The sequence below is a fragment of the Amycolatopsis mediterranei genome, assembly GCF_026017845.1.
GTDB classification, from domain to species: Bacteria; Actinomycetota; Actinomycetes; order Mycobacteriales; family Pseudonocardiaceae; genus Amycolatopsis; species Amycolatopsis mediterranei.
In genome coordinates this window covers 4881877-4929075 of the sequence record NZ_CP100416.1, presented here as the reverse complement: position 1 = coordinate 4929075, position 47199 = coordinate 4881877, and the positions used below count along the sequence as shown (strand labels likewise).

Below are 47199 nucleotides of genomic sequence, written 5' to 3'. Positions count from 1 at the left end.
GGGGGCGGGGCTTCCCCCCCCCCCGGGGGGGGGGGGGGCCGGCGGGGGGGGGGGGGGTGCGGGGCCCCGGGGGGGGGGGCGCCCCCCCCCCCCCCCCCCGGGACCGCCGGTTTGTCGTCGGCGGCTGCCCCGCCTGGCGGCCACGTCGACCCGCACTTCACGGCCCGCCGCGCCGGGGCAGCAGAGCGTCCTCAGGCCTCGCCGTGGCCCGGGCGGCACAGCCCGCGCTCGTAGGCCAGCAGCCCCGCGGCCGTCCGATGCGCGCAGCCCAGCTTCCGCACCACCCTCGCCACGTGCTCCCGGACCACCGATTCCGGCAGCTCCAGCCGCTCGGCGATCTCCGCGTTGGTCAGGGCCGCGCCGACCGCCGCGAGGACCTCGGTCTCGCGGGCCGACAACCGGTCCACCGCCGCCAGGCGTTCGTCGCGGGGGCCGGACAGCCGGGTCGCCGCCGCCACCCAGCGGCGGGAGGCGTCCGGGGACAGCACCACGTGGCCGTCCGCGGCCAAGCGGACCACCTTGATCAGGTCGCGTCGCCGGGCCGTCCGCAGCAGGAACCCCGCCGCGCCGTCGCGGAGGGCGCGCAGGATGCCCGCGTCCGAGTCGAACGTCGCCAGCGCCACCACCGCCGGACGGCGGGTCAGCGCGTCCGGCCAGCTCAGGCGCAGGTCCAGCAGCAGCACGTCCGGCAGGCGCCGGCGCAGGGTGACCCGGGCCGTCGTCGCGTCGGGGGCCGCGCCGACCAGCTCGATGCCGTCCGCCTCGTCGAGCATCGTGCTCAGGCGGGCCAGCACCGCCGGGTCGCGCTCGGCCACCAGGACCCGCACCGGCGGCGGCGCGAGCACCGCGTCAGTCCCGGGGCCGGAGGCGGATCAACGGCAGGTCGGTCTTCGACGCCCCGACCAGGTCCCGGCCGCCCGGGCCGCGCAGCCGCACCTCGCGGAACCGCACCGACGAAAGCTGCGCGGCTTCGATCGGGTAGACGTCACCGTAGCGCTTGATCTTCTCCACCAGCTCCTTCCCGAGCAGCTCGACCAGACCGGCGTGCCGGGTCGCGCCGCCGCCCAGCGGCACGTCCAGCTGCTTGCGCACCTCGGGAAACCGCTGGTCCAGCTCGACGGCCAGCTGGTGGATCGTGACGTAGGCCCGGCCGAACTCCGAGGCGTCGGGACCCGGCGGGATGTCCTTGAGCACCTTGATGAGCTTGTCGTCCATCCCGAGCTTGTCCCACAACGTCACGTCTTTTCCTCCGCTCACGACCGCCGTTGGTCTACCAGAGGACCGGCACGCGGTCCACTCCCCCCCGTGACACGGTTGGTCCGGACCTCGAGTTCATCGACGTCGACGGCCAGGCGCAGCCCCGGAAACCGCCGGAACAACGACTCGAACACGACGCGCAGCTCGGTGCGCGCGAGGCTGGCGCCGATGCAGAACCAGCCGCCGTAGGCGAACGAAAGGTGCGAGTTCGGCTTGCGGTCGGGGTCGAACTCCGCCGCGGCGGGAAACACCGACGAGTCCCGGTTGGCCGCGGCGATCGACAGCACGACCGCGTCCCCGCGGGCGATCTCCACCCCGCCGAGCTCGACGTCGTCGTGGGCGTACCGCAGGACGCCGAGCCCGCTCGGGGCGGACAGCCGCAGGATCTCCTCGACGACGCCGTGCACCCGGCCTTCGGGGTCGGCGGCCAGCGCGTCCCGGCGGGCGAGGTCGGTGAGCAGGTAGAGCGCGCCGAGGTCGATGCGGTTGGACGTCGTCTCGTGGCCGGCGAACAGCAGGCCGGCGGCGAGCCGGGCGAGGTCGTCGTCGCCGAACGACGGGTCGTCGGCCTGCGCGCGGACCATGTCCGAGACGACGTCCTGGCCGGGAGCGCGCCGCTTGGTGGCGGCGAGCCGGCTCATGTAGGCGGCGAACTCGTCGAGCGCCGCGCCGGCACCGTCGCCGATGTCCATCCGGCCCATCCGGTCCGACAGCACCCGGAAGGTGTCGCGGTCTTCGTACGGAACGCCCAGCAGCTCGCAGATCACCAGCACGGGCAGCGGGAACGACAGGTGTTCGTGCAGGTCGACCAGGCCGTCGGCGGCGCGGGCCCGTTCCATGGCGTCGAAGCAGCCGTCGGCGAGTTCCCGGACGTGGCCGGCGAGCCGCCGGATCCGGTTGGCGGAGAAGGCGGGCACGAGCATCCGCCGCATCCGGGCGTGCTCGGCGTGCTCGGTCTCGTGGTCGCCTTGCGGGCGGCTGAGGATCGCGGCGTCCGAAAGCGCCGACGCTTCCTCCGGCGCCGGGTGCGAGCGCCCGAACCGCGGATCGGTGAAGACGCTCCGGACCGCTTCGAACCCGGTGACCAGCCAGGCCGGATCGCCGGCCGGAGTGGTCACGGCGACCACCGGGCCCTGCCGGCGCAGCACCTCGAAGAGCGGCGCGATGTCCAGGACGTTCGGCCGGGTGAACGGCAGACGCGGGCGATCCGCGGTGGCGGTCATGGGTTCTCCTCCCGAGGCGCGCGGCCGATCGGCGCGGACACGGGCGGGCCGGTCTCCGGCCGCTCCCCCGGTCCCCCCGCGATCCACGGTACTCAGAAAGGCGGCCGCCGGGCCCGGAACCCGGGTTCCCCGCCCGATCGGGCCAGCGGCCGCGCCCGGAGGAGCGAAACTGTCGGTGCGCCCCGGTATCGTGGAACCCGGGGGACGGAGGCCAAGCGCTGCCGCGGGAAACCGCCCCTACAGCAGCTTCCAGGCCCGCGTCAGCGCATCCCGCAGGATCTCCGCCATCTCGTCGAACTCCGCCTGGTCACAGATCAACGGCGGCGACAGCTGCACCACCGGCTCGGCCCGGTCGTCGGCCCGGCAGTACAACCCGCCTTCGAACAGCGCCTCGGACAGGAACCCCCGCAGCACCCGCTCCGACTCGCCTGCCGAGAACGTCTCCTTGGTCGCCTTGTCTTTCACCAGCTCGATCCCGTAGAAGAACCCGGCGCCCCGGACGTCCCCGACGATCGGCAGGTCCAGCAACCGGTCCAAAGTGGACCGGAAGGCCGCTTCCCGCGAGAGCACGTGGCCGTACAGGTCCTCCCGTTCCATCAGGTCGAGGTTGGCCAGGGCCACCGCGCACGAAACCGGGTGGCCGCCGTAGGTGGACCCGTGCATGAACGTCGTGGCACCACGGGTGAACGGCTCCATCAACCGCTCCGAAGCCAGCACCGCGCCCAGCGGCGCATACCCCGACGTCAGCCCCTTCGCGGTGGTGATGATGTCCGGCCGGTAGCCGTACCGCTTGGCCGCGAAGTCGTACCCCAGCCGGCCGAACGCGCAGATCACCTCGTCGGACACGAGCAGTACGTCGTGCCGGTCGCAGATCTCCCGCACCCGGGCGAAATACCCGGGCGGCGGCACGAAACACCCACCGGTGTTCTGCACCGGCTCCAAGAACACCGCGGCGACCGTGTCCGCCCCCTCGAACTCGATCGCCTGCTCGATCCGGTCGGCGGCCCACCGGCCGTACGCCTCGTAGTCGTCCGCGTGCTCGGGCGCGCGGTAGAAGTTCGTGTTCGGCACGCGCAGGCTGCTCGGCACCAGCGGCTCGAAGTCGGCCTTCGCGCCCGGGATGCCGGTGATCGACAACGCACCCTGCGACGTCCCGTGGTAGGCCAGCGCGCGGCTGATCACCTTGTGCTTGCCCGGTTTCCCGACGAGCTTGAAGTACTGCTTGGCCAGCTTCCACGCCGTTTCGACGGACTCGCCGCCGCTCACGGTGAAGAACACGCGGTCGAGGTCGCCCGGAGCCACGTCGGCCAGCCGCGCCGCCAGTTCGATCGCCGTCGGGTGCGCGTGCCCCCACAGCGGGAAGTACGCGAGCTGTTTCGTCTGCCGAGCGGCGGCCTCGGCGAGTTCCTCGCGGCCGTGGCCGACCTGCACCGCGAACAGGCCGGCGAGCCCGTCCAGGTAGCGCTTGCCGCGGTCGTCCCAGATGTACGGGCCCTCGCCGCGCACGATCACCGGGACGTCGGCTTCGTCGTAGGCGGAGTGGCGGGTGAAGTGCATCCAGAGGTGGCGGCGGGCGGCGTCAGCGAGGCCGGCGGTGGGGGTCATGCCCCGGTTATCGCACGCGTCGACGCCTGGATGCAAGCGATTCAGTCGTCCAGCCGAATCTGCTCGACTAATTCATGATCCCAAATCCGGATCAACTTCGGATTTAGTCGTCACGGTCAGCGAGTACCCCATTGGTAGGTCTGTTTCCGCAGCTTGAGGTAGACCATCACCTCCGCGTGCCGGACGCCGGGCAGCGCGCGGATCCGCGTCGAGATCAGCTGGAGCAGCGCCTCGTCATCGGCGCAGACGGCCTCGCACAGCAGGTCGTAGCGCCCGGCGCAGAGGATCACGTAGGCGATTTCGTCCAGTTCGGCCAGCGCGTCGCCGACCGGTTCGAGCGGGCCGTCGACGGTGATCGCGATCATCGCCTGCCGGAACAGCCCCACCTGCAAGGGATCCGAGACGGCGACGATCTGGATGACGCCGGAGTCGGACAGCCGCTGCACCCGCTGCCGGACCGCCGCCTCGGACAGGCCGACGGCCTTGCCGATGGTCGCGTACGCGCGCCGGCCGTCTTCCTGCAGCTGCGCGATGATCTGCCGCGAGATGTCGTCGAGCACCGGCGGGGCGGGCCGGCCGGTCGGGTCCTGGCTGCTCACGCCCCGGATCATCCCCGACGCGGCCGACGGCAGGCAAACCCGCCACGCCGTGACGTTGAGTGACTAAATCCGAATGACCTACCGCCGTCCGGCAACGAATTCGGTCGTCCAAGTGCCGTTGACAACACCGAATCGGTGCTGTTCCATCCGTCGCACTCTGCTCCCCGGCCGGAGGGAACGCCCATGCCCCGCACTCCAGCGCCGCCCGACATGACCGACACCGCCCAGACGAAGAACCGCACGCTCACCCGGTCCATCGGCGTCGGCGGCGGCACGCTGCTCACGCTCAGCTGCGTGACGCCGGCGTCGTCGCTGTTCGTCCTCGTGCCCCCGCTGTTCGCCGACCTGGGCACCGGCACCGCGCTCGCCATCGCGCTCGCGGTGCTGCTGTGCGTCGGCATCGCCTGCTGCTACGCCGAACTCGGCACGCTGGTGCCGAGCGCCGGCGGCGAATACGCGATGGTGACGACGGTGGCGAACCGCTTCGCCGGCTGGCTGACGTTCGTGCTGTCGTTCGTCGTCATCCTCGTCGTGCCGCCGATCATCGCGATCGGCGTCGCCGATTACGTCGCGGCCGTGGCCGACATCGACCCGTCGGTCGCCGGCGCGCTCGTCATGCTCGCGGGCACCGTGATGGGGCTGCTGAACCTGCGCTCCAACGCGTGGATCACCGGCATCTTCCTGGTCATCGAGCTCGTCGCGATCTTCGCCGTGTCCCTGCTCGGCTTCACGCACACCACGCACAGCCCGGCCGTGCTGGTCACGCCGAGCCTGGGCACGAGCGGGATCGGGCTGATCGCGGTCGTCGCCGGGCTCGCCGTCGCGTTGTTCGTCGTGCAGGGCTTCAGCACCGCCGTCTACCTGGCCGAGGAGATGCGGGAGCCGCGGCGGACCGTCGCGCGGACGGTGTTCTGGACGCTCGGCATCAGCGCCGTCGTCATCCTGGTGCCGGTCGTGGCGATCACCCTGGCCGTGCCGGACACCGCCGCGCTGGCCGGGGTCGACCTGACCGCGCTGGTCACCGGCTGGAGCGGCAGCGCCGCCGGGGTGGCGATCAGCCTGTGCATCGCGGCGGCGATCGTCAACGCGGTGATCGTCATGGTCATCCAGAACTCGCGGGTGCTCTACGCCTCCGCCCGAGACCAGGCGTGGCCGGCGCCGGTCAGCCGCGCGATGAGCGTGGTGAGCGAGCGGTTCGGGTCGCCGTGGGTCGCGACGCTGGTGACCGGGCTGTCCGAAGCCGTCCTCTGTTTCGTGCCGGTGGAGACGCCGAGCGGCGTCACCGGGGTCGCCGTCGTCGCGCTCTACCTGAGCGTCGCGGCCGCCGCGCTCGGTGCGCGCCGGGCGGCGCACCGGAAGCCGCACGTGTGGCGGATGCCGGCGTGGCCGCTGGTGCCGGCGCTCGCCGTCGCGGCGCTGGCCTACGTCCTGGTCGAGCAGAGCGCGCTCGACCTCGGCATCACCGCCGCGGTCCTGGTGGTGTCGGCGCTGTACTGGTGGGGGTACCTGCGCCGGCGTCCCGGGCGCTGGGTCGTGACGGTGCCGGAGAGCTGACGCCGGCGGTTCGGCGTCGCCCGCCCGGGGTAACCCCTTCGCGCTCAACCTTCGGGGCCGTTCACCCGTAGTGATCCCCGGCAGGACGTTCGTCGAGGGAGATAACGGATGCGCAGGACCGGGGTGGTGACCCTGCTGGGGGCGGTGCTGGTCACGGCGGCTTGCTCGGCGCCGCGCACCACGACGCCGAGCCCGATCGCGGAGCCGGTGCCGCTGACCACCACTTCGGCTCCGCCGACCACGACCACCGCGCCCCCGCCAGCGCCGCCGTGCGCCGTCGCGACCGGGGCGTGCGTGAGCCTGGCGCAGCGGCTGGCCTGGCTGCTGCGGGACGGCCAGGTGGTCCGCGGCCCGGTCCCGGCCGGGTTCGGGCCACCCGACCAGGCGACGCCCGCCGGGTCGTTCCGCGTCGTGTGGAAGGACCGCGAGCACCGCAGCGGCCAGTACGGCACCGACATGCCGAACTCGGTGTTCTTCGCCGCCGGCGGCATCGCCTTCCACGCCGGGCCGCTCGACGCGCCGTCGCACGGCTGCGTCCACTTGACCGACGCCGATTCGGCGGCGTTCTTCGACGGGCTGAACGTCGGGGACGCGGTGCAGGTCTTGTAGGCTGCCTCCTCGTTGGACACTTCCACTGTCGTCTCCCGGCTGCGCGCCGCGGGCTGCGTGTTCGCCGAGGACGAGGCCGATCTGCTCGTCGCCGCGGCCACGTCCCCCGCGGAACTCGGCGCGCTCGTCGAACGCCGCGTCGCCGGGCTGCCGCTGGAACACCTGCTGGGCTGGGCGGAGTTCCACGGCCTGCGCGTCACCGTGCGGCCCGGGGTGTTCGTGCCGCGGCACCGCACCGGGTTCCTGGTCGACGTCGCCGTCTCGCTCGCGCCCCCGGACCCGGTGGTGCTCGACCTGTGCTGCGGCTCCGGGGCACTGGGCGCCGCGTTCGCCGCCGCGCGCCCGCCGCGTGAGCTGCACGCCGCCGACGTCGAGACCGCCGCGGTCGAGTGCGCCCGGCTGAACCTCCCGGACGCCCATATTTACCAGGGCGATCTCTACGACGCGCTGCCGTCGTCACTGCGTGGAGGGGTCGACATCCTCCTGGCGAACGTGCCGTACGTGCCTTCGGACGCCGTCTCGACGATGCCGCCGGAAGCCCGCCTGCACGAGCCGCTGGTGGCGCTCGACGGCGGCGCGGACGGTCTGGATCTCGCCCGCCGCGTCGCCGCGGACGCGCCGGGCTGGCTCGCGCCGGGCGGGACCCTGCTGATCGAATCGAGTGAGCGGCAGGCACCGGTGCTCGCGGAAATCCTTGCGGCGGCGGGGTTGTCGCCGCAGGTGCACTCCTGCGACGAGCTGGGCGCGACCGTCGTGACCGGTACCGCGGAATCTTGACCTCACGTTCCGGCGCCCCCGGACGTCTACCTGGTGTGATCGTGAAACCGTTCGAGCAAGTCGTGGCCGAGCACGGGCCGATGGTCCTGCGGGTCTGCCGGGCCGTGCTCGGCTCCGCCGACGCCGAAGACGCCTGGTCGGAAACCTTCCTGGCCGCGTTGAAGGCGTACCCGGAGCTGCCCGCCGACGCGAACGTCCAAGCGTGGCTCGTCACGATCGCGCACCGCAAAGCCGTCGACGTCACCCGCGCGCAGGCCCGCCGGCCGGTCCCGGTCGGGGACGTCCCGGACCGGCCGGGCCGCACGGACGCGTGGAACGGCGAGCTGTGGGACGCGCTGGCGAGACTGCCGGACAAGCAACGCCTCGCCGTGGCCTACCACTACCTGGCCGGCCTGCCGTACCGCGAAATCGCGGAGATCACCGGAGGCACCGCCGAGGCCGCCCGCCGGGCGGCCGCCGACGGCGTCAAAGCCCTGCGAGCCTGCTACCCCCTGGAAGGAGCGCACTCATGACGGACATGTTCCAGTTCTTCACCAACGAGGTCCTGCTCGACCCGAACGTGATGCACGAGCGGCTCGTCGCGGACGCGGCCAGCCAGGGGCTGCTGGACGTCGCCTACCACGTCGTCGACTCCCCGGTGGGGCCGCTGCTGCTGGCGGCGACCGAGCAGGGCCTGGTGAAGGTGGCCTTCGACCGCCAGGACCACGACGCCGTGCTGGCCGAGCTGGCGGCGGCCATCAGCCCGCGGATCCTCCGGGCCCCGTCCCGGTTCGAGGAGGTCACCCGCCAGCTCGAGGAGTACTTCACCGGCGAGCGGCACACCTTCGAGGTCCCGCTGGACCTGCGGCTGGCTCGGGGATTCCGCCGGGCGGTGCTGGATCACCTGGCCGAGATCGCCTACGGCAACACGGAAAGCTACGCGCAGGTCGCGGCGGCGGCAGGGAGCCCGAAGGCGGTCCGCGCGGTCGGCACCGCGTGCGCGCTCAACCCGTTGCCGGTGGTGGTGCCGTGCCACCGGGTCGTCCGGTCCGACGGGTCGTACGGCCAGTACGCCGGCGGGGAAGAGGCCAAGCGGGTCCTGCTGACGATGGAGGCGGCGTGACGACGTTCGAAGAGCGCGTCGCCGCGGCCGACTGGGCCGCGGTGGCCGCCGAGGTCGACGACTACGGCAGCGCCCTCCTGCCGCAGCTGCTCACCCCGGCCGAGTGCGCGCGGCTGGTCGCACTGTGGGACGAGCCGACGCACTTCCGGGCGACGGTGAACCTGCGTCGTCACCGCTTCGGGGACAACGGCGACTACCACTACTTCGCTTCGCCGTTCCCCGAACCGGTGCAGCGATTGCGGCAGGCGCTCTACCCCCGGCTGCTGCCCATCGCGCAGGACTGGGCCGCGCGCCTCGGGCGCCCAGCGGAGTGGCCGTCCACTTTGGACGAGTGGCTGGCGGTGTGCCACGACGCCGGTCAGCAGCGGCCGACGCCGATCCTGCTGCGCTACGAGACGGGCGGGTGGAACGCGCTGCACCGCGACCTCTACGGCGACAAGGTGTTCCCGCTGCAGGTGGTGATCAACCTCAACGACCCGGGCACCGACCACACCGGCGGCGAGTTCCTCCTGGTGGAGCAGCGCCCACGCGCGCAGTCCCGCGGCACCGCGACGCTCATCCCGCAGGGCCACGGCCTGGTGTTCACCACCCGGGACAGGCCGGTCCGCTCGGCCCGCGGCTGGTCGGCGGCCCCGGTGCGCCACGGCGTCTCGGTGGTCCGGTCCGGCCGCCGCCACACGCTCGGCCTCGTCTTCCACGACGCGGCATGACATCGCTCGAACTGGCGGCGCTGCTGGGCTTGCTCGGCCGGGCGCGGCACATCGTGATCGGCACGGATTCGTCCTCCCGGACCGACGGCGAGCAGATCGCCGCGGCGTGGGACGGGATGGTGCTGGCGACGGTGACCTGGCCCGAAACGGCGGCGTCGTGGCTGCGCCAGGCCCGTCGCTTCGCGGCGCCGGAGCCGGACGCGTGGGTGGTCAGCGCCACCCCGGCGGGCTGGGCCGGCATGGCCCGCCGCCTCCTGTTGTCGACGTCCTGGAGTCCACATCGGACGATCACGACCTCGGCGCTGGAAGGGTTCCCGCTCCCCGGCCTGCGCGGCGCGCGAGCAGACGGCACTACTTGGGAGAACCGATGAGGCACGCGCTAGTGGATTCCCCGGTCGGCCCGCTGACCATCGTCGGCGACAGTGACGGTGACGGTGACGTCGTGACCGGCCTGTACTTCCCGAACCACTGGACCCGCCCGGACCGCACCACGTTCGGCGAGCGCGACGACGCGGCGTTCCCGGAGGCGGCCCGGCAGCTGGCGGAGTACTTCGCCGGCCGGCGCACGGCGTTCGACGTGCCGATGCGGGCGGAGGGCCCCGGCTTCGACCGCGCGGTGTGGGCCGGAATCGCCGAGATCCCGTACGGCGCCACGGCGACGTACGGCGAGCTGGCCCGCGCGGTCGGCGGCCTGCCGCACGAGGTCGGCGCGGCGGTCGGGCGCAACCCGCTGAGCATCCTGGTGGCGTGCCACCGCGTCGTCGGCAAAGGCGGGAAACTGACCGGCTACGCGGGCGGGGTGCAGCGGAAGGCGTTCCTCCTGGAGCTGGAGCGGCCACCGGAGTCGGGGCTGTGGTGATCAGCCCCGGCCGAGCAGCAACGTCAGTCCCAGCCCGGTCATCGTCACGGCGATCACGACGTCCAGCACGCGCCAGGCCATCGGCTTCGCGAACACGCCGGCCAGCCGCCGCGCCCCGAAGCCGAGTGCGCTGAACCAGACGGCGCTGGCCACCCCGGCGCCGAGGCCGAACAGCCACCGCCCGTCGCCGTGAGCGACCGCGACCGAGCCGAGGAGCAGGACCGTGTCGAGGTACACGTGCGGGTTCAGCCAGGTGAAGGCCACGCAGGCGAGCACCGCCTTCCGCAGCGGCGTACGGTCCTCGCCGACGGTCAGCACGGACGGCCGGAACGCCCGCCGTGTGGCGAGCGCACCGTAGCCGAGCAGAAACAGGCCGCCCCCGACGGCGATGACCCCGATGGCGGCCGGCCACTGCGCCAGCACGGCCCCGATCCCGCTGACCCCGAGCCCGATGAGCACGAGATCGGACACGGCACAGATCACGACCAGCGGCGCCACGGCCCCGCCGCGCAGGCCCTGTTGCAGCAGGAAGGCGTTCTGGGAGCCGATCGCGACGATCAGCGACAGGCCGGTTCCGAACCCGGCCAGCAGGAGAGGCAGCACCCCGCCACGGTATGACCGGCGAGCGGCATTAATCCAGCTAAAGCTTCTTAAGCAACGTTAGCACTCCTAATGCTCAGTCAGTGCACCGCGGCCTGAAGCTGAGTGGCGTGGGCCTGGGCTTCGGGGAGCGCCGGGCTGCAGAACTCCGTCACCATCGCCAGGATCCGGCCGGACGCCGCAGCGGGCGAAGCGGTCAGGTCCGGGCTGGACGCGACGGTGATCTGGCGGGTGGCGGTCTCTTCGCTCATGCTCCACGTGTTGTACCCCGGTACGTCCCCGGCGTGGCCCCAGACATCGGGAGCGCCGGGACCGCAGATGCCGGACAGGGAGAGGCGCATCAGCCCCAGCCCGTAGCTGAGCAGCCCGCCCTGCCCCGGCCACGGGACCGTGGTCTTCATCTGCGTGAGCAGGTCGGCGGGCAGGAGCTCGCCGCCGAGCAGCGCGTGGAAGAAGCGGTTCAGGTCGGTGGCGCTCGAGATGAGGTCTCCGGCACCGAAGTAGCGGCTGAGGTTGTAGACGGTGACGTCCGTCAGCCCGTGCGGCGCGGGGTAGAGCTGCTCGTAGCCGCGGATGGCCGGGTGCGGCACCAGCGGGAAGTCCCGCGGCAGGAAGGTGTCGGTCAGGTGCAGCGGCCCGGTGATCCAGTCGGCGAGCACCTGCTCGAACCGGCGGCCGGTGAGCTTCTCCACCAGCAGGGCCAGCACGTTGTAGCCGGTGTTGGAGTACGACCAGCTCGTGCCGGGCGGGAACAGCAGCGGCTGCTCGGTGCTGTCGTGGATCGCCTCCACCTCGCCGAAGTGCTCGAACCGTTCGGTGTCCACCTCCGCCAGCGTCGTCCAGGTGTACTGCGGCGCCAGGTCCCGCGGCAGGCCGCTGGTGTGCTGCAGCAGCTGGCGGACGGTGATCGGCTCCGGGTAGGGCAGCAGGCCGGGCAGGTACTTCGCGATCGGCTCGTCCAGCCCCAGCCGGCCCTTGGCGGCCAGTTTCAGCACGAGTGTCGCGGTGAACGTCTTGGAGACGCTGGCGATGCGGAACCGCCCGCCCGTGTCGGGTTTCGCCCCGGTGACGACGTCACCGACTCCGGCGCGCCCCCGCCAGCGGCCGGCCGGATCCGCGGCGACGGCGATCATCCCCACGTTCCCGGCCTGCACAGCGGTATCCAGCGCGGTCTGCCGTGGATCCGTGGCCGCGGCGGCGACAGCGGTGCCGCTGCCGGTGAACACGAGCACGGCGCAAGCGGCGGAGACGACCAGTCGACGCATGATTCCCCCCGGTTTCTGCGGTCCCCCACGACGGTAGCGCAGACCGGGCGGCGTGGTAAGGGAGTGCACCGCCCCGGCCGGTCGGGCCGGAAACTCCGCGCCGTGCGGCAGGATCACCCTATGGACGACTACCCGAAGCACGACGCCGTGGGCCTGGCCGCCTTGGTGCGCGAAGGCGAGGCCACCCCGGCGGACCTGCTCAAGGCGGCTCAGGACCGGTTGGCGCAGGTCAACCCGCGGCTCAACGCCGTCGTGCGCGAAGTGGACCCGCCCGCCGGCGCGTCGGACGGGCCCTTCGCCGGCGTTCCGTTCCTGATCAAGGACCTCCACCAGGATCTGGCCGGGACGCCCACCAGCGGCGGCTCGCGGTCGATGGCGGCGGTGCCCGCCGCCGAGACCAGTACCGTGGTCCAGCGCTGGCTCGGTGCCGGGCTGGTCGTCTTCGGCAAGACCAACACGCCCGAATTCGGCGCCAAGGGCATCACCGAACCGGACCTGTTCGGGGCCACCCGCAACCCCTGGAACACCGGCCACACGCCGGGTGGGTCCTCCGGTGGGGCGGCCGCCGCGGTCGCCGCCGGGATCGTGCCGTGCGCGGGTGCCAGCGACGGGGGTGGCTCGATCCGGATCCCGGCGTCGGCGTGCGGGCTGTTCGGGCTCAAGCCATCACGCGGACTGATCCCGGCCGGGCCGTCCCGCGCCGAAGGACTCGGCGGCACCGCCACCGACGGCGTGATCTCCCGCTCCGTCCGCGACACCGCGGCCATGCTCGACGTCCTCGCCGGCCCGACACCGCTCTCGCCCTACCTCGCCGCCGGTCCGCAGACCCCCTTCGCGGACGAGGTCGGGCGCGACCCGGGACGGTTGCGCGTCGCGCTGTGCACCGCCAGCGCCATCAACCCGGCCCCACACCCGGAAGCCGTCGCCGCCGCGCGCGCGGCCGGTGATCTGCTCGACGAACTCGGGCACGAGGTGGTGGAGCTGCCCACCCAGCCGTTCGACGACGCCGCCCTGGCCCGTGACTTCCTGACCAGCTGGTTCGTCAGCTGCGCGCACGCGATGGCCGAATGCCGGACGGCGAGCGGAGCCGGCGACACGGCCTTCGAACTCGACACCCGCACCATGGCCGCGCTGGGCCGGGCCACGAGCCCGGTCGACCTGGTGCGCGCCATCGAACGGCGCCACGAGCACACCCGGCGGCTGGCCGAGTTCCACGAGTCCTACGACCTCCTGCTGACCCCGACGACGGCCACCCCGCCACCGCGGATCGGCGCTTTCACCTCCCCGGCGCCGCTGCGCGCGGCGCAGCGGGCCCTGCTCGCCGCCGGGGCGGCCGGGCTGCTGCGGCACACGCCGGTGGTGGAACGGATGATTTCCGACAACCTCGGCTGGGTGCCCTACACGCAGCTGGCCAACCTCACCGGCCGCCCCGCGATGAGCGTCCCGCTGCACTGGACCGCGGACGGCCTCCCGATCGGCACCCAGTTCGTCGGCAGGCTCGGCGCCGACGGCGCGCTGTTGCGGCTGGCGGCCCAGCTCGAACGCGCCCGGCCGTGGGCCGAGCGCCGGCCACCCCTGAATTAGTCACGCGACGGGGATACCGGCGCAAACATCGGTGGCCGAAAGCGGAGTCACGAGACGACGGTGACGTCCACCCGAAAATTTCCGGCCGTCAATCCTTCGGTGTCGACGGCGATGTACCAATGCCCGTCGGAAGGGACTCGAATGTCCAGCTGTCGCTGCGTCGCAACCCCGCCGACCATCCGATAGGCACTTCTCCGCCGATAAGGTCCGACGTTCTCCGCGTTCAACAGGCGAACGTTCACCACGGCGTCGAGGCGCACGCGCACGGTGGCCGCCCGGGGAAGCCACCCCAGGTCCACCACCACCGGTTCCCACCGCACCATGATCCCCACCGCGACGATTCCTCAAGCACCAGAGCCCACCCGGTAAACACCGATACCTTTTGCATATCGGTCGCCGTCGAATGTCACGGTGTTACAAAACAAGAAGGGTGAAACAAACGAACCGGAAACCGGGCGAGCCGCGAGCGCGCCGCTATTCCGGGCGAACTGCGACGGAAACCGCGCCGGCGTCAGTCCGCCCCACCCGGGAACGCGCCCACTCCGCGTTCCACCAGATCGAAGGCCTGGTCGACCACCGCCACCTGCTCCCGCCGGACCACGTCCGCGTCGTCCCCCGCCACGATCCGGCCCATCGCGTGCGCGAACACCGTCGTGATCGCCGTCGTCAGCAAGCCCGCCACCATCCGGGACCGGAACTCGTCCCCCGTCTCCGCGAGGAGCACCCCGGCGAACGCGTCCGCGATCTCGCGCTCCTGCTCGTACCACCGCGCCATCAGCGCCGGGCTCGAGGTCAGCACCCACCAGAAACCCGGGCCACCGGCGATCGCGCCCGAAAGCGGGTGCCCGGTGGACAGCAGCTCGTGCTGGTGCCGACGCAGCGCCTCGCACGGCGACACCCCCGCCGGCCGGGACCGCAGCACCGAGGTCAGCTCCGCCAGGCGGTCCGCGTGGCGGTCCAGGAACAGGTCCTCCTTGCGCGGGAAGTAGTTGAACACCGTCATCTTCGAGACGCCCGCCGCCTCGGCGATCTCGGCCACAGTCACCTCCTCGAAGCCGCGCTCGGCGAACAAGCCTGTGGCCACGTTGGAGATCAGCAGGCGGGTGGCCTGCTTCTTCCGCTCGCGCAGTCCCGGGTCCGGCATGCCCCGGAGTATAGACCGAGCTCAAACTTTGACTCGGTACAAGTTTTGCGGCATCATCGGAGCCATGAACAGGGATGTGGTGATCTCCGGGGGCGGGCCGGTCGGCTTGATGCTGGCCTGTGAACTGCGGCTGGCGGGCGTGGACGTGCTCGTCGTCGAACGGCTGCCCGAGCCGGACCAGACGATCAAGGCCGGAGGGGTCAACCTGACCACGGCCGAAGCCTTCTACCGGCGGGGGCTGCTGCCCGCGATGGACGAAGTCGTGCAGCAGAACTTCGCGCAGATCCAGAAGTTCCTCGAATCACGCGGCGGAGGGGGGCCGAAAGCCGTGCCGGTGGGGCACTTCGCCGGGATCATGGTCACCTCGGGCGGGGTCGACTTCGACGATCCCGCCTTCCGGGACGTCGGGCCGGCCGCCCGGGTGGTCGTGATCCAGCAGCAGGCCATCGAGGCGATCCTCGCCGCGCGGGCCGCCGAGCTGGGGGTCGAGATCCGGCGGGGCGTCGCGCTCACCGGGTTCGACGCCGGCGACGACGGCGTCACCGTGCACCTCTCCGACGGCGGACCCGTGCGCGCCGGCTGGCTCGTCGGGGCCGACGGCGGCCGCAGCTTCGTGCGCAAGCAGGCCGGCTTCGCGTTCCCCGGGACCGATCCCGCCATCACCGGACGGCAGGCGATGGCCGAACTCACCGGCGCCGACGCGCTGCCCGCGGGGTGGCAGCACGGCACCGGCGGGCTCTACGTCCACGGGCCGACGCCCGGGCGGATCCTCACCGTCGAGTTCGACGGGCCGCCCGAGGACCGGGACGCGCCGGTCACCGCGCAGGAAATCGAAGACAGCTTCCGGCGCGTCTCCGGTGCGGACGTCCGGGTGGAGAAGATCCACAGCGCGACGCGCTTCACCGACAACGCGCGCCAGGCGAGCACCTACCGCCAGGGCCGCGTGCTGCTGGCCGGAGACGCGGCCCACGTGCACTCCCCCTTCGGCGGGCAGGGCCTCAACCTCGGCATCGGCGACGCCGTCAACCTGGGCTGGAAGCTCGCCGCCACCGTCCACGGCTGGGCCCCAGACGGTCTGCTCGACACCTACACGACCGAACGGCACCCGATCGGCGAGTGGGTCCTCGAGTGGACCCGGGCGCAGGTCGCGCTGATGCGCAGCGACGTGCGGACGAAGGCGCTGCGCCAGGTCGTCACCGAGCTGCTCTTCACCGGCGACGGCGCGACCTACCTCGCCAAGAAGCTCTCCGGGGTCCTGCACCGCTACCCGATCGACGGCGAGCACGACCTCACCGGCCGCGCCGCACCCGACTTCGCCTTCGCCGACGGCACCCGGCTCGGCGAGCGCCTCCACGACGGCAAGGCCCTCCTGCTCGACCTCGGCGACCACGCCGGCCTGCGCGAGGCGGCGAGCGGCTGGGCCGGCCGGGTCGGGGTGCTGACCGCGAAGTGCGACAGCGAGCCGGCGCTGACGGGCGTGCTGGTCCGGCCGGACGGGCACATCGCCTGGGCGCGCGAGGACGGTTCGACGGCCGGCCTCGACGCGGCGCTGCGCCGCTGGTTCGGCGAGCCGGCCTGACGCGGGGACCGGGCGTGCCAGGCTTCCGGCGCGCCCGCCCCCCTCCACGAGCGACCGAGGGCGCTACAACCGCTCGCCGAGCAGCTTCGCCAAGGCGGCGTAGACCTCGCCGCGATGCTTGACGACGTAGGCGATCGCCAGGCGCGTCCGGCCGTGGCTTCGCTTGGCCGTGATGACCATTTCCGCATCGTCGGTGGCCGCCCGGTCGCAGTAGTACGCGCCCTCGCCCGCGCCGGGCACCGCCGTCGCCGGGCCGCCGCAGTCCTTCTTGTTGTCCTCCAGTGCCTGGGCGGGCCGGTACGAAGCGACCCTCGGGGTGATGATCCACAGGTCGGCCAGCCAGGGATGCACGTACTTGTCCTCGTAGCGGCATCGGAACTCGGTGCCGGGGACGAACGTCGGATCGGCCGGCTGCTCGGTCGCGATGAGGTCTTCGCTGGTGCCCAAGAGCTCCTGCAGCTCGGCGGTCCCGAGGAACGGGCAAGCGGAAGTCACCTTCCCGGGCGAAGCCGGCGGGGTGAACGGCGGCGGTTTCGCGGTCGTCTTCGCGGCCGTCACCGGGGCTCGCGGCGTGGGGACCGCCGGGGCGGGCCGCGTGGTGGAAAGCGGTGCGGGCGCCGCCGGCGCCGAGCAGGCGGCAAGACAGACCGTCGCCACCACCACCGCGAGCACAAGCCGGATCCGTTGCATGGCCTTCCCACGCCCGGAGGCTGTTTCCGGTTGCCTAACCCTCCGCCGCCAGCTGGACCGCGACGTCGATGATCATGTCCTCCTGGCCGCCCACCAACGCGAGCTCGCCGCAGCGGCGCAGGATCGCCTGCGCCGGCACGCCGTAGCGCTCCGCCGCGCGCTCGGCGTGCAGCAGGAAGCTCGAATACACCCCGGCCCAGCCCTGGACGATCGCGTTGCGGTCCATCTTCGGCCAGCGGTGCAGGTACGGGCGGACCACCTCCTCCGCCGCGTCGAGCAGGGCGCCGACGTCGAGGCCGGTGTCGATCTCCAGGCGGTCGAACACCGCCGCCAGCACCTCCGTCGGCGAGTTGCCCGCGCCCGCGCCGAGCGCGCACAGCGATCCGTCGATGTACCGGACGCCCGCTTCGTACGCCAGGACCGAGTTCGCGACGCCGAGCGAGAGGTTCTGGTGCCCGTGGTAGCCGACCCACGCCGTGTCGCCGACCTCGGCGACCAGGGCCTCGAAGCGGGCGCGGGCCTCGTGCATCAGCAACGCGCCGGCCGAATCCGTCACGTACGTCGCCTGGCAGCCGGCGTCCACCATGATCCTGGCCTGCTTCGCCAGGTCTTCCGGCGGCGTCCGGTGCGCCATCATCAGGAAGCCGGCCGTCTCCATCCCGAGTTCGCGCGCCAGGCCGAAGTGCTGCGGCGAGACGTCGGCTTCGGTGCAGTGCGTCGCCACCCGCACCATCTCCGCGCCCGCGTCGAAGGCGCGCTGGAGGTCCTCCGCCGTCCCGATGCCGGGCACGAGCAGCACCGCGATCTTCGCCTGCTTCGCCTCTTCGCGGGCCGCGGCGATCAGCTCGAGTTCGTCGACGGCGGAAAAGCCGTAGGTGAACGACGAACCGCCGAGGCCGTCGCCGTGGGTCACCTCGATGACCCCGACGCCGGCCCGGTCGAGCGCGCGGACCGTGTCGCGCACCTGCTGCTCGGTGAACCGGTGCGCCATCGCGTGGCTGCCGTCGCGCAGCGTCGTGTCGATGATCCGGACGTCGTGCTTCAGCTCCGGGCGGCCGGTGTCCACTGATTCGTTCGCAAGCTCACTCATGCCGGCACCTCCTGCTTCGCGCGGGCCATCAGCTCGCCCACGCGGGCGGCCGCGGCGGTCATGATGTCCAGGTTCCCGGCGTACTCGGGCAGGTAGTCGCCGTTGCCGCGGACCTCGAGGAAGATGCCGACCCGCGCGTGCCCGTCCCATTCCTCGCGTGCGTCGTCGAACTGCGGGTCCGCCCGCAGCGAATACCCCGGCACGTACTTGCGGACTTCGTCGGCCATCTCGTGGATCGACGCGGTGATCGCGTCGCGGTCGGCGTCGAGGCCGATCGCGCAGAACACCGTGTCCCGCATGATCATCGGCGGCTCGACCGGGTTGAGGATGATGATCGCCTTGCCGCGCCCGGCACCGCCGATCTCGGCCACCGCCTGCGACGTCGTGCGCGTGAACTCGTCGATGTTCGCCCGCGTCCCGGGGCCCGCTCCCCGCGAAGCGACCGAGGCGACGATCTCGGCGTACGGGACCGCGGTCACCCGCGAAACGGCGTGCACCATGGGGATCGTGGCCTGGCCGCCGCAGGTGATCATCGAAACGTTCGGCGCGTCGAGGTGCGCGCCGAGGTTCACCGGCGGGCACACCATCGGGCCGAGGTGCGCCGGGGTCAGGTCGATCGCCTGGATGCCGGCTTCGGCGTACCGCGGCGCGTTCGCGGCGTGCGCCTTCGCCGACGTCGCTTCGAACACGAGCTGGGGCACGGGATCCTGGCGCAGCAGCCAGTCGACGCCGTCCGCGGACGCCGCGATCCCCTGCGCGCGGGCGCGCTCGAGACCGTCCGACTCGACCACGCCGACCACGTAACCGACTTCGATCACTTCACTGCGTCGCAGCTTCGCCAGCAAATCGGTGCCGATGTTGCCGGGGCCGACGATCGCCGCCATCACGGGAGCCATGTCCCGACGGTCGCACCGTGGCCACGGCCGACGACAGCCGGGCGTTCCGTTCACCGGAACGCCCGGTCCGGCGCCCTGAATCACCACCGCAGCGAGCAGGGCGGCGCCTCCCCGCAGGTCATGACGGCCGGTTTGATCGACTCCGGATCGGGGCAGTTCCGGAACAGCACCCGATCGAGGAGGTTGCGATGGCCGAACGGCGTTGGCACTTCATCCCGGCCACGGCTTGGCTGTGCTGGCTGAACCTGGCCGTCGGGGCGCTCGTGCTCCTCTCGAGCATCCTCACCTTGACCGGCACGGAGCACCGGATGCCCGTCCTGCCGGTGGTCGCGGCGGTGATCGCGGTCGGCCTGATCGTCGTCGCCGCCGTCGGCCTGGCGCGCCCGAAGCTGCGCGGCCGCTGACCGGCCGGGTCCCGCGGCGGCGCCGGGGCCCGGCCGGGATTCCCTACAGTTCCTGGTGATCCGCGTGCTCCACCCGGGCCTCCGGCACCGGACGGCCGTCACTCACCCGGAAATCGGCCACGTCGTCGAGGACGAACGTCGGCGTGCCCGCCACCTGGTCCGCGCGGCAGTGGTGCACGTCGGCGTCGATCACGTCCCGCAGGACGTACGCCGGGCGGGTGTCCGGCTTGCCGAACCGCACGTCCACGTTGTCCCAGCTGATTCCGCGGGCGTGCCGGACGAAGAAGCCGTACGCCGGGAGGGTGCCGAACATCGACGGCTCGGGATACGCGTTTTCCAGCTCCGGCGGGTTCTGCACGGCGTCGCCCGGGGTGAGGCCGCCCGCCAGGTGGTGGCGGATGTTGCTCAGCTTGACGTCTTCGATCGGGTGGCCGGGGATCCCGGCCAGGCACGACGGGTAGCGCGGGTCCGCGTCGATCGTCGTGACGTCGCTGATGCTCACCCGGCGCAGGAACCCGGCCGTGATCCCCGCCGGCCCGCGCAGCCGCGCGCCCAGCCGGAGGAACAGCGGCATCTGGACGTCGCGCATGGTCAGGTTGCTGATCGTGACGTCCTCCAGCCACCCGCCGTCGACCGTTTCCAGGGCCAGCCCGCGGCAATGCTCGAAGACGACGTTGGAGATCGCGATGTTGCGGAAGCCGCCGTTGGATTCGGTGCCGAACTTGACGCGGCCCGTGCGGCCGTACCCCGCGGTCTTGAACGTCCCGTCGACGAGCGTGCCGAGGTCGTAGCCGCTGACGAAGCAGTTGTCGATGGTGACGTTTTCGGTGTCCCGCACCTGGTTCAGGGCGTACGTGCTCTTGAGCACGATGGCGTCGTCGTTCGGCGAGTTCACCGTCGTGTTGGCGATCCGGACGTTCTTGCAGCAGTCGATGTTGATGCCGTCGCGGTTGGTGTCGATCACCAGGCCGTCGATGCGGAAGTTGTCGACGCCGGTCGGGAGGATGCCGAAGTGGCCGCCGTTGACGATCGTGATGTCGCGGATCGCGACGTTGCGGCACAGCTTGAGCGCGATCGCCTTGTTCCCGTTGAGCGGCGCGGATTCCGCGCTGCCGCCGGAAACCAGGCCCTTGCCGTCGATCTTGCCGGACCCTTCGATGGTGACGTTTTCGAGGTTCTCGCCCCAGATCAGGCTGTTGTGCCAGTGGCTGTGCCCGAAGTCCTGGTACGGGTTGCCCGCACCCGGTTCGGCGGGGTCGTAACCCTGGCCGCCGGCCGGGGCGGCGGCCAGGATCGTCGCGTTCGCGGCGAGGTACAGCGCGATGTTGCTCTTGAGGTGGATCGAATAACTCGCGTACGTCCCGGCCGGGAAGTACACGGTTCCGCCGCGGGTCGCGGCCGCGTCGATCGCGCGGTTGATCGCGGCGGTGTCGATGGCGCGCCCGTCGCCTTTCGCGCCGAACTTCGTGACGTCGAAGAAGCGGCCCGGCTGGCTCCCCAATTCCTCGGCTTCGGCCGGCTGAGATCCGACCAATGGCAGGGCAGCACCCGCCGCTCCCCAAGCGACGACACGGCGGCGGCTCAACGCTCTTCCCACAAGATCTCCCTTATCACGCAACGGCAGAAACACTGCTTCCGACGGCGGATCGGGAACGCGCCTCAAGCTAAAGGCAAAAGATCGGATGAGTCAAGCTCGTCCCCGCTCTCCGGAGAAAGCGGGGACGAGCCCGGTCTTCAGTCGAGCACTTCGCGCACGGTGCCCGCGGCGACGGTCAGCCGGCCTTCGCGCATGGCGAACCCGAGGCCCGGGCTCATCGCGACCGGCTGCCCCAGCTCCACCGTCAGCGAAGCCACGTCACCCGGCCGGACGGCTGTGACGCCGTCGGCGAGGGTGACCACCCCCACGACATCGCTGGTGCGGAAGTGGAACTGCGGGCGGTAGTTCGCCGCGAACGGCGTCCGCCTGCCACCCTCGGCGGCCGACAGCACGTGGACGTCCGCGCGGAACCGCCGGTGCGGCCGCACGCTGCCCGGCAGGCAGACGACCTGCCCGCGCCGGACCTCGCCGCGCTTCACCCCGCGCAGCAGCACCGCGGCGTTGTCGCCCGCCTCGGCGCGGTCCATCGGCTTGCCGAACGTCTCGAGCCCGGTGGCCACACTGGTCACCGCCGGGCCGAGGCCGATCACCTCGACCGCGTCGCCGACGGTGAGGGTGCCCTGCTCCACCGCGCCGGTCACGACGGTGCCGCGGCCGGTGATGGTGAGGACGTTCTCGATCGGCATCAGGAACGGCAGGTCGAGCCGCCGCGGCGGGATCGGCACGTGCTCGTCGACGGCGGCGAGCAGGTCGAGGATCCGCTGCGTCCACCGCGGGTCGCCCTCGAGCGCGCGCAGCCCGGACACCCGGACCACGGGCACCGCGTCGCCGTCGAACCCGTAGCGGGTCAGCAGCTCCCGCACTTCGAGTTCGACGAGGTCGAGCAGCTCCTCGTCGTCGGCGAGGTCGGCCTTGTTGAGCGCGACCACGAGGTGCCCGACCCCGATCCGGCGCGCCAGGACGACGTGCTCGCGGGTCTGCGGCATCGCGCCGTCCTGCGCCGAAACCACGAGCACGGCGCCGTCCAGCTGGGCCGCGCCGGTGATCATGTTCTTGACGTAGTCGGCGTGGCCCGGCATGTCGACGTGCGCGTAGTGCCGGGTCGGCGTCTCGTACTCGACGTGCGCGATGTTGATGGTGATGCCGCGCTCGACCTCCTCCGGCGCGCGGTCGATGCGGTCGAAGGCGACGTAGCGGTTGGTCCCGCCCTGCTCGGCGAGCACCTTGGTGATGGCCGCGGTGAGGGTGGTCTTGCCGTGGTCGACGTGCCCCATCGTGCCGATGTTCAGGTGCGGCTTGGTCCGCACGTACTGCTGCTTGGTCATGGGCTTTCCTTGTGCTGGACAAAAGAATGCGCGAAACCGGGCGGAGCGCCTCGACCCTCCCCCGGCGGTTTCGCGCCCAGGGCGGGGAAATCGGGGAAGGGTCAGCTTCGAGCGCCGGTCAGCCGTGCCGACAGGGCGCTCGGCAGGGACAGGCCTGCGAGCGTCGCGCTATCGGACACGGGGAACATGCCCGGAAGGGTGTCACGCCGGTCGAGGCGGTGTCATCCGGTTTTCGCGCGGCCGCATGATCAACGCCGCAACGTGGTACACGCAAGGGGTTTCGCCGCGGTTCGCGTAGGAGTGCTTTGCGTCGGCAGGAAAGTATGCCGAATCACCCGCCGCCAGGACGTACTCCTCCTCGCCGACGCCCAGGCACAGCTCACCCGACTCGACGGCGACGAACTCGTGGGAACCCGGTGCGTACGCCGGGAAAGCGCCGGCATCGCAGCCCGGCGGCAGGGTCGTGCGGATCCACTCGAAGTTGACGCCGGGGACGACCGGAGTCAGCACCGTGCGGTGCCAGCCGCCGGGCTCGGCGATGTGGTCCTGCTCCGCCGCGCGGCGGACGATCACGCGGCCGGGCTCCAGGTCGGCGAGCAGCCGGGAGAGGGACAGTCCGAGGCCGTCGGCGATGCGGGACAGCACCACGACCGTCGGCGTCTTCTCGCCGCGCTCGATGGCCGACAGCATGCTGACGCTGACGCCCGCCTGCCCGGCCAGGGCACTCAGCGCCAGCCCGCGGGCCGCCCGCAGCTCGTGCAGGTGACGGCCGAGCGACACCGGATCGATCATTCCTCTATGATAGCGGACATGTCCACTATAGCGGAAGCGACGGAGGCCGACGCCGAAGGCATTGCCGCCGTCTTCGCGCCGTATGCCACCGATTCCGTCGTCACGTTCGAGACCACGCCGCCGACCGCCGAGCAGTGGCGCGCGAAGATCCGCGAGAGCGCGTGGCCGTTCCTCGTGCTGGCCGAGGCGGGCGAGGTCCTCGGCTACGCGCTGGCCGCGCCGTGGCGGCCGAAGCCGGCGTACCGGTTCTCGGTGGAGACGACGATCTACCTCGCACCGCAGGCGGCCGGCCGTGGCCACGGGCGGCGGCTGCTCGACGAGCTGCTGAAGCGGTGCGGAGACGCCGGAGCCCGGCAGGCGATCGCGGTCATCGTCGACTCCGGCAACCCGGCGTCACAGCGGTTGCACGCCGCGGCCGGCTTCACCGACGCGGGCGTGCTGCGCGGCGTCGGCTTCAAGCACGACCGCTGGCTGGACACTTTGCTGATGCAGCGCGAACTCGGCTGACGACCCGCGGAGGACGCCGCGGCCGGAAAGCCTGCGGACCACGCACTCGAACCGGAGACCACCCGTCGCGGATGGTTCACGCCGACCGGCTGGAACGCGATGCCCCCGACCCGGCTCGCTTCGCGAGGGTCGCCGCACTGACACTGCTCGGCGCCCTGGCCGCGGGGGTCTTCCTGTGGATCGCCCGGCCGAGCACGCGCTGCGCTGACTCAGCGCGGCCGGGACTTCGCCCGCAGGTGCAGCCGCTCCCCTTGCTTGCCGAACAGGCTGAGGATCTCGGCCGGCCGGCCGTCGACCGCGCCGAACCAGTGCGGGAGGCGGGTGTCGAACTCCGCCGCCTCGCCCGGGCCCAGCGTGAGGTCGCGGTCGGCCAGGACCAGGCGCAGCCGGCCCGACAGCACGTACAGCCACTCGTACCCCTCGTGGACCTGGGGATCGGGTTCGCCCGTCTCCGGCTCCAGGATCATCTTGAACGCCTGCGGCGCACCCGGCTGCCGGGTCAGCGGCAGCACCGTCATCGCCGCGCCGTTGTGGCGCGGGATGCGGCGGGCGGTCAGGCGGACCCGGGGATCGCCGACCTCCGGCGCGCCCACCAGCTCGTCCAGCGGCACCTGGTGGGCCTGGGCGATCGGCAGCAGCAGTTCCAGGCTCGGCTTGCGCTGGCCGGACTCCAGCCGCGACAGGGTGCTCTTCGAGATGCCCGTCGCCGCCGACAGGTCGGCCAGGGTGACCCGCCGCTGCGTGCGGACCCGCTTGAGCCGGGGGCCGACCTCGGCCAGGGCCTGGGTGATCGCGTCCGTCATGCTTCCAGGAAACCCGTTCGTCCCGGAAATGGCAACATTAGTTGTCGGATTCGCGAAGCCGGGTTCATGGTGGCGGCATGAGCGAAAACGACAGCTTCGACGTACTGGTGGTGGGTGGCGGCGCCGCGGGACTCAGCGCCGCCCTGATGCTCGGCCGGGCGCGGCGGCGCGTCGCGGTCGTCGACTCCGGCGCCCCGCGCAACGGGCCGGCGGCGCACATGCACGGCTTCCTCTCCCGAGACGGCTTGCCGCCGTCCGAACTCCTCCGGATCGGCCGCGAAGAGCTGCGCGGCTACGGTGTGGAGCTCCTCGACGACCGCGTGACCCGGCTCGACCACGGCTTCGCCGCCCGCTTGGCGAGCGGCCGGGAGCTGACCGCCCGGCGCGTGCTGGTCGCGACCGGCATCCACGACGACCTGCCGGACGTCCCGGGCCTGCGGGAGAGCTGGGGCACCGACGTGGTCACCTGCCCCTACTGCCACGGCTACGAAGTGCGCGACCAGCCCCTCGGTGTCCTCGGCACGCAACCGGAGAGTGTCGAGCACGCGCTGCTGGTCCGCCAGTGGTCACCGGACGTCGTGTACTTCGCGCACACCACCGAAGTGTCCGAAGAGGACCGGGAACGGCTCGACGCGCGCGGCATCCGCGTCGTCGACGGCGTGGTGACCGCCCTCCGGCGCGAAGGCGGCCGCCTCGCCGGCGTCGAGCTCGGGGCCCGGTTCGTGCCGCGGACGGCGCTGTTCCTCCGCACCGGGATCGTCCCGCACGACCAGCTGCTGCGCGACCTCGGCTACGTCGAAGGCGACGTCGACGCGTCCGGGAAGACCGGCGTGCCCGGCGTGTGGGCCGCCGGGAACGTCGTCGACGCGCGGGCGACCGTGATCGTCGCCGCGGCCCAGGGCGCGTCCGCCGCCGCGGCGCTGAACCACGACCTGGTCAGCGAGGACGTCCGGCGGGCGGTCGACGCGCTCGGCGGCTTCTCCCCCGCCGCGGAACGCGCCGCGGCCGGCGCGCGCTGACGCCCTGGCTTCCGGCGGCCCGGCGTGCCAGGCTCGGCGGATGCGTCCGACGCTGTACGAATTCGCCGGCGGCGACCCCGCGTTCCGCGCGCTGGCCGCCGCCCACCACGAGCGCTGCCTCGCCGACCCGGAGCTGAACCACCCGTTCTCCCACCCCGGGCAGCACCCGCAGCACGTCGACCGGCTGGCCTGGTACTGGGCCGAGGTCATGGGCGGGCCGCCGCGGTTCTCGCGGGAGTGCAGCGACCACTCGGCGATGCTCCGGATGCACGCCGGCAACGGCGACATGAGCGACCTCGGCCGCCGGTTCGTGGCCTGCTTCGTGCAGGCCGCCGACGACGCCGGTCTGCCCGCCGATCCGGAGTTCCGCGCCGCGCTGCGGTCCTACATGGAGTGGGCGGTCGCCGAAGTGCTGACCTACCCGGGCCCGCCCGGCGAGGTGCCCGCCGGGCTGGCCGTGCCGCGCTGGTCCTGGACCGGATTGCAGCCGCTGTAACGACCGGGGCGGCCGCCGCGTCTTGCAGGCGACGACCGGCTGTGGAGGTCCGTCGCCAGAGCCGGTCCGGACGGGTTCCCCCCACCCGCCCGGACCGGCTCGTTCACCACGTCCGATATCCGCGAGCGGCGCCGCCGCGGCCCGCGCCAGACTGGCCGCCATGCTCCTCGACCGCTTCCTCCTCGCCTCCCGGGGCTTCGAGCACCACCTCAGCACCGTGCCGCCGGACGGCTGGGACGCGCCGACGCCGTGCTCCGCGTGGGACGTGCGGGCGCTGGTCAACCACATGACCCGCGGCAACCTCAACTACGTCGGTCTCCTCCGCGGAGCGACCCGGGAGGAGTTCCTCGCCCGGCGGGACGCCGACGCGCTCGGCGACGACCCCGTCGCCGCGTTCACCGGCTCGGTCCGGGCCTGCGCGGCCGCGTTCGCCGAGGAAGGCGCGCTGGACCGCGTCGTCGACTACCCCCTGGGCAAGCTCACCGGACGGCGGGCGCTGGCCGTGCGCACGACCGACAGCACCGTGCACACCTGGGACCTCGCCCGCGCGCTCGGCGCCGACGACGCGCTGGACCCGGGCCTGGTCGCCTGGATCGACGAGGACTACGACACGATTTTCGCGGGGCTGGCCCTGGGGCCGCGGTTCTTCGCCGAGCCGCCGCCCGCGCCGCCCGGCGCGTCCCGCCAGGACCGGCTGCTCACGCGGTTCGGCCGCGATCCTCGCGCAGCCGGCTGACCAGCTCGGTCAGCGCGGGCCCGAGCGGCCGGTCGACCCGCACCGAGGCGTAGCGGTCACCGCGGGTTTCGCCGCGGTTGACGATCACGACCGGCTTGCCCGCGTTCGCCGCGTGGCGGACGAACCGGAGCCCGGACATCACGGTCAGGGACGAGCCCAGCACCAGCAGCGCCTCGGCGTCGTCGACCAGCCGGTAGCACTGCTCGACCCGCGGCCGGGGCACGTTCTCGCCGAAGAACACGACGTCCGGCTTGAGGACGCCGGCGCACGCCGCGCACGGGACCGGCCGGAAGGCGCGCACGACGTCGGCGGGCAGCTCGACGTCGCCGTCCGGGTTGATCCGGGTGGCCGCGCCGATGAAGCCCGGGTTGGCCGCCCGCAGCCGCCGGTCGAGTTCCGCGCGCGGGCTGGTGCGGCGGCAGTCCAGGCAGACGACGCGGTCCAGGCTGCCGTGCAGCTCGACGGCGTCGGCGGTGCCGGCCGCCTGGTGCAGGCCGTCGACGTTCTGGGTGATGACGCCGGAGACGTAGCCGCCGTCGCGCAGGGTGGCGACGGCGCGGTGGCCGTCGTTGGGGTCGGCGCGGGCGATCGTGCGCCAGCCGAGGTGGCTGCGCGCCCAGTACCGCTGCCGCCCTTCGGCGCTGGTGACGAACTCGTCGTAGGTCATCGGCGTGTGCCGGCGCAGGCTGCCGCTTTCGCCGCGGTAGTCGGGGATCCCGGATTCGGTGGACAGCCCGGCGCCGCTGAGCACGGCGACGCGCCCGCGCGCGACGACGCTGGTCAGCTCGTCGAGGCTGGACGTCCGCGGCAGCGGCGCGTCCGCCGACGTCCAGGAGAGGGTGGGCCGGGTCCGCACCAGGCCAGGGTACCGGGGCCGGGTCACCCGACGGGGCCGTCCCAGACGGAGTCCGCGTCCGTGAAGGACGCCAGCAGCGTGGTCAACCGGGGTTCGCCGCGGCCGTTCAGCCGGTCGGAGGCGATGCGGCGGGCGACCCCCGCCACGAAGTCGGCGATCTGGACCCGGGCGTCGGAGCGGGAGTCGACGAACCGCACGTCCGCCAAGCGAGGGCCGAGGGTGGCCTTGAGCTGCAGCACGCGCTCGGCAGTGAGGGCCAGCTGCTCGTCGTGGATCACGGCGACCGGGACGTCGCCGGTGCTCCAGTGCCGGACCGTGTGGATCACCGCGGGCACCAGCGGATCCAGCACCGGCACCAGGCTCGGGTCGCTCGCCGGCCGGGCCCGGTAGGCGGCCACGCGCTCGCCGCCTCCCGCGGAACCGGCCGACGATCTCGCCGGCTTCGCCCGGAACGGCGGCGAGTTCGTCCACCAGCGCGAAGAACTCCTTCGGCGACGTCGCCACGCCGCGCCGGGGCCGCAACCGCAGCACGCTGGTGAACGCGGTCAACGCGAATTCCCAGCGGGCGGCGCCGAAGGCCGCCGGGCCCGTGCGGTGGAGGGTGCGGGCCATCGCGTCCGTGCCGTCCTCGGCCAGCAGGTCGACCGCGGCCCGCACGGCGAAGAACGTCTTGTCGGTCAGGTGCACGTGCCCGCGGCCGGCGAGCGGGCCCTCCGGGGCGAGCAGCCATTCGAGCACCGCGCGGTGCTTGGCGCGGAGCAGGTGGTTCGCCTTGTACTCCTCGGCGGGCGAGCCGATGCGGGCGCGGATCTCCCGGATGCAGGCGGCCGCCTCCGCCGGCGTCAGATCTACGCCGGCGTGGGCGAAGACGTCCGTCTCGCCGCCGAGGAGGTTCTCGCCCTCGGAGCCCGACTCGTCGCAGGCGATCTCGACCGGGCGCACCGGCCCGATGATGCCAGAGCGGCCCGGCCGCGGCGACCGCTTTACCGACCGCGGCGCACCGCCGTCCAGTCCGCTGTGGACGATCGGTGCCCCGACCGCCACGCAGGCCTACGCCTGAGCCAGCGTGATCTTGCCGTTCGCGACCGTGATCGGCTTCTTCTCCAAGGGCTTCGACGCCGGGCCGGTGGCCACCGCACCGTCGGCGATGGTGAACTTGCTGCCGTGGCAGGGGCAGTTGATGGTGCCGTCGGCGACGGTGTCGACCGTGCAGCCCTGGTGGGTGCAGATCGCCGAGAAAGCCGCGAAGGTCCCCGCCGCCGGCTGCGTCACCACCACCTGTTTGTCCGCGAACACCTTGCCGCCGCCGACCGGGACGTCCGCCGACGCGCCGAGTTCCGTGCCGGCGGGCGCCGGGGCGGCCGACGTCCCGCTCGAACTGCCGCCGTAGGTGCTGCAGCCGGCCGCCAGCCCGGCGCCGAAGACCGCGAGTGCCGTCCGGCGCGCCAGCACCGGATCCGTTTCGTCGTCGCGCACGTTCAGTCCTCCGCCTGCTAGAAGGTCAAACCGGACCGGGTGAAGAACCACAGCGACGCGCTCAGCCAGAGCCCGACCAGCGCCGTGAAGGCCAGGCCGCCCACCAGCGGGAGCGACCAGCCGGGCGCGCCGTCCTTGCGCAGCAGGAGCATCTTCGCGACGAACACACCGTAGAAGAAGCACCCGAGCAGGGAATGCAGGAGGACGCGGGTGTCGAACGCCTGGAACCCGAGTGCGTAGAGGCAGTGCATCGCCACCGGGATCGACACGAGGAAGGCCAGCCGTCCCGACCAGCGGTGCACCGGCGCGACCCACGCGGGCGCGCCGCCGCCGAACTTGCCGTACATGGCCAGTGCCGAGCCGAGCTGGACGAGGGCGAGCACGACGACGACCGTGGCGAGCCACGCCTTCACCGCCTGCGGACCGGAGAAACCCGCGACGTTCACCGCGACACCGGTCGGCGTGTGCAGGCTGCCGTAGACACCGAGCGCCACCGAGACGACGGCGCCGGCGACCAGGGGCACCACGAGCGCGACCGAGGCGCGGCGGCCCGCTGCCGGGGCGGTCATCAGAAGGCCCCGTTCCCGGCCAGGCCGCTGATCGCCTCGGCGGTCAGCGAGGTGCCGTCGACAGTCGCGGTGGCCGCGGCCGGATCGAGCGGCGGGGCGGCCGCCGGGCCCTCGTCCGTCGTGAGGATGCCGACCTGGCTGCCGTCGGGCTGCACGATCCAGCCGACCTTCGCCGCCTTGCCCTTCACCTTCGGCGCCGCCCGGTAGAGGCCCGCGGGTTTCTTCGCCGTCGGCACGGTGAACCGGTACGTCTTGCCCGCCGCCGTCACGGTGCCGGTGGCCGAAGTGGTGTCGAAGCTGCCCGTCAGGCCGGCGTCCGGGGCGCCCTGGAGGTCCAGCTTGCCGCCGACGGTCACGCCCTGGAGCCAGGCTTCGAGCTTCTTGCCGTCGCAGAGGTAGGCGATGGCGTGGCCGTCGCGCGCCGACACCGCGATCGACGCGCCGCCTCCGGTCACCTTCCCGGCGTAGTCCGCCCGTGCGGGCACTTCGGGTTTCGGCGGCTCGGACGTCGCGGGCGGCGCGGTCGTCGTCGCGGGCGGCGCGGTCGCCGGGGTACTCGCGGCGCCCACCGCGCTCGCGGCCCCGGCGACCGGCGGCGCGCCGGTCCCGGTCGCCAGGTCGGCGACGCTGATCCCCCCGGCGAGCAGCACACCGGCGAGCAGTGTGAACAACGGCCCCGGATGTTTCATGGTCTTCCCCGCTTCTCCCGGTCCACCACCGTGTCCGCAACACGGACTTCGGGCCGAAACGGCTCAACGCTACGCGCCGAAAAGAGGTATTGCTTAGCCCCGGCAACCGGTTGGCTCGTGGTTGACTGGCCGCATGCTGCCCTGGGACGGCGAACTCGCCGGCCGGCTCGACCGGCACACCGTCACTTCCACGCTGCTGCGCGGCAATCCGCTCGGCGACCCGCACGAACGGCCGCTGTGGGTGTACGTCCCGCCCGGCTACGACGACGGCGACGAGCGCTACCCGGCGGTCTACGTCATCCAGGGCTACACCGGGCACCTGGCGATGTGGGCCAACCGGACGCCGTTCCGGCAGCCGTTCGTGGAGACGGCCGACGCCGTCTTCGCCGACGGCGCGCCGGGGTGCGTGGTGGTGTACGTCGACGCGTGGACGGCGTACGGCGGCTCGCAGTTCGTCGATTCGCCGGGCACCGGCCGCTACCACTCCTACCTGTGCGACGAGATCGTGCCGTGGGTCGACGAGCACTACCGGACGCTGCCCGGCCGCGAGTCCCGCGCGATCGCGGGCAAGTCGTCGGGCGGGTTCGGCGCGATGATCACGCCGATGCTGCGGCCGGAGCTGTTCGGCGCGCTGGCCACGCACGCGGGCGACGCGCTGTACGAGCTGTCCTACATCCCCGACTTCGGCAAGGCGGTCCGCGCGCTGCGCGGGTACGACCAGGACATCCAGGCGTGGTGGGCGGACTTCCGGAGCCGGCCGGCGTTCACCAAGCCCGAAGACGCCACCCTGCTGATGATCCTGGGCGTCTCGGCGTGCTTCTCGGCCCGGGACGACGGGACGCCGGAGCTGCCGTTCGACCCGCAGAGCGGCGCGCTGCGGCCGGAGCAGTGGCAGCGCTGGCTGGATTGGGACCCGGTCCGGATGGTGGCGGGCCACGCGGAGGCGGTCCGCTCGCTGCGCGCGGTGTGGATCGACGCGGGCACGAGCGACGAGTACTTCCTCGACCTCGGCGCGGAGGCGTTCCGGGCGGAGGTGGCCCGGGCAGGCCTGCCGGACGACCGCCTCCACTTCGAGCTGTTCGACGCCGGCCACGGCGGGATCGACTACCGGTACCCGCTTTCGCTGGCCTGGCTGGCGCGGCGGCTGGCCCGCTGATGGTCACCGAGACCGACCTGGCGCTGCCCGGCGGACGCACCCTGCACGTGCACGACACCGGCGGCCCCGCACGGCTCACCGTGTTCTGGCACCACGGGACCCCCAACACCGGGGCGCCGCCCGCGCCGTTGCTGCCACTGGCCGCGGAACTCGGGATCCGGTTCGTGTCCTTCGATCGGCCGGGCTACCGCACCTCGACGCCGGTGCCCGGGCGGACCGTCGGGAACGCCGCCGGGTGCGTCACCGCCGTGGCCGATGCGCTCGGGATCGACCGGTTCGCCCTGATGGGGCACTCCGGTGGCGGCTCGCACGCCCTCGCCGGTGCCGCCCTGCTGCCGGAGCGGGTGATCGCCGTGGCGAGCCTGGCCGCCGTCGCGCCGTTCGATGCCGTCGGGCTCGACTGGTTCGGGGGCATGGCCGCCGCGAGTGCCGGCTCGCTGCGGGCCGCCGCCGAAGGGCGGGCCGCGAAGGAGAAGTACGAAGCCGCCGCCGAGTTCGATCCCGGCGTCTTCACCGCCGAAGACCTGGCCGTGCTCCGCGGGTCGTGGTCGTGGCTGGACGAGGTCGTCCGGGCGGCGCTCGCGGACGGGCCCGGCGGGCTGATCGACGACGACCTCGCCTACGTCACGCCGTGGGGCGGCGACCCCGCCCGGATCACCGCGCCCGTCCTCCTCGTGCACGGCGAGCGGGACCGGATGATCCCCGCCACGCACAGCGCGTGGCTCGCCGGGCGGTGCCCGGACGCCGAGTACCGGCTCGTGCCCGGCGAGGGCCACCTGTCCGTGCTGCGTCACGCCGCCGACGCGCTGACCTGGCTCGCCGCTCAGGGCAGCAGGACCAGCGAAGCGACCACCGGCGCGAGGTAGAGCACCGGGAACGCCAGGTGCGAGTACGCCCGCGCCTTGGCCACGGTGACCAGCGCGCCGCCGAAGTACAGGACCAGGCCGATCGCCGCCGCGACGCCGATCGGCGGCCAGAACAGCCCGGCGAGCAGGCCCGCCGCGCCGGCCGCCTTGGCCGTGGCGAGCGGGTTCCACCACGACCGGGGTACGCCGTACCCGGTGATCGGCTCGACGACCCACTTCGCGCGGGCGAACATCGAGACGGCCGAGAAGCCGACCCAGACCGCGGCGGCGACGGTGACGATCAGGTGAGCGGTGGTCATCGGAACTCCTCGGGTACGCGGCCCCGGGGCCGGGGTCCGTCACCCCCACGACTCCGCGGTCCGGGCCGATGTGACAGCCCCGCGCGTGACGGCCGTCACGGCCGCCCGAAGTGCGCCACGACCATTTCGGCCAGCGCCGTGACGTCGGCGTCGACCATCGGCTCGCCCGTCATGCCCATCCGGTGCAGCAGCGCGCCGACCACGACGTCGACGAAGAACAGCACCCGGCTCTCCGGTTCACCGAGGGCCTCCTGCAGCGCCAGCCGGTACGGATCCTGCAGCCGCGAGGACAGGACCACGCGCAGCGCCGGATCGCTGACGGCGTCGCTGAACACGCCGGCGAACGCGTCGCCCACGCCGGGTTCGCCGATCTTCGCCGCCACCCAGCGGATGGCCGCGGTCAGGATCTCCGCCCGGCTCCCCCCGGCCAGCGGCGCCGGGCCGAACGCGTCCAGGAGGCAGTCCACGATCAGCTCGCCCTTGGACGGCCAGCGCCGGTAGATCGTCGTCTTCGCGACACCGGCCGCCCCGGCGATCCGCTCGACCGTGGCCCGCGCGTAGCCGAGCTCGCCGACCGTGCGCAGGGTCGCGGCGAACACCGCGTCGTGGACGCCGGCCCGAGGCCGGCCCGGCGGCCGGGCGGAGGGGGACGAAACCATGGCGCGAGCCTACCGGTTTTCGCTACCGTAGGTTTCGATACCTCAGGTTTCGAAACTAGGGAGTGACCGTGACCGGACAACCGATCGTGCAGCGCCCGCCGGAGCCGGACTGGCTCGCGATGACCACCGACGAGCTGCTCGCCTACCGCGCGGCCGAGAATCGCTTCCGGGCGTCCGCCGCCGCGCGGGCGATCACCGGGGAACCGGACCCGGACGCCGTGATCGCGTGGCGGGAACTGGCGGTGCCCGGCCGGGAGCTACCGATCCGGGTGTACCGCCCGGCCGTGCGCGACGGCGGCGCACTGCCGCTCGTGATCCACGTCCACGGCGGCGGGTTCGTGGGCACAGCGGTGCAGAGCGACTGGGTGAACAGTCGCCTGGCCGCCCGGCTGCCCGCGGTCGTCGTCTCGATCGAACACCGGCTCGTCGCCCCGGACCACCCGCTCCCGGACGCGGTCGACGACGGCTGGGACGTGCTCCGGCACCTCGTGCGCGACGCCGGCGCGTGGGGCGTCGACCCCGCACGCGTCGCCGTCTTCGGCGAAAGCTGCGGCGGGCTGATCAGCGCACTGGCCGCGATCCGGGCCCGGGAGGCGGGACTCGCCCTGCGGGCCCAGGTGCTGGTCAACCCGGCGGTCGACGCGACCGGCGCGCTGTTCGACCACCCGTCGGTCACCGAGTACGCCCACACACCGACCCTCACGGTACCGGTGCTGCGCCTGTTCCGGCGGCTTGCCGTCCCACCGGGCACCGACGCCCGCGCGGTTTCCCCGCTGCACGCCGACGACCTGGGCGGACTGGCCCCGGCGCTCGTGGTGGTCCCGACGCACGACCCGCTGGCCGATCACGGCCGCCGTTACGCCGGACGCCTGGAGTCGGCGGGCACTCCGGTCCGGCTGTCCGAGTACGCCGGCGCCGGGCACGCGTTCCTCAGCATGCCGGGCCTGGTGCCGCAGGCGGAGGCCGCGGCGGCGGAGATCCTCGGCTTCCTCCGGACCGCGTTCGCGGCGGACCGGGCATGAGCCCGGCGCCGATGGACGACGAGGACCGGATCGACGGCGCGGCCCTCGGCGGAGTGGCGGCCACCTGCCTGTGGACGCTGCGCAACCGCGCCGAGGAGTCGCGGCACCCCGGCTCGGCCTTCGCCGACCCGCTGGCCGAACGTCTCCACCGCCGGATCTCCCACGACTACGAGCGGTTCGGCAAGCCGAACCAGATCCACCCGCTGCGCGCGGTCGCCCTGGACTTCGCCATCCGCGCCTACCTGGACCGGTATCCCGCCGCCACGGTGGTCGCCCTCGGCGAGGGCCTGCAGACCACCTACTGGCGGCTGGGTCGGCCCGCCGTCGACTGGGTTTCGGTGGACCTGCCGCCGGTGATCGGCCTGCGCCTGCGCCTGCTCCCGCCGGAGCCGCGGATGACCGCGATCGCGGCCTCGGCCCTGGACCGCGGCTGGCTGGACGTCCCCGATCCGGCGCGGGGCGTGTTCATCTCGGCCGAAGGGCTGTTCATGTACCTCGACCGCGACGAGGTGTTCGCCCTGATCGCCGACTGCGCCGCGCGGTTCCCCGGCGGGCAGCTGTTCTTCGACTCGATCCCGCCGTGGCTCAGCAGGCGGACGCTGAAGGGCGGGGCGCGGGGGCGCCCCCCGTTTTCCACTCTACCGGCCGGCACCGACAATTCCGGGCTGCGCTTGTCGGCCCGCTACGCCGTCCCGCCCATGCCGTTCGGCCTGACCGTCTCCGGAGCGGCGCGCCTGCCCGGCCGGATTCCCGGCGTGGCGGCCGTCGAAGACGTGCAGCCGCCGCCCGGCCGCAAGGCCTGGCGGCCGGGCACTCTGCGGAAGCTGGCGAACCTGCCCGGCCTGCGTGACCTGCGCCCGTCGATCAGCTTGGTGAGCTTCGCCGGCCCGCGGTGAGCGCGGTGCGGTGCCGGGGAGCCGGGCCCGGCACCGTCCATTGTGGAGAATCAGCGGGCCGGCAGCAGCGGCAGCAGTTCCTGGTGGCGGCCGGCGCGGCGCAGCACGGGCGAGCCCGGCCGGTCCGGTTCCCGCGTACCGGCCCGCAGCGCGGCCAGGAAGCGCACGACCTCGCGCGGCGGCGGCAGGATGTCCTCACCGCCGAGGTAGGACAGCACGATCATCTCCTCCCCGCACGCCGCCTCGACGGCGACCGCCCAGCCGTGCACCTCGTCCCAGAGCAGCGCCACGTCGCGCTCGGGGAACCGGCGCAGCCGCCAGTCCACCGCCAGGTACGCCGACACCGGGACGTCGACGTCCACGGTGCAGGATTCCAGGCCGAAGCCGAGCGCGCGCGCCACCTCGCCGAGATACGCGCGCAGCCCGCGCTGGAACCAGAATTCGAGATCGGTGTCGATCAGGCCGGACACCCGTTTCCTTTCGCCACGTTCGACAAGAGCGGCAACGGCCGCCACCTCATTGTCTTTTGCCACCGCGACAGCTGTCGCGCTTCGTGCGTAGACCGTACAGACTTCGCGGACTTCGGCCCACCGCCGGGCATCCGCGGTCGCGGACTGTGCAGCGACACGCCCGTCTGCACGTGCACCAATCCACTGTAGACGATCAAATCCGCAGGTGAAGCCGTTTTCCCGCAATTCACCGGAATCGCCCCGCGCATCCGGCGCGAATGGGAGCAGCCGAAGTTCAGCCGAACGCCAAAATCGGGACGCGGGTGCGTTCCAGATCGGCGAACAGATCTCCGATGTCCTCGACGCGCGCCAGGACTTCGCCCGCGGTGAACCTGAGGTGCGTGACGTGCCGGCAAGCGCGGACCTCGTCCCACGTGACCGGAGCCGAGACCGTCGGCTCGTCGCGCCCGCGCAGCGAGTACGGCGCCACCGTGGTCTTGAACGGGTTGTTCTGGCTCCAGTCGATGAAGACCTTGCCCGGGCGCAGGTTCTTCGTCATCCGCGCCACGACGAGGTCCGGCGTCTCGGCGGCGAGCCGCTCGGCCAGCGCCTTGGCGTACTGCGACGGCTCACCGCCGTCCGTCGTCACGATGCCCGCGTACAGCTGCATGCCTTTGGAGCCGCTGGTCTTCGCAACCGGGGTGAGCCCGTCCTCGACGAGGACGTCGTGGAGCCGTTCGGCGACCCGGCAGCAGTCGACAACCGTCGCGCCGGGTCCCGGGTCGAGGTCGAACACCAGCCGGTCCGGGGTGCTGCGCTCGTCGCCGGGCCCGACGGTCCACTGGTGGACGTGCAGTTCGAGGGCGGCGAGGTTGGCCGCCCAGACGAGCTCGGGCAGGTCGTTGATCAGCGGGTACGCGACGATCTCGGGCTCCTTGCCGCGGCCGCCGACGGTCAGGCGCGCGGTGCGGACCCAGTCCGGCGCGTGCCGGGAGACGTCCTTCTCGAAGAACGAGGTGCCGGTGACGCCCTCGGGGAACCGCACGAACGTCATCGCCCGGTCGCGCACGTGCGGCAGCAAAACCGGCGCGATCCGCGTGTAGTAGTCGAGCACCTCGCCCTTGGTGAAGCCGGGCCGCGGGTAGAGCACCTTCTCGAGGTTCGACAGCGTCAGCCGGCGCTCGCCGACCTGCACCGTGATCCTGCTCCCCGCCACGGCCCCACGCTACCGCGGCAGGACGTGCCCGGAGACCACCCGCGCGACGAACCGCTCCGCCACTTCGCGCAGTTTGACGTTCTCCCGCTGCGACTGCTCCACCAGGAGGGCGAAGGCGTCGTCGGCGTCGACCTGGCGGATCGCCATCAGCATGCCCTTGGCCTGGTCGATCACCGCGCGGGACGTCAGCGCCGTCCGGAGGTGCTCGGCGGTCTCGCGGGCCTTCAGGTACCGGTGGTACACGCGGAGGATCGCCGCCACCGCGGCCGTGTAGAGCTCCAGCAGCTGGGCCTCGACCTCCTCGAAGCCGTCGTCCTGCCGTCCGTAGCAGTTGACCGCGCCGGAGAACCGCTCGTCGGCCACCAGCGGTGCGGCGAGGAAGCTCCCGAAGCCCGCCTCCCGGGCGCCGTCGGCGAAGCGCGGCCAGCGCTCGACCGCGTCGGACACCGTCGTGCGGACGATCTTGCCGCCGCGGATCGCCTCCACGCAGGGACCGTCGCCGATCCGGTACTGCTCGCCGTCGAGGTCGTCCACCACCGCGCTCGTCGCGGTCGCCGTGTGCGGCACCTCGCCGGTGACCAAGGTGACCGAGGCCTCGTCGACCCCGGGGACGGCGTGGCGCACCTGCAGGCAGATGTGCCGCAGCAGGATCCGGAAGTCGTCCTCCTCCCGCAGCACGGCGGTGAGGGCCTCCAGCGCCCCGGTGACCTCGTCGAACAGCGGCGACGCGGGTGCGGTGGGGTCCCGGCGTTCCATGTCTGCTCCTCCCGCTCGGGCGCGAGTCCCCTCGGGTACCCACTCCGCCGTGGTTCCATGTCCGCCCCCGGCCGGCCCGGGATCCTCCGGACGGGTTTACGAGGGACCCCGGATTGGTAATCAGCGGCCATGTCGTCGGAACAGGCCTCGGCGGGCGAGCTTCCGCTGGACGGCGAGCTGGCCGTGGTCGCCGCCCGGATGTCCGGGTTGCTGCTTTCGCGGGACACCGTGGAGTCGGTGCTGGAGCTGATCGTTTCGCTGGCCGGGACGACGATCCCCGCCGCGGCGGGGGTGGGGGTCACCCTGGTCGACGCCGACGGTGGCTTCGTCACGACGAGCGCTTCCGGGCCGCTGGTGCGCGAAGCCGACGCCCTGCAGTACGAGCTGGGCGAAGGGCCTTGCCTGGCCGCGCTGGCCGGGTGTTCGCCGCAGCGGATCGACGACGTCACCACGGAACGGCGCTGGACCCGGTGGTGCGCCGCGGTCGCCGGCTCGGGGCTGCGGTCGGTCGTCACCGCCCCGATGGCCACCGAAGACGGCTGCCACGGCGCCATCAAGATCTACGCGACGGCACCCGGCGCCTTCGGGCCCGTCGACGAGCGGGCGCTGGTGACCTTCGCCGACCGCGCCGCGGTCCTCGTCGCCAACGCCCGCGCCCACGAACGCGCCGGGCGATTCAGCGAGCGGTTCAAGGACACCCTGCGCGACCGGGACCTGATCGCCATGGCGAAGGGCTTCCTCATGGGCCGGGACGGCCTCGGCGAGGAGGCGGCGTTCGACCGCCTGCTCTCGCTGGCCCGCGCCCGCGGCACCAGCCCGGCCGAAGCCGCCGCCCACCTGGTCGCCCCGGCGCCGCGGGAAGGGTGAACGCATGCGTTTCCTCCCCGAGGAGGAACAGCGGCGGCTGATCGCCGCGTGCTTCGCCCGGAGCGACCTGACGCTGGAAGAGCTGTGGATGCGGTACTTCGCCCTCGGCGGCAGCCTGAGCCTGCTGGAACTGGACGCCTACCTCAACGCGCTGGTCACGCTGCCGCGCGTCGACCGCGACATGGTCGCCCACGCCGTCAACGAACGGCTCGACGAAGTGACCGGGCCGGCCCGCGCGCCCTACAGCCACTCGATCCCGGACGCGAAGCCGTTGCACGGTCCCCTGAGGGCGCTCGTCGACCTGCTCGAAGGCGCGCACCGCGCACCGCCCGAGCGGCTCCCGGCGGTCGTCGCCGAGGCGGGCCGCGCACTCGACCTGACGATCGGCGTCTACCTGGCCGACTACGACCAGCGCACGCTCGTGCCGCTGCGGCCGGGCGCCGCGGAACTCGACATCGACACCACCGTCGGCGGGGACGTCTACCGCCGGGCCGGCACCCTGACCCGCGACGGTACATTGTGGACAGTGCTGCTCGACGGCGTCGAACGGCTCGGGGTCCTGGAAATCGTCCCGTCCGGCGACGCCGACCCGGACGACCCGGCGTTGCGGGAGCAGTGCCGCTGGCTGGCCGCGCTGCTCGGGCACCTGATCACGATCACGACCCAGTACGGCGACGGGCTGGACCGCCGTCGCCGCCACCGTCGCCGCGGCTCCCCCGCCGAGCTGCTGTGGCAGAGCCTCCCGCCGCTCACCGGCGCCACCGAAAGCGTCGTCGTGGGCGTGAGCGTCCAGCCGGCGTACGACCTGTGCGGCACCGTGTTCGACTACGCCCTCTCGGAGGAACGGGCGCAGCTGGCGATGTTCGACGCCGGCGCACGCACCGGCAGCGCGAACACCGCCGTCGTGTCCGCCCTCGCCGCCCACCGCGCCGCCCGTCACGGCGGCGCCTCCCTGGGCGAGCAGTTCGCCGCGGTCGCCGCCGAGCTCGAAAGCCGGCCGGACGCGCCCGCCGTGAACGGTGTGCTCGCCGAGCTGGACCTGGACACCGGCCTCCTGCGCCTGCTCGGCGCCGGGCAGGCGGCACCCCTGGTCGTCCGCCGCGGCGAAGCGCTCCCGCTCTCCGGGCCGGCCGCTCCGCGGTTCTCCTCGGCCTGCGGGCTGCCACCGGTCACGGAGCTCCGGCTCGAAGCGGGCGATCTGATCGCGCTGTGCTCCCGTGGCGTCGCCGAAACCGTGGACGGGGCCGGGCAGCCGTTCGGCCGCGCCCGGATCACCGCACACCTCGCCCGGGACGCCGCCGAGCTGCCCCCGGAGATCGCCCGCCGGCTCACCCGCGCCGTCCTCACCCATGGCGGCGGCGAATTCCGGCAGGACGCGGGGGTGCTGGTCGCCCGCTGGAGCACGCGCCGGGCGTGGCCGGCGGGCGAACTCGGGAGCGGCACGGGCTTGTCGATCGCCCGCTGAGCCTGGCCTGCCCGTGATCTGCCTCGCACACTCATCCTGAACTGATCGCTCGGCCCGCCCGGCCGCTGAGCCCGCCCGGCCCGCTCAGCAGGCGGGCTCGTGCACCTCGGCCGCCAGCAACTCCCTCAGCGCGTCCGACAACGACGCGAACATCGGCACGACCGCGGCCAGCCCGGTGATCCGGAACAGGCGCGCCAGGGTCCGGCTGTTCGCCACCACCCCGAAGCGCCGGCCCGCCGCGCCGGCCCGCTCGGCCGCCGCGGCCAGTGCCCGCGCGCCGGCCAGGCCGACGAAGGCCACCTGCGTCAGGTCCACCACCGTCGTTCCCGGTGGCGCCGACCCCAGCTCGCGCTCGAGGATCGGCAGGGTCAGCGCGTCGATTTCGCCGGTGAAGGTGAGCACCAGGAAACCGGGGCGATACTCCGTCCGGCGCGCGGTCAGGGGCGCGGACCGGCCGGGGACCGGAAAGGTGGGGGACACGGGTTCGATTGGCCTTCCGCGCCGGCCCGGGGCCGGCGACGCAGTGACGTGATCAAGGACGGGGTCTTGATACCCAAACGCCCGGTCCGGAAACGCTCTTCTTCAGGGCGAGACGCTCGTGAAGGCCGACCAGAGCCGTTGCGCGGCGTGGTGGGCCGGGGCGCCGGGCCGGATCTCGCGGAGGGCGTCGGGCGAGGCGGGCCGGCGGCCCCCGAGGTGCTCGACGAGGGCGACGGCCAGCTCGCGGACCTTGACGTTGAACTCCTGGCTGGCGCGGCGCAGCGTCTGCCAGGCCTCCTCCGGCGAGCACCGCCGGACCGCCATGATCGCGCCCTTCGCCTGCTCGATGGCGGCGCGGGACGCCAGCAGGTCCAGCATCTGGTCGGGGTCGCCCGCGGTGGCGGTCTCGGCGACGACCAGCGTCATCTCGGTGAGTTTCGCGTAGCGCTGCAGGATGGCCAGGGTGTCCGCGCCCGGTGCCCGGTCGAGCGAGACCGACAGGACGAAGACCCCGTCTTCGTCCCAGAACCCGGGCAGCGCGGCGGCGCCCCGGATCGCCGCGACCGCCGGGCCGCCGTCGAAGACGGTCTCGCGGGTCAGCGCCGGCCAGCGCTCGTCGCCGAAGAGGCGGTCCGTGGTGACCGGCTCGCCGGTGGCGTTCGCGACGGGGACCGGGCCGCCGTGCGCCAGCTGGGCGGACAGCACCTGCTCGCCGACACCCGCGGTGGCCAGCACGCGCAGCGGCCGTTCGCCGCGGCTGATGGTCAGGCCCGCGCCGAGCCAGCCGGGCAGCTCCCCGGCGATGCGCTCGAGCAGTGCCTGCAGCAGTTCGGACAGCGGTCTCCAGCGATCCGCTGCGTTCATGAGTGTCTCGGTCACCGAACCTCCACCGGTCTTGGTTCCTTTGATTTACCGCAAGCCGCGGCTGTCCGCCTCCGACGCAGCCGGAGTTTGTGGGACCGGCCACGCGGACCGGCGAACCGGCAGGGCCGTCCGGGGGAACCCGATCACCCGGCTGGAGTCAGCAGCGGTCCAGGAGCGCCTGTTCCCGCACCACCGGCAGCGACAGCGTCCGGTAGCCGACGTCGTCGAAGAGGACGGTGAGCTTGTCCTCCTCGACGGTCATCACGACGCCGCGGCCCCACTCGGCGTGCCGGACGACGCTCTCCGCGTGGAACTCCCCCGCGGGCGGCCGGTCCTCGACCTCGGCACCGGCGTCGCAAAGGTCGCAGTTGCCGCACGGCTTCGCGAGTTCCTCGCCGAAGTACCCGAGCAGGTACCGGCGGCGGCAGCCGGTGGTCTCCGCGTAGGCGCGCACCATCTCCACCCGCGAGCGGACGAGCTCGGCCGCCCGCTCCGCCGCTTCGAGCGCCCGCCCGACGACGGCACCGGTGTCCGCGCGAGCGGCGGTGAGCGTGCACCGGCCGTCCGGCCCGGTGACCACGTCGCCGCAGCGTTCGAGCAGGCCGAGGGCGCGGGTCCGCCGCGCGGCCGGGCCGGGGACGGCCTCGGCGAGCTGCCGGCTTCCCAGCGGTCCCGGCCGCAGCGCTTCGACGACCGCTCGCAACTCCGCCTCCGGCGGCGCGGACCGGGTGAGGAACCGTTGCCGCGCCAGGTCTTCCGGCCGGTAGCAGAGCAGCACCTCCGCCGGTTCGCCGTCCCGGCCGGCGCGGCCGATCTGCTGGTAGTACGTGTCGACCGAGTCCGGGACGGACGCGTGCACCACGAACCGCACGTCGGGTTGGTCGATGCCCATGCCGAACGCCGAGGTCGCCACCACGACGTCGGTCTCCCCCGCGGCGAACCGCTCGTGCACCGCGTCGCGGTCGGCCGCCTTCATCCCGGCGTGGTAGGCGAAGGCACGGACGCCGCGGCCGGAGAGGGCCTCGGCGTAGTCCTCGGTCTCCCGGCGGCTCGCGGTGTAGAGCAGGCCGCTGCCGGGCATCGCCGCGACCCGGTCCACCACGGCCGCGCGCTTCGCGGCGTCGCCGGTGAACCGCGCGACCACCAGGTGCAGGTTCGGCCGGTCGAAGCTCGCGATCACCCGCACCGGGTCGCGCAGGCCCAGTGCCGCGACGATGTCGTCCCGGACCGGCGCCGCCGCGGTGGCGGTGAGGGCGATCACCGGCGGCCGCCCGAGCCGCTCGACCACCGGGGCCAGCCGCAGGTAGTCGGGCCGGAAGTCGTGGCCCCACGCCGACACGCAGTGGGCCTCGTCGACGACGAACAGCGACACCCCCGCCCCGGCCAGCCCGGCGACGACCTCGTCCTTCGCCAGCTGTTCGGGCGACAGGAAGACGTACTCCGCCGTGCCGGCCCGGATCGCCTCCCACACCCGGTCCCGCTCCCCCGCCGACTGCCGCGAGTCGAGGGCCACGGCGTCCGGCACGGCCGCGGCGTCCAGGCCCTCGATCTGGTCCCGCTGCAACGCCAGCAGCGGCGACACGATCACCGTCGGCCCGGGCAGCACCAGCGCCGGCACCTGGTAGATCGCCGATTTGCCGGCTCCGGTGGGCAGCACCGCCAGCACGTCCCGCCCCTCGCTCGCCGCGCTCATCGCCGCGGCCTGCTCGGCGGACAGCTCGGCCCAGCCGAAGCGGTCCGCGGCCAGCCGGCGCAGCTCGGCCACCGTTTTGTCGTTCATGGCGGCCGGGCTACCCCGGACGGCGCCCGGCAACCGCCGACCCGAACGAGCGGTTTATCCGGCGCGGCGGGCGGGGTAGCCGATCGGTGATCCGAGGAGGCGCCATGACCCACCGGTGGTCCCGATGATGTTCAGCGAAGTCGTCGTCGCCGGGCAGATCGCCCGCGACCTGGTGATCGAAGTCCCGGACGCGCCCGGCGCGGACTCGTCGGCGCCCGTGAAGCACCGGCAGGAGCTGCTCGGCGGGAAGGGCGCGAACCAGGCCGTGGCGCTGGGCCAGCTCGGGATGTCGGTGTCGCTGGTCGGCGTCGTCGGCCGCGACCGCACCGGGGACGCGCTGCTCGCGCAGGCCCGGGCCGACCGGATCGGCACCTCTTACGTGATCCGCCGGGCGGGCACCGAGACGGCCCTGCTCGTCGACGTCGTCGAGGACCACGGCCGGCGCCGCTACCTCGAGCACGTCCCGGAGGGGACGCTGCTCACCGAGGACGACGTCTTCGCCGCGGCCGCCCCCATCTCGGCCGCCGCTTCCCTCATCGTGCAGCTGCAGCAGCCCGCGCCGGTGGCCCTGCTGGCGGCCCGGCTGGCGCACACGGCGGGCACCCGGGTCGTGCTGGACGGCGCACCGCAGGACGACGCGCTGACGGACGGCCTGCTCGCCCTCGCCGACGTCGTGCGCGCCGACGGCCACGAAGCCGAGCTCCTCACCGGGCAGCCGGTCGACGACGTCGCCGCGGCCGCGCGCGCCGCCGCGGATCTCCGGCGCCGGGGGCCGTCCCTGGTCGTGCTCGAAGTCTCCGGGCAGGGCAACCTGTTCGCCGGGCCGGAAGGCACCTGGTTCGTGCCGGACGTCCAGACCGACGTCGTCGACCCCACCGGCGCCGGTGACGCGCTCGTCGCCACCCTGACCGCGGCGCTGACCCGCCGCCGTCCGCTGGAGACGGCGGCGAGCCTGGCCGTCGCGGCCGCCGCGGCGACGACCGGGCACGCGGGCGGGCGCCCGCACCTGTCCCGCGCGGAACTCGACCGGCTGCAGCCGCGGGCGCTGGAAACCGTCCGGGCCTGAGGCCTACAGGCCCGGCAGCTTCTGTTCGAGACCGAGCAGCACCGAGAACGGGTCTCCGTGCTCAGCCAGGCGGCCGGGGACGTCCCGGATCGTCCACCGGTCGGGCGCGAGCCGCGGGTCGTCCAGCTCGGCCCACTCCAGCGGCACCGAAACCGGCGCGCCGGGCCGCGGACGGACGCTGTAGGGCGCGACGAGCGTCTTGTTCAGCACGTTCTGCGTGTAGTCCAGCCGGGCGCGGCCGCGGCGCTTGTCCTTCGTCCAGGCCCAGCTGACCAGGTCGGGCAGCACCCGCCCGATCGTCCGGGACACCGTCTCCGCCCACGCGCGGGTCTGCTCGAACGTGCAGTGCGGGGCGATCGGCACCCACACCTGGATGCCGCGCTGCCCGGTCACCTTGGGCCGTCCGGTGAGGCCCAGGTGCTCGAGCGCGGTGCGGTGCAGCCGCGCCAGCTCCAGGACCTCCTCGAACGTCGTCTCCGGGCCCGGGTCGATGTCGAACAGCACCCACGTCGGGTGGTCGACGTCGGCGGCGCGGGAAGTCCAGGCGTGCAGCTCCAGCGCGCCGTAGTTCGCCAGCCAGGCCAGGGTCGCGACGCTGTCGGCGACGACGTACCGCCGGCTCTCCCCCGGCTCGGCGCGCTCGTTGCGCCACGTGGTCAGCCAATCGGGCGCGTGCCGCGGGACCTCCTTCTGCCAGAAGCCCGGCTCGGTGACGCCCTGGGGGAACCGGTGGGTGTTGAGCGGGCGGCCGGCCAGGTACGGCAGCATGACCGGGCCGACGGTGGCGTAGTACCGGATGAGGTCCCGCTTGGTCACCGGCTTCCCGCCACCGGCCGCCGGGAAGAGCACCTTGTCCAGGTTGGTCAGCGCCAGCTCGCGGCCCGCCACCGACCACCGGCCCTTGACGCCCAGGGCGTCGAGGGCGGCCAGTTCGTCTTCGGTCGGGGCCTGCCAGCCGCCGACGGACTCCTCCGCCTCGGCGGCCGGACGGTCGCCGTGCCACAAGGCGTCGGGAGCGGCCGCGACCTCGTCGTTGGTGCGGCCGCTCTTCACCGAGCGCGGGTGGTCCTCGGCGTCCCAGCCGGCCTGCGCGTGCTCGTCCTGCTTGTGCAGGAGGAACCACTGGTCCTTCTCGCCGCGGCTGGTGCGGACGAGGACGAACCGCCCGGCCAGCTTCTCGCCTTCGAGGTCGAAGTGCAGCGTCCCGGCCTCGATCGCGCGCGCCGGGTCGGGTTCGACCGGCCGCCAGACGCCGCGGTCCCAGACGATGACGTCCCCGCCGCCGTACTCGCCGCGCGGGATGACGCCCTCGAACCCGGCGTACTCGATCGGGTGATCTTCGACGTGCACGGCCAGCCGGCGGGCCTTCGGGTCCAGCGTCGGGCCCTTCGGCACCGCCCAGCTGACCAGCACGCCGCCGAGTTCGAGGCGGAAGTCGTAGTGCAACCGGCGCGCGCGGTGCCGCTGCACCACGAACCGGTGGCCGTCCGGACCGGCGGACCCGCCGGCCGGCTCCGCGGTACGGCCGAAGTCGCGCATCTCCTGGTAGCGCCGCAGTTTGCGGGCCGGGTCTGCTGCCATGGCCGGGGAGTACCCACTCAGTCCGGCGACGACCAGGGCGGGTTCTTCTTCGCCAGCTCCTCGTATTCGGCGACCTCCTGCGGGGTCGGGTCGGTGCCGGCTTCCTCGGCGAATTCCTCCGGATCGGTGACGTCGTCGGGCTCGGTCATGCTCAGCCTCCCAGCGCGCCGCGGATGAGGTCACGCGCCCGGTCCATGATCGCCGCGGGCGGGCCCAGCAGCAGGTTCGCCTTCGCGCTCTCGACGCCGGGGTGCGGCCGGGTCGGCCCGACCGCTTCGGCCACCTTCGCGGTCGCGGCCATCGCCCGCAGCCGCTCCGGCGGCCGGTGCGCCCGCAGCAGCGGGAACTCCTCGCGCTCTTCGTGCTCGGCGTGCGCGAGCACGTCCTCGCGCAGCTGCACGAGCAGGGTGTCGAAGCCGTCGGCTTCCGGGCCCATCTTCTGGAGGGCGGTCAGCAGTTCCTTGGCCCGGTGCTCCTCGCCCAGCCGCGCCTCGACGATGGGCTTCGCCGCGGGCTCGAGGTCGCGGATTTCGGGGTGCACGACCAGTTCCTCGGCGGTCTCGTGCACGGCGAGCAGCCGCACGAGGTCGTGGAACAGGTCCCGCCGCCGGTCGCCTTCCGCGGTCTCCAGCGCGGCGAACAGCTCGCGGATTTCCCGGTGCTGGCGCTGCTGGAACTCGATGACGTCCTCGTCGTGCTCCGCCATGAACGGCCTCCTCCTGGCTCGGTGCTCGGTCGGAAGCGGCGTTCCCCGTCGCGGCCGGGTTACTCGTCGCGAGGGGCGACTGTGAGCCACAGCGCGCCGGCGACGGCCACGACGAGGCCGGCGACGGTCCACCCGGACCACCCGCCGAAGAAGGCGACGACGAGCCCGACGGCGAGCAGGACGCCCCCGCCGACCGAGGCGGTGTCATCGCGGCCGGCCCCGGCGGTGAACGCCATCAGCCCACCCGCCCATCGACGGCGGCCACGACGAGCGCGGCGCACCGCCCCACGGTGACGCCTCGTTCCTTGGCCATCGCGACGAGGGCGGCCTGCGCGGCCGGACGGCTGAGCCCTTGCGCGGCAAGGACTTCCAGCGCCAGGCCGACGACATCACGGGCGGGCGGGGCGGCGGTGCGCACGGGCATCGGAAGACCTCCGGCTCATTCGGCGGCGAGACGAACGCGACCGGGTACCCCGCCGCCCCGGGTTTCACACCCGTTAACCGGACCGGGTGAAGCGGGGCGGCTGCACCTCCCGACGAGCCCTTCCGCCCGGCCGGGCCACGCCGCGGTATCCGACGGCGCCCGACCCGTGTCGCGCCACCAGCCGAAATGGGAATCTAGGCTGGGGGCGTGACCGACGCGTGGAAATGGGACCCGA

The 47199-nt window shown here is 73.1% G+C and carries 57 protein-coding genes and 1 pseudogene (1 of these 58 only partly in view); 24 read left to right on the top strand and 34 right to left on the bottom strand.

The features are described from left to right. Positions 1–191: 191 nt before the first annotated feature. The 5 genes and pseudogenes from ISP_RS22725 to ISP_RS22705 form a co-directional block, all read right to left on the bottom strand. Entirely contained in the window at positions 192–845 is a 654-nt protein-coding gene (locus tag ISP_RS22725) for a response regulator transcription factor (RefSeq protein ID WP_013226087.1), read from the bottom strand. Between the two features lie 4 nt (positions 846–849). Next, positions 850–1239: a hypothetical protein gene (locus ISP_RS22720; RefSeq protein WP_013226086.1), complete on the bottom strand. Its 390-nt coding sequence runs from the start codon at positions 1237–1239 to the stop codon at positions 850–852. A gap of 31 nt (positions 1240–1270) precedes the next feature. Beyond that, a pseudogene (locus tag ISP_RS22715) lies at positions 1271–2480 on the bottom strand (cytochrome P450). Between the two features lie 237 nt (positions 2481–2717). Beyond that, positions 2718–4085, bottom strand: coding sequence for an aspartate aminotransferase family protein (locus ISP_RS22710; protein ID WP_013226084.1), 1368 nt, complete (start codon positions 4083–4085; stop codon positions 2718–2720). Between the two features lie 116 nt (positions 4086–4201). Continuing rightward, positions 4202–4696 carry an Lrp/AsnC family transcriptional regulator gene (locus tag ISP_RS22705; protein WP_014467079.1) on the bottom strand — a complete coding sequence of 165 codons (495 nt, stop codon included), beginning with the start codon at positions 4694–4696 and terminating at the stop codon, positions 4202–4204. A gap of 171 nt (positions 4697–4867) precedes the next feature. On the opposite strand from ISP_RS22705, the gene ISP_RS22700 reads away from it, so the two are divergent. The 8 genes from ISP_RS22700 to ISP_RS22665 all read left to right on the top strand — a co-directional run bounded on the left by ISP_RS22700 (position 4868) and on the right by ISP_RS22665 (position 10295). Further along, complete coding sequence (locus ISP_RS22700) at positions 4868–6238, top strand: APC family permease (RefSeq protein ID WP_013226082.1); 1371 nt, start codon at positions 4868–4870, stop codon at positions 6236–6238. A gap of 108 nt (positions 6239–6346) precedes the next feature. Next, complete coding sequence (locus ISP_RS22695) at positions 6347–6847, top strand: L,D-transpeptidase (RefSeq protein WP_013226081.1); 501 nt, start codon at positions 6347–6349, stop codon at positions 6845–6847. Between the two features lie 12 nt (positions 6848–6859). Then, on the top strand, positions 6860–7624 hold the full coding sequence (locus tag ISP_RS22690; RefSeq protein ID WP_013226080.1) for a putative protein N(5)-glutamine methyltransferase: 765 nt from the start codon (positions 6860–6862) through the stop codon (positions 7622–7624). Positions 7625–7659: 35 nt separating this feature from the next. Beyond that, the gene (locus ISP_RS22685; RefSeq protein WP_013226079.1) at positions 7660–8136 is read left to right on the top strand and encodes an RNA polymerase sigma factor; all 477 of its coding nucleotides are present in this window, start codon (positions 7660–7662) and stop codon (positions 8134–8136) included. Next, positions 8133–8726, top strand: a complete 594-nt coding sequence (locus ISP_RS22680; protein ID WP_013226078.1) for a methylated-DNA--[protein]-cysteine S-methyltransferase — start codon at positions 8133–8135, stop codon at positions 8724–8726. The genes ISP_RS22685 and ISP_RS22680 overlap by 4 nt, the downstream gene beginning before the upstream one ends. After that, positions 8723–9436 (top strand): 2OG-Fe(II) oxygenase, encoded by a 714-nt coding sequence (locus ISP_RS22675; RefSeq protein ID WP_013226077.1) that lies wholly within the window; start codon positions 8723–8725, stop codon positions 9434–9436. The genes ISP_RS22680 and ISP_RS22675 overlap by 4 nt, the downstream gene beginning before the upstream one ends. Continuing rightward, positions 9433–9807 carry a hypothetical protein gene (locus ISP_RS22670; protein ID WP_013226076.1) on the top strand — a complete coding sequence of 125 codons (375 nt, stop codon included), beginning with the start codon at positions 9433–9435 and terminating at the stop codon, positions 9805–9807. Before ISP_RS22675 ends, ISP_RS22670 begins: the two co-directional genes overlap by 4 nt. After that, on the top strand, positions 9804–10295 hold the full coding sequence (locus tag ISP_RS22665) for a methylated-DNA--[protein]-cysteine S-methyltransferase (RefSeq protein ID WP_034285387.1): 492 nt from the start codon (positions 9804–9806) through the stop codon (positions 10293–10295). Before ISP_RS22670 ends, ISP_RS22665 begins: the two co-directional genes overlap by 4 nt. Here ISP_RS22665 and ISP_RS22660 read toward each other — a convergent pair whose 3' ends face one another. Together ISP_RS22660 and ISP_RS22655 are read right to left on the bottom strand one after the other, a co-directional pair. Beyond that, on the bottom strand, positions 10296–10898 hold the full coding sequence (locus tag ISP_RS22660; protein WP_265049912.1) for a LysE/ArgO family amino acid transporter: 603 nt from the start codon (positions 10896–10898) through the stop codon (positions 10296–10298). It abuts the gene before it with no gap. 77 nt (positions 10899–10975) lie between these two features. Beyond that, positions 10976–12160, bottom strand: coding sequence for a serine hydrolase domain-containing protein (locus ISP_RS22655; RefSeq protein WP_013226073.1), 1185 nt, complete (start codon positions 12158–12160; stop codon positions 10976–10978). A gap of 120 nt (positions 12161–12280) precedes the next feature. Between ISP_RS22655 and ISP_RS22650 the strand changes: the two genes are divergently transcribed. Then, complete coding sequence (locus tag ISP_RS22650; protein WP_013226072.1) at positions 12281–13744, top strand: amidase; 1464 nt, start codon at positions 12281–12283, stop codon at positions 13742–13744. Between the two features lie 47 nt (positions 13745–13791). Here the strand turns inward: ISP_RS22650 and ISP_RS22645 are convergent, their stop codons facing one another. Further along, entirely contained in the window at positions 13792–14067 is a 276-nt protein-coding gene (locus ISP_RS22645; RefSeq protein ID WP_230468942.1) for a DUF1883 domain-containing protein, read from the bottom strand. Between the two features lie 188 nt (positions 14068–14255). Then, entirely contained in the window at positions 14256–14888 is a 633-nt protein-coding gene (locus ISP_RS22640) for a TetR/AcrR family transcriptional regulator (protein WP_013226070.1), read from the bottom strand. A 64-nt stretch (positions 14889–14952) separates the two neighbouring features. Here ISP_RS22640 and ISP_RS22635 point away from each other — a divergent pair, with 64 nt between their 5' ends. After that, entirely contained in the window at positions 14953–16467 is a 1515-nt protein-coding gene (locus tag ISP_RS22635) for an FAD-dependent monooxygenase (protein ID WP_013226069.1), read from the top strand. A 63-nt stretch (positions 16468–16530) separates the two neighbouring features. On the opposite strand, the gene ISP_RS22630 is transcribed toward ISP_RS22635, so the two are convergent. Genes ISP_RS22630 through ISP_RS22620 form a run of 3 tightly spaced genes read right to left on the bottom strand, consistent with a single transcriptional unit; the run spans position 16531 to position 19143 of the window. Beyond that, entirely contained in the window at positions 16531–17157 is a 627-nt protein-coding gene (locus tag ISP_RS22630) for a hypothetical protein (protein ID WP_014467077.1), read from the bottom strand. A 34-nt stretch (positions 17158–17191) separates the two neighbouring features. Beyond that, positions 17192–18247: a 4-hydroxy-2-oxovalerate aldolase gene (dmpG, locus tag ISP_RS22625; RefSeq protein ID WP_013226067.1), complete on the bottom strand. Its 1056-nt coding sequence runs from the start codon at positions 18245–18247 to the stop codon at positions 17192–17194. Next, complete coding sequence (locus ISP_RS22620; RefSeq protein ID WP_013226066.1) at positions 18244–19143, bottom strand: acetaldehyde dehydrogenase (acetylating); 900 nt, start codon at positions 19141–19143, stop codon at positions 18244–18246. The genes dmpG and ISP_RS22620 overlap by 4 nt, the downstream gene beginning before the upstream one ends. 188 nt (positions 19144–19331) lie before the next feature. On the opposite strand from ISP_RS22620, the gene ISP_RS22615 reads away from it, so the two are divergent. Next, on the top strand, positions 19332–19547 hold the full coding sequence (locus ISP_RS22615) for a hypothetical protein (protein ID WP_013226065.1): 216 nt from the start codon (positions 19332–19334) through the stop codon (positions 19545–19547). Positions 19548–19590: 43 nt separating this feature from the next. On the opposite strand, the gene ISP_RS22610 is transcribed toward ISP_RS22615, so the two are convergent. The 3 genes from ISP_RS22610 to ISP_RS22600 form a co-directional block, all read right to left on the bottom strand. Beyond that, entirely contained in the window at positions 19591–21081 is a 1491-nt protein-coding gene (locus ISP_RS22610; RefSeq protein ID WP_013226064.1) for a rhamnogalacturonidase, read from the bottom strand. Positions 21082–21281: 200 nt separating this feature from the next. Then, positions 21282–22469 carry an elongation factor Tu gene (tuf, locus tag ISP_RS22605; protein WP_013226063.1) on the bottom strand — a complete coding sequence of 396 codons (1188 nt, stop codon included), beginning with the start codon at positions 22467–22469 and terminating at the stop codon, positions 21282–21284. Positions 22470–22670: 201 nt separating this feature from the next. Beyond that, the gene (locus ISP_RS22600) at positions 22671–23261 is read right to left on the bottom strand and encodes a helix-turn-helix domain-containing protein (RefSeq protein WP_013226062.1); all 591 of its coding nucleotides are present in this window, start codon (positions 23259–23261) and stop codon (positions 22671–22673) included. Between the two features lie 18 nt (positions 23262–23279). Between ISP_RS22600 and ISP_RS22595 the strand changes: the two genes are divergently transcribed. Then, positions 23280–23768, top strand: a complete 489-nt coding sequence (locus ISP_RS22595; protein ID WP_013226061.1) for a GNAT family N-acetyltransferase — start codon at positions 23280–23282, stop codon at positions 23766–23768. Positions 23769–23977: 209 nt separating this feature from the next. On the opposite strand, the gene ISP_RS22590 is transcribed toward ISP_RS22595, so the two are convergent. After that, positions 23978–24571: a helix-turn-helix domain-containing protein gene (locus ISP_RS22590; protein WP_013226060.1), complete on the bottom strand. Its 594-nt coding sequence runs from the start codon at positions 24569–24571 to the stop codon at positions 23978–23980. Between the two features lie 77 nt (positions 24572–24648). Between ISP_RS22590 and ISP_RS22585 the strand changes: the two genes are divergently transcribed. From ISP_RS22585 to ISP_RS22575, 3 genes are all read left to right on the top strand, one after another. Beyond that, positions 24649–25590 carry an NAD(P)/FAD-dependent oxidoreductase gene (locus ISP_RS22585; RefSeq protein WP_013226059.1) on the top strand — a complete coding sequence of 314 codons (942 nt, stop codon included), beginning with the start codon at positions 24649–24651 and terminating at the stop codon, positions 25588–25590. 40 nt (positions 25591–25630) lie between these two features. After that, entirely contained in the window at positions 25631–26086 is a 456-nt protein-coding gene (locus tag ISP_RS22580) for a group II truncated hemoglobin (protein ID WP_013226058.1), read from the top strand. 160 nt (positions 26087–26246) lie between these two features. Further along, entirely contained in the window at positions 26247–26822 is a 576-nt protein-coding gene (locus ISP_RS22575; RefSeq protein ID WP_013226057.1) for a TIGR03086 family metal-binding protein, read from the top strand. On the opposite strand, the gene ISP_RS22570 is transcribed toward ISP_RS22575, so the two are convergent. Both ISP_RS22570 and ISP_RS22565 read right to left on the bottom strand, forming a co-directional pair. Further along, complete coding sequence (locus ISP_RS22570) at positions 26785–27678, bottom strand: NAD-dependent protein deacetylase (RefSeq protein ID WP_013226056.1); 894 nt, start codon at positions 27676–27678, stop codon at positions 26785–26787. The genes ISP_RS22575 and ISP_RS22570 overlap by 38 nt on opposite strands. Before the next feature lie 23 nt (positions 27679–27701). Further along, positions 27702–28076, bottom strand: coding sequence for a DUF3800 domain-containing protein (locus ISP_RS22565; RefSeq protein WP_013226055.1), 375 nt, complete (start codon positions 28074–28076; stop codon positions 27702–27704). Positions 28077–28426: 350 nt separating this feature from the next. On the opposite strand from ISP_RS22565, the gene ISP_RS22560 reads away from it, so the two are divergent. Then, a complete protein-coding gene (locus tag ISP_RS22560) occupies positions 28427–28738 on the top strand; it encodes a hypothetical protein (protein ID WP_141748535.1) in 312 nt (103 codons plus the stop codon). On the opposite strand, the gene ISP_RS22555 is transcribed toward ISP_RS22560, so the two are convergent. Genes ISP_RS22555 through ISP_RS22545 form a run of 3 tightly spaced genes read right to left on the bottom strand, consistent with a single transcriptional unit; the run spans position 28729 to position 30412 of the window. Next, entirely contained in the window at positions 28729–29154 is a 426-nt protein-coding gene (locus ISP_RS22555) for a Rieske (2Fe-2S) protein (RefSeq protein ID WP_013226054.1), read from the bottom strand. The two genes, ISP_RS22560 and ISP_RS22555, sit on opposite strands and share 10 nt — an antisense overlap. Before the next feature lie 17 nt (positions 29155–29171). Continuing rightward, positions 29172–29723 carry a DUF6529 family protein gene (locus ISP_RS22550; RefSeq protein ID WP_013226053.1) on the bottom strand — a complete coding sequence of 184 codons (552 nt, stop codon included), beginning with the start codon at positions 29721–29723 and terminating at the stop codon, positions 29172–29174. Then, on the bottom strand, positions 29723–30412 hold the full coding sequence (locus ISP_RS22545) for a hypothetical protein (RefSeq protein WP_013226052.1): 690 nt from the start codon (positions 30410–30412) through the stop codon (positions 29723–29725). The genes ISP_RS22550 and ISP_RS22545 overlap by 1 nt, the downstream gene beginning before the upstream one ends. Before the next feature lie 133 nt (positions 30413–30545). Between ISP_RS22545 and ISP_RS22540 the strand changes: the two genes are divergently transcribed. Then, a complete protein-coding gene (locus ISP_RS22540) occupies positions 30546–31568 on the top strand; it encodes an alpha/beta hydrolase (RefSeq protein WP_013226051.1) in 1023 nt (340 codons plus the stop codon). Further along, a complete protein-coding gene (locus ISP_RS22535) occupies positions 31568–32434 on the top strand; it encodes an alpha/beta fold hydrolase (RefSeq protein WP_013226050.1) in 867 nt (288 codons plus the stop codon). Before ISP_RS22540 ends, ISP_RS22535 begins: the two co-directional genes overlap by 1 nt. Here ISP_RS22535 and ISP_RS22530 read toward each other — a convergent pair. Then, on the bottom strand, positions 32392–32733 hold the full coding sequence (locus ISP_RS22530; RefSeq protein WP_013226049.1) for a DoxX family protein: 342 nt from the start codon (positions 32731–32733) through the stop codon (positions 32392–32394). The two genes, ISP_RS22535 and ISP_RS22530, sit on opposite strands and share 43 nt — an antisense overlap. Positions 32734–32828: 95 nt before the next feature. Next, positions 32829–33392, bottom strand: coding sequence for a TetR/AcrR family transcriptional regulator (locus ISP_RS22525; RefSeq protein WP_013226048.1), 564 nt, complete (start codon positions 33390–33392; stop codon positions 32829–32831). Positions 33393–33460: 68 nt separating this feature from the next. Between ISP_RS22525 and ISP_RS22520 the strand changes: the two genes are divergently transcribed. Together ISP_RS22520 and ISP_RS22515 are read left to right on the top strand one after the other, a co-directional pair. After that, positions 33461–34414, top strand: coding sequence for an alpha/beta hydrolase (locus ISP_RS22520; RefSeq protein WP_230468897.1), 954 nt, complete (start codon positions 33461–33463; stop codon positions 34412–34414). Then, entirely contained in the window at positions 34411–35310 is a 900-nt protein-coding gene (locus ISP_RS22515; RefSeq protein ID WP_013226046.1) for a class I SAM-dependent methyltransferase, read from the top strand. Before ISP_RS22520 ends, ISP_RS22515 begins: the two co-directional genes overlap by 4 nt. Positions 35311–35360: 50 nt before the next feature. Here ISP_RS22515 and ISP_RS22510 read toward each other — a convergent pair whose 3' ends face one another. The 3 genes from ISP_RS22510 to ISP_RS22500 form a co-directional block, all read right to left on the bottom strand. Beyond that, complete coding sequence (locus ISP_RS22510; RefSeq protein ID WP_013226045.1) at positions 35361–35780, bottom strand: DUF6292 family protein; 420 nt, start codon at positions 35778–35780, stop codon at positions 35361–35363. A 274-nt stretch (positions 35781–36054) separates the two neighbouring features. Beyond that, positions 36055–36975, bottom strand: a complete 921-nt coding sequence (gene ligD / locus ISP_RS22505) for a non-homologous end-joining DNA ligase (protein ID WP_014467071.1) — start codon at positions 36973–36975, stop codon at positions 36055–36057. A 9-nt stretch (positions 36976–36984) separates the two neighbouring features. After that, positions 36985–37731, bottom strand: coding sequence for a GAF and ANTAR domain-containing protein (locus ISP_RS22500; protein ID WP_013226043.1), 747 nt, complete (start codon positions 37729–37731; stop codon positions 36985–36987). A gap of 129 nt (positions 37732–37860) precedes the next feature. Here ISP_RS22500 and ISP_RS22495 point away from each other — a divergent pair, with 129 nt between their 5' ends. Together ISP_RS22495 and ISP_RS22490 are read left to right on the top strand one after the other, a co-directional pair. Continuing rightward, positions 37861–38598 (top strand): GAF and ANTAR domain-containing protein, encoded by a 738-nt coding sequence (locus tag ISP_RS22495; protein WP_013226042.1) that lies wholly within the window; start codon positions 37861–37863, stop codon positions 38596–38598. A gap of 4 nt (positions 38599–38602) precedes the next feature. Next, on the top strand, positions 38603–40063 hold the full coding sequence (locus ISP_RS22490) for a PP2C family protein-serine/threonine phosphatase (protein WP_013226041.1): 1461 nt from the start codon (positions 38603–38605) through the stop codon (positions 40061–40063). Positions 40064–40147: 84 nt separating this feature from the next. Here the strand turns inward: ISP_RS22490 and ISP_RS22485 are convergent, their stop codons facing one another. The 3 genes from ISP_RS22485 to ISP_RS22475 all read right to left on the bottom strand — a co-directional run bounded on the left by ISP_RS22485 (position 40148) and on the right by ISP_RS22475 (position 43187). Further along, positions 40148–40543, bottom strand: a complete 396-nt coding sequence (locus ISP_RS22485) for an STAS domain-containing protein (RefSeq protein ID WP_013226040.1) — start codon at positions 40541–40543, stop codon at positions 40148–40150. Positions 40544–40645: 102 nt separating this feature from the next. Then, entirely contained in the window at positions 40646–41422 is a 777-nt protein-coding gene (locus tag ISP_RS22480) for an ANTAR domain-containing protein (RefSeq protein ID WP_013226039.1), read from the bottom strand. A 142-nt stretch (positions 41423–41564) separates the two neighbouring features. Then, positions 41565–43187 carry a RecQ family ATP-dependent DNA helicase gene (locus ISP_RS22475; protein WP_014467069.1) on the bottom strand — a complete coding sequence of 541 codons (1623 nt, stop codon included), beginning with the start codon at positions 43185–43187 and terminating at the stop codon, positions 41565–41567. Positions 43188–43311: 124 nt separating this feature from the next. On the opposite strand from ISP_RS22475, the gene ISP_RS22470 reads away from it, so the two are divergent. Next, entirely contained in the window at positions 43312–44253 is a 942-nt protein-coding gene (locus ISP_RS22470) for a PfkB family carbohydrate kinase (protein WP_230468896.1), read from the top strand. Between the two features lie 3 nt (positions 44254–44256). On the opposite strand, the gene ligD (ISP_RS22465) is transcribed toward ISP_RS22470, so the two are convergent. Genes ligD (ISP_RS22465) through ISP_RS22445 form a run of 5 tightly spaced genes read right to left on the bottom strand, consistent with a single transcriptional unit; the run spans position 44257 to position 46964 of the window. Next, a complete protein-coding gene (ligD, locus tag ISP_RS22465; RefSeq protein WP_013226036.1) occupies positions 44257–45834 on the bottom strand; it encodes a non-homologous end-joining DNA ligase in 1578 nt (525 codons plus the stop codon). A gap of 17 nt (positions 45835–45851) precedes the next feature. After that, a complete protein-coding gene (locus ISP_RS22460; RefSeq protein WP_014467068.1) occupies positions 45852–45983 on the bottom strand; it encodes a hypothetical protein in 132 nt (43 codons plus the stop codon). A 2-nt stretch (positions 45984–45985) separates the two neighbouring features. Next, complete coding sequence (locus tag ISP_RS22455; RefSeq protein WP_013226035.1) at positions 45986–46540, bottom strand: hemerythrin domain-containing protein; 555 nt, start codon at positions 46538–46540, stop codon at positions 45986–45988. A gap of 59 nt (positions 46541–46599) precedes the next feature. Beyond that, positions 46600–46776: a hypothetical protein gene (locus tag ISP_RS22450; RefSeq protein ID WP_014467067.1), complete on the bottom strand. Its 177-nt coding sequence runs from the start codon at positions 46774–46776 to the stop codon at positions 46600–46602. Further along, a complete protein-coding gene (locus tag ISP_RS22445) occupies positions 46776–46964 on the bottom strand; it encodes a hypothetical protein (RefSeq protein WP_013226034.1) in 189 nt (62 codons plus the stop codon). The genes ISP_RS22450 and ISP_RS22445 overlap by 1 nt, the downstream gene beginning before the upstream one ends. A gap of 207 nt (positions 46965–47171) precedes the next feature. Between ISP_RS22445 and ISP_RS22440 the strand changes: the two genes are divergently transcribed. Next, positions 47172–47199, top strand: partial view of a class I SAM-dependent methyltransferase gene (locus ISP_RS22440; RefSeq protein ID WP_013226033.1) — the start only. The gene runs 767 nt beyond the window's last position; 28 of the gene's 795 nt are visible here — the first part of the coding sequence; the start codon lies at positions 47172–47174; the stop codon falls past the right edge of the window.

Coding starts and splice junctions, on each gene's coding strand:
- ISP_RS22630 (WP_014467077.1), bottom strand. CDS start 17,157: ATGCAACGGATCCGGCTTGTGCTCGCGGTGGTGGTGGCGACGGTCTGT.
- ISP_RS22645 (WP_230468942.1), bottom strand. CDS start 14,067: ATGGTGCGGTGGGAACCGGTGGTGGTGGACCTGGGGTGGCTTCCCCGG.
- ISP_RS22650 (WP_013226072.1), top strand. CDS start 12,281: ATGGACGACTACCCGAAGCACGACGCCGTGGGCCTGGCCGCCTTGGTG.
- ISP_RS22450 (WP_014467067.1), bottom strand. CDS start 46,776: ATGGCGTTCACCGCCGGGGCCGGCCGCGATGACACCGCCTCGGTCGGC.
- ISP_RS22710 (WP_013226084.1), bottom strand. CDS start 4,085: ATGACCCCCACCGCCGGCCTCGCTGACGCCGCCCGCCGCCACCTCTGG.
- ISP_RS22540 (WP_013226051.1), top strand. CDS start 30,546: ATGCTGCCCTGGGACGGCGAACTCGCCGGCCGGCTCGACCGGCACACC.
- dmpG (WP_013226067.1), bottom strand. CDS start 18,247: ATGAGTGAGCTTGCGAACGAATCAGTGGACACCGGCCGCCCGGAGCTG.
- ISP_RS22495 (WP_013226042.1), top strand. CDS start 37,861: ATGTCGTCGGAACAGGCCTCGGCGGGCGAGCTTCCGCTGGACGGCGAG.
- ISP_RS22550 (WP_013226053.1), bottom strand. CDS start 29,723: ATGACCGCCCCGGCAGCGGGCCGCCGCGCCTCGGTCGCGCTCGTGGTG.
- ISP_RS22700 (WP_013226082.1), top strand. CDS start 4,868: ATGCCCCGCACTCCAGCGCCGCCCGACATGACCGACACCGCCCAGACG.
- ISP_RS22595 (WP_013226061.1), top strand. CDS start 23,280: ATGTCCACTATAGCGGAAGCGACGGAGGCCGACGCCGAAGGCATTGCC.
- ISP_RS22580 (WP_013226058.1), top strand. CDS start 25,631: ATGCGTCCGACGCTGTACGAATTCGCCGGCGGCGACCCCGCGTTCCGC.
- ISP_RS22590 (WP_013226060.1), bottom strand. CDS start 24,571: ATGACGGACGCGATCACCCAGGCCCTGGCCGAGGTCGGCCCCCGGCTC.
- ISP_RS22600 (WP_013226062.1), bottom strand. CDS start 23,261: ATGATCGATCCGGTGTCGCTCGGCCGTCACCTGCACGAGCTGCGGGCG.
- ISP_RS22445 (WP_013226034.1), bottom strand. CDS start 46,964: ATGCCCGTGCGCACCGCCGCCCCGCCCGCCCGTGATGTCGTCGGCCTG.
- ISP_RS22575 (WP_013226057.1), top strand. CDS start 26,247: ATGCTCCTCGACCGCTTCCTCCTCGCCTCCCGGGGCTTCGAGCACCAC.
- ISP_RS22545 (WP_013226052.1), bottom strand. CDS start 30,412: ATGAAACATCCGGGGCCGTTGTTCACACTGCTCGCCGGTGTGCTGCTC.
- ligD (WP_013226036.1), bottom strand. CDS start 45,834: ATGGCAGCAGACCCGGCCCGCAAACTGCGGCGCTACCAGGAGATGCGC.
- ISP_RS22470 (WP_230468896.1), top strand. CDS start 43,312: ATGATGTTCAGCGAAGTCGTCGTCGCCGGGCAGATCGCCCGCGACCTG.
- ISP_RS22490 (WP_013226041.1), top strand. CDS start 38,603: ATGCGTTTCCTCCCCGAGGAGGAACAGCGGCGGCTGATCGCCGCGTGC.
- ISP_RS22460 (WP_014467068.1), bottom strand. CDS start 45,983: ATGACCGAGCCCGACGACGTCACCGATCCGGAGGAATTCGCCGAGGAA.
- ISP_RS22620 (WP_013226066.1), bottom strand. CDS start 19,143: ATGGCTCCCGTGATGGCGGCGATCGTCGGCCCCGGCAACATCGGCACC.
- ISP_RS22530 (WP_013226049.1), bottom strand. CDS start 32,733: ATGACCACCGCTCACCTGATCGTCACCGTCGCCGCCGCGGTCTGGGTC.
- tuf (WP_013226063.1), bottom strand. CDS start 22,469: ATGACCAAGCAGCAGTACGTGCGGACCAAGCCGCACCTGAACATCGGC.
- ISP_RS22695 (WP_013226081.1), top strand. CDS start 6,347: ATGCGCAGGACCGGGGTGGTGACCCTGCTGGGGGCGGTGCTGGTCACG.
- ISP_RS22615 (WP_013226065.1), top strand. CDS start 19,332: ATGGCCGAACGGCGTTGGCACTTCATCCCGGCCACGGCTTGGCTGTGC.
- ISP_RS22455 (WP_013226035.1), bottom strand. CDS start 46,540: ATGGCGGAGCACGACGAGGACGTCATCGAGTTCCAGCAGCGCCAGCAC.
- ISP_RS22585 (WP_013226059.1), top strand. CDS start 24,649: ATGAGCGAAAACGACAGCTTCGACGTACTGGTGGTGGGTGGCGGCGCC.
- ISP_RS22680 (WP_013226078.1), top strand. CDS start 8,133: ATGACGGACATGTTCCAGTTCTTCACCAACGAGGTCCTGCTCGACCCG.
- ISP_RS22475 (WP_014467069.1), bottom strand. CDS start 43,187: ATGAACGACAAAACGGTGGCCGAGCTGCGCCGGCTGGCCGCGGACCGC.
- ISP_RS22670 (WP_013226076.1), top strand. CDS start 9,433: ATGACATCGCTCGAACTGGCGGCGCTGCTGGGCTTGCTCGGCCGGGCG.
- ISP_RS22500 (WP_013226043.1), bottom strand. CDS start 37,731: ATGGAACGCCGGGACCCCACCGCACCCGCGTCGCCGCTGTTCGACGAG.
- ISP_RS22525 (WP_013226048.1), bottom strand. CDS start 33,392: ATGGTTTCGTCCCCCTCCGCCCGGCCGCCGGGCCGGCCTCGGGCCGGC.
- ISP_RS22705 (WP_014467079.1), bottom strand. CDS start 4,696: ATGATCCGGGGCGTGAGCAGCCAGGACCCGACCGGCCGGCCCGCCCCG.
- ISP_RS22515 (WP_013226046.1), top strand. CDS start 34,411: ATGAGCCCGGCGCCGATGGACGACGAGGACCGGATCGACGGCGCGGCC.
- ISP_RS22635 (WP_013226069.1), top strand. CDS start 14,953: ATGAACAGGGATGTGGTGATCTCCGGGGGCGGGCCGGTCGGCTTGATG.
- ISP_RS22640 (WP_013226070.1), bottom strand. CDS start 14,888: ATGCCGGACCCGGGACTGCGCGAGCGGAAGAAGCAGGCCACCCGCCTG.
- ISP_RS22665 (WP_034285387.1), top strand. CDS start 9,804: ATGAGGCACGCGCTAGTGGATTCCCCGGTCGGCCCGCTGACCATCGTC.
- ISP_RS22535 (WP_013226050.1), top strand. CDS start 31,568: ATGGTCACCGAGACCGACCTGGCGCTGCCCGGCGGACGCACCCTGCAC.
- ISP_RS22655 (WP_013226073.1), bottom strand. CDS start 12,160: ATGCGTCGACTGGTCGTCTCCGCCGCTTGCGCCGTGCTCGTGTTCACC.